Source organism: Cryobacterium sp. MDB1-18-1 (assembly GCF_004402735.1).
Taxonomy (GTDB): domain Bacteria; phylum Actinomycetota; class Actinomycetes; order Actinomycetales; family Microbacteriaceae; genus Cryobacterium; species Cryobacterium glucosi.
The window spans coordinates 57,672-115,342 of sequence record NZ_SOFR01000065.1 but is presented as its reverse complement, the minus strand read 5'-3'; the positions used below and the strand labels follow the sequence as shown (position 1 = coordinate 115,342).

Sequence of the window (57,671 nt, the reverse complement as noted above, 5' to 3'; positions counted from 1 at the left end):
CTGCGTGGGCTCTCGCTGACCGAATCCGTGCGCCTCTCCGAGCGCGCCTGGGATGCCGGTGTCCAGCACGTCGAGATCCCCATCCAGACCAGTGACGCGGTTCCCGTCCTGAAGGCCGTCGCCGAGGCGGCCGCCGAGCGCGGCCTCGTCGTCGGCGCCGGCACCGTCACGACCCTCGAGCAGCTCGACGCCGCCGAGAAGGTCGGCGTCGCCTTCACCGTTTCCCCGGGCTTCAGCCCGGAGATCGTCGCGGAGAGCGTTCGCCGCGGCATCCCGCATCTTCCGGGGGTGGCTACTGCGACCGAGATCCTCCAGGCTCGTGCGCTCGGCCTCCGCTGGGTCAAGGTCTTCCCGGCCTCGATCCTCGGCCCGAACTGGGCGAAGTCGATGAAGGGGCCGTACCCCGACATGAACTTCATCGCCACCGGAGGGGTCACCGCGCTCAACGCGCCCGACTTCCTCTCCTCCGGAGTCAGCGTCGTCGGCCTGAGCTCGTCCTTCGCGGACGACGCCCAGCTCGAGCTCGTGCGCGGCCTCATCGCCGCCAGCGCAGCATCCGCTCTGACGGGTGCCGGCCGGAAGTAAGACTCAGCGAGAGCGAGTCGCACAAAGACTGCGGCGTCCAGGACGTGCTTCGGCCCCTGGACGCCGCGTTTGCGGTTTAACGCGCGGCTGGAAACGGTATGTCAGAGAACCGGGTCCATCGAGTTCAGGTGGCAGGCATCGTTCCACATCTGCAGCACACGGTTATCGCGTTCCCAGCCGAGGGTGGACACCGTGGCGGTCCCGAGGCTGAAGTGCTTCCCTGCGGAGGCAGGCAGGCCCATCCAGCGCGCCGTCATGATGCGCAGGAAATGTCCGTGCGCGAACACGGCGACCGGACCCGGAGCTGCGAGGCACTGCTCGATCGCGAGGTCGGCACGCGCGCCGACCTCGTCTGCGGACTCGCCGCCGGTCATCGGGTGCGTCCACACGGACCAGTCCGGGATCTCCCGGCGGATGGCCTCGGTCGTGAGCCCCTCGAACACGCCATAGTCCCACTCGAGAATGTCCTGGGAAGCGATGCCCTGCGCGGCATATCCCGCGCGCTCCATGGTTTCCCAGGCCCGCTGTAGCGGGCTGGACAAGACCGTCGGGAACGCCTCACCGTCGAGCATCTCGCCGAGCGCATCCGCCTGCTGCCGACCGAGGTCGGTCAGGGGGATGTCGGTGCGGCCGGTGTGCCGACCGGAAATGCTCCACTCGGTCTGCCCGTGCCGGATCAGGACGATGTCGTGCGCGGTCATGATGAAACCTCGTGATCTTCAGCGTCGTGGGAACGTCCGCGGATCGACCGGAATGAACATGTCGATTCTTCGAGTTTAGACAGGCTCGTCGCGGAGCCTGACGGGGCACGCGTGCGGAACGCGCCCCGATACCCATGACTTTCGGAGGAAAAAGTGAGGGTTTGTGCAGGAATCCCGGCCACTATGGCCGATTCGCCTGCGCAGCATCCGAGCGCGTGGGCCCGAGACCAGTGAGCGCTGGCCCACGAGCCCTGTTCGTGCGCCCGCGCTTGCGACACCGGGACTATATGACATCGCATTCAGCACCACCTCGCCGCTCACCGCATTCTCGCCGGATCATCGCCATCTCCCTGGCTTCCGCCGTCGCCGTGGCCCTCGTCACCGGGGGCTCATACGCCCTTCAGGCCGCGAACGCCGCCCAGGACCGCGTGACCGCCACCGCAGCCCTCTCCGCGAGCACCGGCCGCCAGCACGACCAACTGGCCGTGTACGACTCGATCGCCACCGTGCACGCGAAGGACGCCGCCGCCGTCGCGCTCGACAGGGCCAACGCGGTGCTCGCTGCCGCCAAGGACAAGGTCGACGCGACCACCCTGAGCGACGTCGCGAGCTCGCTCGCGAGCTACCAGGTCCTGCCCATCGACGAGGTCGAGTCGCTCACCCAGCGCACGGCCGCCATCTCGACAAGCGTCGAAGCCGCTGCGGCCGGAGCGGACCGGGTCGCCGCCGAGAAGGCCGCTGCCGCAGCCGCTGCGGCAGAGGCCCAAAGGCTGCAGGCCCTCGCCTCAGCGAACACGCCCGCGGGCGCGAAGGCGGTGGCCCAGGGCCTGGCCGCCTCGAAGTACGGCTGGGGCGACGGCCAGTTCAGCTGCCTCGTGCAGTTATGGCAGAGGGAGTCCGGCTGGTCGTACACGGCCCACAACTCGAGTGGGGCCACCGGTATCCCGCAGGCTCTTCCGGGGAGCAAGATGGCTTCGGCCGGCTCCGACTGGGCCACCAACGCCGCGACGCAGGTCGCTTGGGGTCTCGGCTACATCGCCGCCTCCTACGGGACGCCGTGCGCGGCCTGGGCGCACTCCGAGGCCTACAACTACTACTGAGTGCCCGCTGATCGGGAGCCGCGTTCCACCGATCCGGATGCCCGTGGCCGGAAATAGGCCCCTGCATTCCTGAGAAAACCTCAGAAAAGCGGAATCGCGCTCAACAAGGGCGGCGGGCCGGGACTAGTGCGGCCCGCCACCCCTGCAGAACCCGGTTGACCGGTTACCCCGTGGATGACTTGTGGAGGTTTTGGTCGGGACTTTGCCAGAAAGCGTCTGCACTATGGCCAATTCGCCCGCGCCGTCACCGAGAGCGTGGGCCTGACACTCAGCGAACCGGGCGGTTTTCGAGCCGGTTCTCGATGGCAGGAATCATGAACTCAGCTCAATCCGCACCAGATTCGCCAACAGATTCGGCTCCGGTCGACACCCGGGCCTCGCGCAGGAACGGACCCAGGGGACGTCGCCCGAAACGGTTCACCCTCGTCACGGCCGGTCTCGCGATCGCCGCGATCGTGGCCGGAAGCGGCTTCGCGGTCAGTGCGGCCGCCGAGGCGGCCACCCGGTCCCAGAGCCGGATCGCGGCAACGGCCGACGTCGCAGCGGCGACAGGCCGGCAACACGACCAGCTCACCGTCTACACCTCGATCGCGAAGGTACACGCCCAGGATGCGGCATCCGCGGCGTTGGTCGACGCCAACCAGGTCGTCGCCGCAGCCGCGAACAAAGTGGATGCTTCCACTTTGACCGCAGCGGCGAGTTCGCTGGCGAGTTTCCAGGTCCTGCCCATCGACCAGGTCGAGTCGTTGACCGCCCGGACCAAGGCCGAGACGACGACCGTGCAGGCTGCGGTCGCAGAAGTCGACCGCGTTGCGGCCGAGAAGGCCGCCGCTGAGGCCGCAGCCGCTGCCGCCGCCAGGGCCGCCGCGGAAGCCCAGGCGGCCCAGGCGGCCAAAGCAGCGAAGGCGGCTGAGGCAGCTGCTGCGGCCGCTGCGCCGCAAGCGGCGGCGTCCGTGTCATCGTCGGGGGACAATAGCCCGGCCGGCGCGCGCGCGACGGCGAGTGCGATGGCCTCCTCCCAGTACGGCTGGGGCAGCGGGGAATTCAGCTGCCTCAGTCAGTTGTGGCAGAGGGAATCCGGCTGGAACTACCAGGCGTACAACAGCTCCAGCGGAGCAACCGGCATCCCGCAGGCGTTGCCCGGCAGCAAGATGGCCTCCGCTGGCTCGGACTGGGCATCGAACGCGGCGACGCAGATCAGCTGGGGCCTCGGCTACATCAAGTCGGCCTACGGCACTCCCTGCTCTGCCTGGGCGCACTCCGAGTCCTTCGGCTACTACTGATCGGTCGGGTGCTGACCCGCCGTCGCTCGCCCGCACCCCTCCACCTGTTCGTCTGTCGGTGGCCGCTGTTAGCGTCATTCCATCCACTCCCTGAGGCTCGTGCCGAGACCGAGGAGGACGGGAATGAAGGTTTTGGTGGCCACAGGGGCGACGCAGGACTCCTGCGGCAGTGACTCGAACGGCTGTATCGAGGGTGAGCTCGTGTGGATGCTCGAGCCGTGCCCGTATAGCCGGTGGGCCCCATACGGGGACTGCGGCTGCGGGCGCTCGTTCAGCGGAATGAACTCGCTCCAGTCCACGACGACGGCGCGGGTATGCGACGTGCCCGGCCTCACGAGGGACTACTACGAGCAGGCCCTGCGCGCGTGTTTCGACGCGCGCGGCTGGTGCGTCTGCTGCCAGGCGCGCCCGGTCCCTGAACTCGTCGACGAGCTCATCACGCTCGCGACGATCCTCGAGGAGGGCACCGTTGTGGAACGCCGCCTCGACAGGCTCACTGTGCGACGGGTGCCCGCGGCGAAGAAGCGGCGCGGGAAGGAGCGTGGGTAGCGCGGCCAGTCCGGGGAGCGGTGGTGCCGCGCGGGCGACGGGAATACCCGGCGGCCCCTCCGCGCTGCACCGGTCATGAAGCGCATCGGATTCCTCTCCTTCGGCCACCACCAGGCGGTGCAGGGCTCCCTTGCCCGCACCGCACGCGACGCCCTCCTCCAGACGGTGGAGCTCGCGGTCGCCGCCGAGGAACTCGGCGTGGACGGGGCATACGTGCGTGTGCACCACTTCGCCCGGCAGTTCGCCTCACCGTTCCCGCTGCTCGCGGCGATGGCGGCGCGCACGAACCGGATCGAGCTCGGCACCGGCGTCATCGACATGCGCTACGAGAACCCGCTGTACATGGCCGAGGAGGCCGCGATCACCGACCTGATCAGCAACGGGCGCCTCCAGCTCGGCATCAGCCGCGGGTCACCCGAAACCGCGCAGCGCGGCTACGAGAACTTCGGCTATGCGCCCGCAGACGGGCAGACAGACGCGGATGTCGCCCGCGAGCACACCTCGGTCTTCCGGGCGGCGATCATCGGGGCCGGTGTCGCGACGCCGAACCCGCAGATGTCAGCTGGAACGGCGCTGTTGCCGATCCAGCCGCAGGCTCCGGGACTGAGCGAGCGGATCTGGTGGGGCTCCGGCACCCGGGCGACCGCGAAATGGGTCGGTGAGCAGGGCATGAACCTGATGAGCTCGACGCTGCTGACCGAAGACACCGGTGTCCCGTTCGGCGACCTCCAGGCGGAGCAGATCGCGATCTACCGTGAAGCCTGGGCCGCCGCGGGCCACACCGGCACGCCGCGGGTGTCGGTGAGCCGCAGCATCCTGCCGCTCGTCACCGAAGAGGACCGGGCCTACTTCGGCCGGCCGGGCAGCCGGGAGTCCGAGGACCAGGTCGGCTACCTCGACGGCGGCCTCGCCCGCTTCGGCAAAAGCTACGTCGGCGAGCCCGACCAGATCGTCGCCCAGCTGGCGACGGATGCCGCGGTGCAGGCCGCAGACACCGTGCTCGTGACGATCCCCAACCAGCTCGGAGTCGCATACAACGCGCGCCTCCTGGAGAGCATCGTCACCCACGTCGCCCCGGGTCTCGGCTGGCGTTGAGGCCGCCGCACGACCCCGGCCCAGAACGCTTGGGGAACTGACCGGTAGCCCGCTTAAGCGTCCCGAAGCCTTGTGAACCTTTCAGCCGCGCGCGTTAGGCTTGAATCACCACCACGAGTCGGAAGCCAGGTCAGAGACGTGCGGGTCATCAGCTACAACCTCCGGAAGAACCGAGCGGTCGGTGAACTCGCCGCGCTCTCCGTCACCTATGAGCCGGACGTGCTCTGCCTCCAGGAGGCGGACACCCTCGAACTGCCCGACGACATCGGCACCCTGCATCTCGCCGACTCGACCCTGACCAACCGGCTCGGCCTCGCGATCTACTACCGCCAGGACCGCTTCGACGCCGTCACCACCCAGGCCTTCGCGCTCAAGAAGTCCCTGCACGACATGGTGCTGCGCCCGGCGCACGAGCGCCTGATCGGCACCCGGCTCGTGGACAAGGTCGCCGATCGCGAGCTCGTCGTCGCGTCCTTCCACGCTGCGCCGCTGACCGCGCGCAATTCGCTGCGCCGCAACCAGATCCGTTCGGCGCACGAGGAACTCAATCGCCTCGGCCCCGGCTTGCCGACGCTGATGGTCGGCGACTACAACTACCCGATCTTCAAGGGCAACCTCGGCGACAAGGTCACGGAGTCCGGCTATGACCTCACCCTGAGCGACACCCGCACGTACACGCGCTACCGGTTCTTCAGGGGCCACTTCGACCTCGCAACCTCGGTCGGCCTGACCATCGAGAATGTCGAGACGCTCCCGCGCGGCACGTCCGACCACATGCCGATCTTGGTGACCTCCTCCTACACCGCGGAGCCCGTGAGCCAGACCCTCCGGCAGAGCGCGCGGAAGAGCATCCGTGAGACGGATGCCGCCCGCTCGGTCGCGAGGACCGCGACGACGACCGCGACCGAGACCGCAGCTGCACCGCCGAGCACGGACTTCGACATCTGAGACGGCCGGCCTGCGACCGGTCTGGACGTACAGGTACGGGTGCGGGCCTGCGGGTCTGAGCCTGCTCGTCAGTCCGCGGTCGGCGGGGCCGGGAGCGGCTGGCCGACCAGGCGCTCGACGAGGGCCTTGAGCTCGCCGATCTCCACGGTGAGGGCGTCTATTTTGTCCTCGTTGACGCCGAGCTCGACCTTGATGGCCTCCTCGGCCTCGCGACTGGCGGCGGCGAACCAGGATGCGATGTACGCGGTGATGGTGCCGATCAGCGCGATCCCGGTGACCACGAGGCCGACAGCGACGAGGCGGCCGTCCGTCGTGACGGGAAAGTGGTCCCCGAATCCGACGGTGGCCATCGTGATGAACGACCACCACCAGCCGTCCCACACCGTCACGATGTTCGCGCCGGTCGCGTTCCGTTCCGCATCGGTCACCGCGAGGCCCGCGATGAACCAGACCGACACCGCCGTGATGCCCACGTAGGTCATCACGCGGTTCTTGAGCACCTTACTCAGCCGGCGGGTGGACAGGATCACGACCGAGACCACCCGCAGGGCCCGCAACGGTCGGAACAACGGCAGGGCGACCGCGAGAAGGTCGAGGATATGGGTGCGCATGAACGCGCGTCGATCCTCCGCGAGGCTCACCCGCACCACGAAATCGACCGCGAAGGCCGCCCAGCTGCCGATCTCGATCCACTCGAGGAACAGGTGCCAGCCGGGACTGATCTCCGGCGCAATGATCGGCGTCGCGTACGCGATCAGGAAAGCGATTCCGAGCGCGAGCAGGGGAGTGTCGGTCGCGCGTTCCCAGCGGGAGCTTCTCACATCGCCTTCTCCTGGCTCGTCATGGTCGCAGGTCGCGTGCTCATGTTAGAGGCTGATTGTTGCGCCCGCGTTTCGAAAAAAGCGTGGCGGACTCAGGCGAGCGGGAACACGATCCGGGTGCGCCACTTGGCAGGGTCCGGTTCGGCGTCCGGACCCACCAGGTACTCCTCCCACATGTCCCCGGCGACGGTGAGCTTCTGCGCGGTGATCCAGTCCGTCACGGCCGCATACGTCTCGGCCATCGTCTCGTATGAGCCCACGTGGAACGTCTCGACGGCCGGACCGGACGGAAGGTGCACGACCTCGACGGCCCGGGTCGCACTGACCTCGTCGACGACGGGGAATCCGGCGGTCACGTCGACCGCGGCATCCGTGGGGGCGCCGTGATAGAGCGCGATCGGCGGACCGCTCGGGTGGACGCCCAGCCTGCCGAGTTCGGCGGCGGAGGTACGAAAGGCGCGATCGAAATATTCGGTCAGCCTGCTCATCGGGATCACCTCGTGGACTCCGAGGAACGTGCGGGGTTCGAGGGTGATCTGTTCGGCCTTCATGGAGTCTCCCTGGTCGGTTACCGGGCCCCGGAGGGACCCGCTGCGGCCCACAGTAGACCGCCGCCCGAAGCGACGTAAGGGTGCATAGTGGTCGCGAAGACCCCAACCCCGAGGAGGGCCCATGGCCGGCAAGATCGGAAACATCGTGTTCGACTGCGCACACCCGCGCGAGCTCTCGCACTTCTGGGCGGACGTACTCGGCTACCCCCGAGCCGAGTGGCCGCCGGAGCTGCGCGAACTCGTACTCACGAGCGACCTCACCGACGCGGACCTCGAGACGCGCAGCATCGCCGGGGATCCGGAGGGCCTGTTGCCGCGGTTGTTCTTCCAGCGGGTCCCGGAGGGCAAGACCGTCAAGAACCGGGTGCACCTCGACATCAGCGCGACACCGGGACGGGCGCCGAGCAGGGACGAGATCGATGCGGAACGGGATCGGATCGTCGCGCTCGGGGCATCTGTGGTTCGCATGGTCGACGAGAAGTGGGGGCCGTTCCCGGAATTCCACTACATCATGGCCGACCCCGAGGGAAACGAGTTCTGCATCCAATAACCGGGTTCAGGGCCGATCCCGGTAACCGCTCGGGGCAAAATCACCGTAGCGTTGAGTCGTGGTCTTCGAACACGGGTATTCGAAGAATGTGGGGGACACGAACACGAGAGGTTTTCTGGCTTTGAGCAACGAATGCATCCACGGACTCGAGGGTGGCCTGTGCGCCATCTGTTTCCCGAAACCGGTTCCGGAGGCTGTGCCCGCGACACCCGCGGTTCGCGCGAGCCGGGCCAAGTCCGCCCCGTCGCCGGCGCGCTCGAAGACGGCCTCGAAGCCGCCGTCGCTGCGGAGCGCCCCGGCAAGCAGCGCCTCCGGTGCGACGAGTGCGACCCGCCCCCGCCCCTCGACCCGGGCCAAGTCGTCGATCGGGCCGAAATCCGCCCCCGACAACGTCGGCGAGCAGCGCATCTATCACCTGACCCACATCCGCAACCTCGCCGGCATCCTCGCCAGCGGCGGCCTCCTCGCCGACGCGAGCGAGGCCTGGGCCGTGCGACCCGCCGTCGACATCTCCTCCGTTCCCAACCGTGAGAAGCGCCGCAGCACGCTGATCGCCGGCACCGAGAACACGACCGTCGCGCACTTCGTGCCGTTCTTCCTCTCGCCGAACGCGACCATCTGGGACAGCATCCTCACGAACACCGGGGACCCGCGCCTGTCCAGGGACGCACCGTATGCCGAGAACTTCGACTTCGTGATCCTCGTCAGCACGGTCAAGAAGGTCGTCGAGGCCCAGTCGGGCCACGGTGAGCCCGCCCTCGGCGTCATCGCCGTGACCGACGGCGATGCAGCGGGCACCCTGACCCGTGTCGGTGCGACGCCGGAGACGAGCGACCGGGTCCTCCGCCGGCTGCGTGCCGAGAAGGATGCCGCAGCGCTCCTCGAGGCCGAACTCCTCGTCGAGGAGACCTTCCCGTTCGAGCTCGTCACCATCGTCGCCGTCGCGAATGACAAGGTCCGTGACGTCGTGCGCGGCATTCTCGCCGAGTCCGGTCACCGCCCGAAGGTCGCGGTGTACCCGCCGTGGTTCCACGCCTCGGAGCAGGTCACCGCTTAGGCCGTCCGACGCGCGAGCGGTCGTCTCAGACGACGTCGAGGGGGACCTGTTCCCCCTCGGGCAGCTCGATCCGGATGATGTCTCCCGGCTGGACCGCACCAGCGGACGCGACCACGCTCATCACGCCGGCCTTGCGGGTGATGCGGCCGGCGGCATCCGTTTCGATGAGCTGCTTCATCAGCCCGCCCTGGTATCCGTTGATCAGCGAGCAGGGGTTGCGCAGGCCGGTCAGTTCGACGACGGCGTCGGCGCCGAGGTGCAGCCGGGTGCCGAGGGGGAGCCCGGTGAGGTCGATCCCCCGGGTGGTCACGTTCTCGCCGAGTTCGCCGGGCCGCACGGTGTAGCCGTCGTGGGCGAGCTCGTCGAAGAGCTCGGACGGGATCAGGTGCACCTGGGTGAGGTTCGGCGCCGTCGGGTCCTTCTTCACGTGGTAGCGGTGCTGCACGGTCGCACCCGCGTGCGCGTCGCCCTCGACGCCGAGACCCTCGAGCAGGAGGATGCGCGGCGCGGCAGGCTTGCTGAACCGGTGCGCGTCATCGAGGCTCACCGACACGACCGCCGTAGAGTGCTCGGACCGCATCGGCTGGTCGGGCTGCGTGGGCTGTTCGGGCGGGGAAGTCACCATGAGACGATTCTGGCATGCCGCTCGTCAGCGCCAGGGGCTGGCGTCGACCTGCACGGCCACGACGTAGAGGTGGCGGCCCTGCTCGATCCGCTCGACCTCGTACACCCGCACGGCGGTGTTCACGGTGCTCGGCACCGGATGCCCGACCCCGATCCCGTAGGTCACGGTGCCCTCGAAGTCCCCGGCCGGGGCGTACCGGGTGATGGCGGCCAGGCCGACCGCTTCGCGCGGAGCCTCGAGCACACTCGAGATACCGTCCTCGGTGTGGGCCTGCGCGAGGCGGAACACCACCCGCAGGATGCTGTCGGTTCCGTCCATCGGAATCGTCAGGCCGCTCGCATCTCCGGTCAGGACCGGCACGTATTCGAGTTCATAACCGGGGAAGCCGCCCTCGAACCGGAAGCTCAGCTGGTCGTATGGCGGTGAGGCGAGCGGATGCGCCCCCGCACCGATCGAGGTCAGTGACGGCAGCGGCGGACTCGGCGGCGGGGCGATCGGGACCGCGATGTCATGGCCGATCGTTGCCGGTTGTCCGGGTCCCGGCCAGGCCCAGCCGTAACTGATCCGGGCGGAGAGGACGCGGTCACCGGGCTGCGGGGTCGCCGTCGCGTCGTCGGGAGGCGGCGTGGCGCTGTCCGTTCCGGGTGCGGACGGGGAGGCGGTGGGGGACGCGGTGGGGGTGGAAGCAGACGTGGACGTCGGGGCTGGCGTCGGGCTGGGGAACGACGGCGCGCAGCCGGCCAGAACCATGCTGACGGCGAGTACGACGGGAAGTCCGAGCTTTCGTTGGGAGCAGAACATACGGCTCCTCTCCACTCCTCGTTCTACTCCCGGGTCTGCTCCGCAACAAGGCGGGCGGTCAACCAGGCGTCGAACTCGGTGGCGGGAAGCGGCACGCAGAGCAGGCTGCCCTGGGCGGAGTCGCAGCCGAACCGCACGAGGGCCTCGTATGCCTCGTCACTGTCGACGCCTTCGGCGACCATTCGCAGTCCGAGGCTGTGGGCGAGGGCGATGGCGGAATTGACGAGGGTCGATGAGCGTTCGTCGTGTCCCATCGCGACGATGAACGATTCGTCCAGGCGAAGTTCGTCGATGGCGAGGTCGCGCAGCAAGGCGAGGGAACTGTAGCCCGTCCCGAAGTCGTCGATAGACATCCGCACACCCTGGCCTCGCAACCGGTTCAGCACAGCGCGCGCCCGGGACTGGTCGGCGAGCAGGAACTCCTCGCTGATCTCGAGAGTCAACACGAACGGCGGCAACGCGCGATTCGCGATCATGGCGCCGAGGTGTTCGGGGAGGCCGGCGTCGATCAGCGCAGCCTGGGGAAGCCGGATCGCGACGCCGAGGTCCAGTCCCCGGTCCCGCCAGGCGGCGGCCTGGTCGAGCGCCTGTACGAGCAGGGCCTCCGACAGCGCCCGCACGAGGCCGGCGTCCTCGACGAGATCGACGAATTCGGAGGGGTGCAGCAGGCCACGGACCGGGTGATTCCAGCGGATCCGGGCCTCGGCGGCATGGATCTCGGACGTGTCGAGGTCGATGCGGGGCTGGTAGTGCAGGGTGAGTTGGTCCTGGACGAGCGCCTCCCGCAGTTCCTGAAGGGTGCGCAGGCGCACCTCGCTGTGCCGGTCGTCGTCGGACTGATAGACGTGGAACCCGCTGCCGGTGGACTTCGCCACGTACATGGCGGTGTCGGCCTTGCGCATCAGGGCGCCCAGGTCGCGGCCGTGGCTCGGGTACAGCGCGATGCCGATACTGACGCTCGTCTGCAGGGAAATGCCCTCGAGCGTGAAGGGTACGGCGAGCGCCGCCCGCAATCGATCGGCGAGAGCGGATGCCTCCCCATCCCTGTTTCGTGCGACGAGGATCGCGAACTCATCGCCGCCGAGCCGCGCCAGCAGGTCGAGCGGTCCGAGCTCGCGCGCCAGCCGCACGCCGACTTGCACGAGAAGTCGATCGCCGGCATCGTGACCGAGGCTGTCGTTGACCTCCTTGAACCGGTCCAGGTCGAGGAGGAGGAGCGCGCTGCCCTGCTTCCGGTCGGACGCGAGCCGCGCCGCGACGTCGGAATACATGGCCCGGCGATTCGGCAGCCCGGTCAGGTCGTCGGTGCGTGAGAGGTGGTTGAGTCCCCGCTCCCGCGAGATCATCGGGATGACCGCGAGGGCCAGTGTCACGCTCGCGAGACCGATCGCGAGTGCCGAGATGTGATTCTGGGTCGCGTAGACCAGGATCCCGAGTCCCGCGGCCGTTGCGATCGCGGGAACGACGAAGGCCATCACACCGTTCGGCTCCCGCGGCGCCGCGACGACGGGATAGGACGCGCGGTCGACCCAGACGGCGATGAGCGCCAGGCCGATCGCCCAACTGGCATCGAGCAGGGTTCCCAGGGAGTAGCCGCCGTCGAGGAGGGCGTATGCCACGTCGGCGCCCGCGTAGACGACGAGGCCGCCGATGAGAGAGACCCAGGCGCGCCCGGCGTGTCGGCCGTAGAGCGCGGCAACGCCGGCGATAGCAGCGATCAACAGCAGATCGAGCATCGGGTACGCGAGATTCACGAGCGTTTCGAGCGACACCGGTTCGGCGGAAGCAGAGACGAGTACCGGGTTGAGGAGGACGGCCATGAATGCGGCGACACTGACCGAGCCGACGGCACTGTTCAGGAAGGCCGCCCAGGGCACCCTGCGGAGCTGCCGGCGTGCGGTGACGAAGAGGGAGGCAAGGATCAGGCCGTAGAAGGCCAGGTAGAACAGGTCAGCGACCGACGGGGAACCGGGCCCACCGAGGAACCGGGTGGAGATGGTGAAGCTGACGTCACCGAGGAAATTGCACGTGACGGCGGCGGCGGCGAGTGTCACTTCTCGCCGGACGTAGTCGGCCCGGCGGACGGCGGTCCAGCAGACCACGACGGTCGCCAGGCCAGCGAGCTCGGCGAGGACGAAGTCGACGAGGACACTGTAGTCGCCGCCCTTGCCGACGAGCATCACGACGTAGAGGGCGAGCGGTATGCCCATGATCCACAGGGGTCGGCTGGATGGCTGCCCGACGGATGCGTCCATCGTCTGCTCCGGAGACGACTTCAGGGTGCGCGTCCCTCCGCGCAGGATCGTCATGTCGCGACCGGCTCCGCGACCGACCGGCGGTCAGCGAGCCACCGGTCGAAGGCATCCGCTGGGATCGGCCGGGAGATGAAGTACCCCTGGGCCTGGTCGCAGCCGAAGCCGGCGAGGGCGTCGTAGGTGGCGGCGTTCTCGACGCCCTCCGCGACCATGCGCAGCCCGAGGCCGTGCGCGAGTTCGATCGAGGACTTCACGAGCGCCGCGGCGCGCTGGTCGTCCTTGAGCGGGAAGACGAAGGACTGGTCGAGCTTCAGTTCGTCGATGGGCAGGTCACGGAGGTACGCGAGCGAGCTGTAGCCGGTGCCGAAATCGTCGATCGAAATGCGGATGTCGTTCGCGCGGAGTCTGGCCAGAATGTCCCTGGCCCGGTCCCGGTCGCTCATGAGGAAGTCCTCGGTGATTTCCAGTTCGAGCACCGAGCCAGGCAGGCCGCGCTCGGCGAGGAGGCTTTCGATCCGTTCGGGAAGCTCGGCGTCGACGAGGGAACTCGCCGACAGGTTCACGGCGATCGAGAGGGGCAGGTCCCCGGCCCAGGCGGCGGACCAGACCCTCGCCTGGTCGAGCGCGACGGCGAGCACCCGCTGCGTCAGGGCGTGCATGAGCCCTGCCTCCTCGATGAGCACGAGGAACTGGTCGGGGAAGAGGAGTCCGCGGGTGGGGTGCTGCCAGCGCACGAGGGCTTCGACGCCGGCGACGCTTCCCGATGCGAGGTCGATCTTGGGCTGGTAGTGCACGATGAGCTGGTCGTCCTGGAGGGCGAGCCGCAGTTCGGAGAGGGTGCGCAGGCGCAGGTCGCCGTGGCTGTCGTCGTTGCTGCGGTACACGTGGTGGCCGCTGCGGGTCGATTTGGCCTTGTACATGGCCATGTCGGCCTTGCGCATCAGCCCGGTGAGGTCGCTGCCCTGATCCGGGTACAGGGCGATGCCCACGCTCACCCCGGTCTGCAGGGCGATGCCCTCGAGGGTGAACGGCACGGCGAGTGCAGCGCGCACCCGGATCGCGAAGTCGACGGCTTCGGCATGGCCGACGTCGTCGAGCAGGATCGCGAACTCGTCGCCGCCGAGCCGGGCGAGCAAGTCCTGTTCGCGCAGCTCGTTCGACAGGCGGATGCCGGCCTGCACGAGCAGGCGATCGCCCGCATTGTGCCCGAGACTGTCGTTGACCTCCTTGAACCGGTCGAGGTCCAGTAGAAGGAGGGCCCGGCGCCGGCGGGGCTCCCTGGTGATCCGGGCCGTGACATCGCCGTACAGGGCCCGCCGGTTGGGCAGCCCGGTGAGATCGTCGGTCCTGGCCTGGTGCCGCAGCACGATCTGCCGGGAGACGAGTGGCAGGGAAGCGAGGGCGAGGGCGGTCGCGGCCAGCCCGATGGCGAAGCCGGTCACCGGGACCTGGCTCGCGAGGATCAGCACCCCTAGGCCCGCGCCCGTCGAGACGATCGGAACGGCGACGGCCGCGACGCTGTCCTGGGTGTGGCTGTGCGTCTCGGTCTGGCGCGACGAAGCATCGATCCAGACGGCGACGAGGGCGAGTCCGATCGCCCAGCCCGCGTCGAGGGAGGTGCCCGTGACGTAGGCGTCTCCGATGCGCAGGTAGACGATTTCGGTCGCGGAGAAGATCATCAGCCCGAGGACGAGCAGCATCCAGCGCCGGCGCGGATCCGGGCCCTGGGTCGCGGCGGTTCCGGCGATCACGAGCACGAGCATCGCGTTGAAGAGCGGGTACGTCACGACGACGGCGGTCGCGCCGGCCTCGATGGTCGTGCCCACGGAGTCGAGGATCGGGGTGAGGAGCGCGGCGAGCACGGAGCCGGCGCCGAGGATCCCGATCGCGCCCTCGAGGAGCACCGGCCAGCCCGGCGGGCGGCGCTGCCGACGCGCGAGGGCCACGATTGCCGTGACGATCAGGAGATAGAAGAGGAAGTATCCGATGTCGGGGAGGGTCTGGGACTGGTCGGAGTCTCCGGGCCGGAAGTATGCGTAACTGTCCGCTGCGACGACGATCGTGATGGCGCTCGCCGAGAACACGATCTCGCGGCGGTCGAAGCCCGCGCGGACGACGGCGGTCCAGGCGACGGCGACAAGACTCAGCTTCGTGATGATCGCGAGCCACACATCGACGAAGGGGCTGAACTCCGAGCCCTGCGAGACGAGCGCGACGGTATAGACGGAGAGCAGGAGACACATGAACCAGACAAGCCAATTGCCTGATGAGGCCACATACCGGGCGAACGTGCCGAGGCGGCGAGCCAGCGTTGTCATGGTTACCGGTGCCCCTCCGCCTGCGTGTGCCCAGCATATCAGCGGGACAGACCGGATTATCGGGACCACCTCCCGAAGGAGGGGCGGCAGCCAGGGGCGCCGGGGCCGCGGGGAGGAGCAGAATGGCTGTGCAGGCATGACCTAAGGCGCAGGAGGCGGACCATGGTGGTTCTCGTGGGGTATTCGAGCAAGTACGGTGCCACGGAGGGGATCGCGGAGCGCATCGCGCGCAAGCTGCGCGAGGCAGGGCGCGACGCCGAAGCGAAGCCGGTCTCGGTCGTGGAGAATCCCGACCGGTACACCGCGTTCGTGATCGGGAGCGCCGCGTACATGGGCTCCTGGCGGAAGGACGCCGTCGACTTCGTCCGCGGCAACCTCGAGCTGCTCACCTCACGCCCGCTCTGGTTGTTCAGCAGCGGCCCGCTCGGCACCGCGACTCGCAACGCCGAGGGACAGGAACTGATCATCGAGGCCGAGCCGAAGCAGTTCGACGAGTTCGTGACCGCGCTCGAACCGCAGGGAACCAAGGTCTTCTTCGGGGCGCTCGACCCGGCGGCCCTGCGGCGCCGCGACCGGCTCGTTCGGATGATCCCGGCCGGCCGGGAGCTGCTCCCGGAAGGCGACTTCCGCGACTGGGTCGCTATCGACGCCTGGGCGGCGTCGATTGCCGCCGAGCTGCCCGCGACCGCTTAGGCCGCTCGCCACCAGCCCCGCCTGCGGGGCTCAGGGAGCGAGGAGCGCCCGGATGTCCTCCGCGGTGAAGTCGTCGCCGACATCCGCTGCCGTCGCCGCGCCGTCGAGGCCCGCGCCATCGAGTACCGAGCCGACGAGACGCGCCTTGCGCTCCTTGAGCGCCATCACCTTGTCCTCGATGGTGTCCGCGGCCACGAGCCGGTAGACCATGACCGTGCGGGTCTGGCCGATGCGGTGGGTGCGGTCGATCGCCTGCGTCTCCGTCGCCGGGTTCCACCACGGGTCGAGCAGGAAGACGTAGTCCGCCTCGGTCAGGTTGAGGCCGAAGCCGCCGGCCTTGAGGCTGATCAGGAACACCGGCGCCGTGCCGCTCTTGAACCGGTCGATCACCTCTGAGCGCTTCAGCGTCGAGCCGTCGAGGTAGCAGTACGGGGTGCCCTGGGCGTCGAGGCGTGCGGCTGCCTTGCCGAGGAACGAGGTGAACTGGCTGAACACGAGCGCCCGGTGACCCTCGGCGACGACGTCGTCGAGCTGGTCGAAGAGGGCGTCGAGCTTGCTCGAGGGCACGTCCGCGTAGGTGTCGCCGAGCAGGGACGGGTCGAGGCTCAGCATCCGCAGCAGGGTCAGCGACCGGAACACGATGAACCGGTTCGCGTCGAGGTCCTCGATCAGCCCGAAGAGTTTCTGCCGTTCGCGCTGCAGGAAGGTGTCGTAGAGCGCGCGGTGCCGGGGGTTCAGCTCGATGCGCAGTACCTGCTCCTGTTTCTCGGGCAGTTCGCGGGCGACGACGTCCTTGGTGCGGCGCAGGATCAGGGGGCGGATGCGGCGGCGCAGCCGGGTGATCAGCGCCGGGTTGCCGGGTTGCCCGGCGTCGTCTGTTGTGCCGGCAGGTCTCACGCCGTGTTCGTCGCGGTTCTCGATCGGGCGGACGTACTCCTCGCTGAACCGGCGGGCGGAGGGGAACAGGCCGGGTGCGACGATCGCGAACAGGGACCAGAGTTCGAGAAGCCGGTTCTCCATCGGCGTCCCGGTGATGGCGAGCTTGAAGGGCGTGTCGAGGTCGCGGGCGCAGGCGTGCAGCCGGGAGGCGTGGTTCTTCAGGAATTGCGCCTCGTCGAGGATCAGCCCTGCCCAGCCCTGGGCGCGGTACGCCGCGAAGTCGAGACGGAAGAGCGTGTATGAGGTGACGATCACGTCGTGGTGCGCGACGGCATCCGCGAGCGTCGTGCCGCCGCGGCCGAGGACGGTCGACTGGGTCGTCTCGACGCCGTGCACGCGGAGCCCGGGGGTGAAGCGGGCGGCCTCGGCGATCCAATTGGAGACGACGGAGGTCGGGGCGACCACGAGGAACGGGCGGCGCGGTACGGCGGGTGCGGCGCCGGATTCGCGCGTCGCGTGTTCGATCAGGGCAAGCGCCTGCAGGGTCTTGCCGAGGCCCATGTCGTCGGCGAGGATGCCGCCGAGGCGATGCTTCCAGAGGAAGGCGAGCCAGGCGAAGCCCTCGCGCTGGTACGGGCGCAGGGTCGCGGTCACTCCCTCGGGCACAGGAACGGGCTCGAGGAGGCCATGGCCGTCGCCGTCACGGTCGCCGGCGTCGACCGCGCGGGTCCGTTCGAGCAGCCCGGACACCGCGGACCGCCAGGCCGTTGCTTGCTCGGTGTGTTCGGCGAGGTCCTCGAACTCGGCCCAGAGCTGGGCCTGGTAGCGGCTGATCCGCAGCCCGGTCTCCCACTCGGTGAGGCTGCGGGCCTCGTCGATGAGCGTCCGCAGGCGCTCGAACGCGGGCTGGCGCAGCGAGAGATAGGTGTTGTCGATCATGAGCAGCTTCGGCTTGCCCAGGGCGAGTGCCTTGAACAGTGGGCCGAAGGGCACGGTGCGGCCGTCGATCGTGACGATCACGCCGAGGTCGAACCAGTCCCTCTGGTTCGTCTCGACCGTGGTGATGGTCAGTTCGGGCGTCGCGATGAGTTCGCGGTAGCCCGGATCCGCGCCGATCCGGTCGATCCGCAGCCCTCTCAGCTCGTCGAGCCGGGGGAGTTCCTCTGAGGTGAATTCGGCCGCGTCGAGCCCGCGGAGCGTGTCCGGAGGCGAGCCGGGTGCGGTGCCCAGGTGAGTTGCGGAGAAAACACCGTCGCGGCGCGGAGGAAGGTGCTTTGTCCGCAACTCGACCGCCGCGATGAGCGCGGCCTCCGCGGAGGCGTCCCGACCGGCGGGGCGGCCGGGGCCAGGGCCGGCGTCGAGAGGGACGCGCGTGACGGCGCGACCCTCGCGGTACTCCCAGTCCCAGGCGAGGCTCAGCGCCTGCTTGGGGAGGAAGCGCACGGTGAGCACCAGGACGGGAGCGGCGGCCGCCGGGAAGCTCACCGAGGCATCCGTGCTCGTCACCGGGAGCGCATGACGGAGGCTCGGGTAGAAGTCGCCGAGGAACTCGGCCGTCTCGGACGCGGGCACGGCCACGGTGGCGGGCACCCCGAGCAGGCGGCTCTGCTCCGGACCGAGCGGGCCGCGGGTGGGTGCGAGGAGGAAGGACAGGGCGAGGGCGGGGGACCGGGGCGGGGACTTCGTCGAGGTCGGGGTCGACGACGCGGGGGGTGTCTGCGCATAGACGTAGACGCCGTGGCTGCCGATCGCGCCGGCCTGGGCCGGGGGCTGCGCATCGCCGTCGATCGTGAGTGTCGTGGTCAGGCGCAGTCCGGGCGCGCTTTCAGCAGGAGCCGTTGCCGCGGTCTCGGACGGGGATTGCGTCACGTCGAGTGCGACCACGGCTTCCGCCGCCACCGTGACGGTCGCGCCCTTCTTCGTGCCGACGAGCGCGATCCCGAGCCGGCGCGCTTCGCCGAGGTGGGCCCAGAGCAGGGAACTCTCGAAGTCGTCGAGGTAGAGCCAGTCGGCCTCCTGGCTCGTGTACACCCCGCGCACCGCGCGGTTCAGGGCCCAGAGCTCGCTGAGCCAGCGCTTGTGCTCGGGATTGAGGGCGAGCCGGTTCACGTGGAAGCTCAGCTGGTTCCATGTCACGCTGCCACGCACCCAGTTGCCACGCGCGTTCAGGACGACCGGGCGCACGCCGAGCCTGAGCGTGCCGTGGCCACCGCGGAGGCTCGTGACCGTCTGCGCCGTCGGCCCGCGCCAGCGTTCATCGGTGCGCGGGGTCAGCTCGCGCAGCTCGAACTGGAGTCCCATCGCCGTCGGGGCTGCGGTTCCCGGGGACGTCGCGGCGCTCCCCAGTGCTCCGGCGGGCGGTCCAGCGAGGCTCTGGGCGCGCATCCGCCACCCCGGTGCCGGTGCAAGGGGCCCGGTCTGCGACATTCCCCCATGCTCTCACGCTCCCGCAGCTCAGGGCAGCGGATGCACCCCGGCCGCATCGAGGATCCACGCGTTGTCGAAGGCGATTTCCCGCCAGCGGGCGTAGCGCCCGGACACCCCGCCGTGGCCGGCGGACATCTCGGTCTTGAGCAGGACATCCGCCCCGACCTCGCGCAGGTGCGCGACCCACTTCGCCGGTTCCACGTAGAGCACGCGGGTGTCGTTGAGGCTCGTGACCGCGAGGATCCGCGGGTAGTGCGTGTCTCGAACGTTCTCGACCGGTGAGTAGGACTTGATGTACGCGTAGACCTCCGGGTCGTGCAGCGGGTCTCCCCACTCGTCCCACTCGATGACCGTGAGCGGCAGCGAGGGGTCGAGGATCGACGTGAGCGGGTCGACGAACGGCACGCCGGCGAGGATGCCGGAGAACAGCTCGGGGGCGAGGTTCGCGACGGCGCCCATCAGCAGGCCGCCGGCGCTGCGGCCCTCGGCGACGAGCCGGTCGGGCGCGGTGAGCCCCGCATCGATCAGGTGATGTGCGCAGTCGATGAAATCGGTGAAGCTGTTGCGCTTCTCGAGCTCCTTGCCGTGCTCGTACCAGAGCCGGCCGAGTTCGCCGCCGCCGCGCACGTGCGCGATCGCGTAGACGAGTCCGCGGTCGAGCAGGCTGAGCCGGGCGATGCTGAAGGTCGGGTCGATGCTGATCTCGTAGGACCCATAGCCGTAGAGCAGGGTCGGCGCGGGTTCGCCGGGGGTGACCAGGTCACTCCGGTAGACGAGCGAGATCGGCACGCGGGTGCCGTCCGCGGCCGTCGCCCACTCGCGGCGCTGTTCGTACCTCGCCGGGTCGTACGCGCCGAGCACGGTCTGCTGCTTGAGCAGGCGGCGCTCGCCGGTCGCGACGACGAGGTCGTAGACGGTCGACGGGGTGACGAAGCTCGTGTAGCCGAACCGGATCGTCGGCTGCTCCCACTCGGGGTTCGCCCCTGTGCCTGCCGTGAAGAGCGGTTCGTCGAAGGCGAGCTCGGTGAACGTGAGCGGGCGGGCAGCGTCGGCGGTCGCAGCGGATGCCTCGGCCTCGGTCCCGAGCGACGCGATCGCCACCTGCGTCAAGCCGTCCCGCCGGTACTCGGCGATGACGAAGTCGCGAAACGCGTCGACGCCTTCGAGCCGGACGGATTCGTCGTGCGGCAGCAGCATCCGCCGGGGGCCGTGCGGGTCTCCGGCGGCGACGTCGACGAGTTCGAAGTTGACGGCCTGGTCGTTGTGCACGATGAGGAGCCGGTCCTCCCCGGCGAGGACGGCGTGCTCCACGTCGTACTCGACGCCGTCGCGGCGCGGCCAGACGATTGCGAACTCGCCGGTGGGATCGCTCGTGTCGAGCAGCCGGGTTTCGGTCGTCACGCTCGAGCCGGCCTCGATCAGCAGGTACTTGCGGCTGCGGGTCAGCCCGATGCCGACCCAGAACCGGTCGTCGGGTTCGTGGAAGACCTGCGCGTCGCTCGAGGGGTCTGTGCCGATCTCGTGCCGCCAGACGGTGTCGGGGCGCCAGGCCTCGTCGACGGTCGTGTAGAAGAGGTAGCGGCCACTCGGTTCGAACAGGGCGTCCTCGCCGGTATCGGTGATCTCGTCGGCGAGATTCTCGCCCGTCGTGAGGTCGCGCACCCGGATCGTGTACCGCTCGTCACCCTCGGTGTCGACGGCGTAGAGCAGCCGGGTGGCGTCTGCGCTCACGTCGAAGCTGCCGAGGGCGTAGAACTCGTGGCCGGCCGCCTCGGCGTTGTCGTCGAGCAGCACCTGCTCACCGGGGAGGCCTGCCCGGACGGTGCCGGACGTTCCGGCGTCGACGGCTTCGGGGTCCAGGATCGGCGGCGCCCAGTCGTCCGGGCCCGAGATCGGGGCGCGGCAGTGGATGCCGTATTCCTGGCCCTCCACCGTGCGGGTGTAGTACCACCACCGGCCCTCCCGCACGGGCACGCTGAGGTCGGTCTCGCGGGTGCGGGCCTTGATCTCGTCGAACAGCTGCTCCCGGAGCGGTGCGAGCCGCGCGGTGCGGGCATCCGTGTACGCGTTTTCGGCCTCGAGATGGGCGAGGACCTCCGGGCTTTCCTTGTCGCGCAACCACTCGTAGTCGTCGGTGAAGAGGTCGCTGTGGTGCAGGCGTTCGACGGGCTTCTTCGCGGCGAGGGGAGGGACGACGGCAGCTGTAGTCATGGTGTTCAGCGTACTGAGGCTGGAGACGAGGGAGAATTGGGGGAGTACCGAAGCCGGCTATCGCGGTTTCACGGAAGGAAACAGCACATGGAGCAGGGCCTCACCACCGCCGTAAGCATGACGGAGAGCAGCACGAGCACCAGCACGGATGGCGCAACAGGGCACGTTCTCCTCGGCCGGGTTTTCGATGCGGTCCTCTTCGATATGGACGGCACCCTGGTCGACTCGACGCGGGCCGTGAACCGGGCGTGGATGCGCTGGGGAGCCGAAGCGGGCCTCGGCCCGTCATTCACCGGGGCCGAACACGGGGTGCCCGCCCGGCAGATGGTCGCCAGGCTCGTTCCCGAGGACAAGATCGAGTGGTCGATCGGCCGGGTGCTCGAACTCGAACTCGACGACCTCGAGGGCATCGTGATTCTTCCCGGGGCCGCGGAACTGATGCAGAGCCTGCCGGAGGGCCGCCGCGCCATCGTCACCTCGTGCGCCCGTTCGTTGTGCCTCGCCCGGCTCGAGTCGGCCGGCTTCCCGGTGCCGGCGACCGTCGTGACGATCGACGACACTCCGCGCGGCAAGCCGTTCCCTGAGCCCTTCCTGGCTGCGGCCGCCCGGCTCGGCGCCGACCCGCGTCGCTGTGTCGTGGTCGAAGACGCGCCGGCGGGCCTCGAGGCGGGTCGCGCGGCCGGATGCCTGACGATCGGTGTCGCCGGAACGCACACCATGGACCAGCTCGACGCCGATCTCGTCGTGCCGAGCCTCGACCGCCTGCGGATCAGCGTCCGCGACAACGGCGTCGTCTTCGAGCTGCTCCCCGAGTAGCCCCTCGGGGCAGGGGCCCCTCAGGACTGGTAGATCTCGAGCGGCAGGCCGTCGGGGTCCCGGAAGAAGAACATCGCCTTGTGCGTGTTCGGGTCGACCCGCAGCTCCTCGCAGGCGACGCCCGTGCCGAGGAGCTCCGCGCGCGTGCCGGGAACGTCGTCGACCTCGAACGCGAGGTGGCGCAGGCCGAGCGCCTCCGGGCCGCTGCGCCGGGGCGGGGTGTCCGGGAACGAGAATAACTCGAGGATGTACTCGCCGTTCAGGGCGAGCTTGCCCATCCAGGAATCGCGCTCGGCCCGGAAGTACTCCGCCTCGAGCGTGCAGCCCACGACGTCGAGGTAGAACCGCTTCGAACGCTCGTAGTCGCTCGCGATGATGGCGATGTGGTGAACCCGGTTGATCAGCATCCTCCCAGCCTGACACAGCCGTTTCTGTGAGTCTCATAGCCCGAGTCCAGAAAACACCCGGGACCGGCAACTATCGTGAAGATTCTGACCATGGAACGCAATAAGGGGTTTTGTTGACGAATCACAGACCCGAGGGTCGCGCGGACGCCCGCAGGCACGCACGGGCGGCAACGCTCATCCGCCATCGGCGCCGACCGAGCCGCAGCCACACGATGCTGACCCTGATCAAGGCGCTTGCGCTCACGCTCGCCGTCGTCCTCGTGAGCGGCGTCTCCGTTGCGGCCATCGCGGTGAGCCAGTTCGCAACGAAGGTCTCCGCTAACGCGGTCGACATCTCCAACGGGGCGACCGACCTGCCCGCGATTCCCCAGCTCGGTTCCTTCGAGGGCGGCTTCAATGTCCTCGTCGTCGGGGTGGACAACTCCCTCACCCAGTCCGCAGCCTATGGCGACCGCACCGGCACCCTCAACGACGTCAACATTCTGCTGCACGTCTCCGCCGACCATAAGAGCGCGGTCGTGATCAGCATTCCCCGTGACCTCGTCGTCAACCAGCCGGCCTGCACGGACCCCGATACCGGGAAGGTGGCGAAGGCCGCGACGTCCACGGCCATGAACGCGTCCTTCGGACGGGGCGGCCTCGGCTGCGTGGTCTCGACCGTTTCGTCGCTGACCGGGCTGACCATTCCGTACGCGGGTCTGATCTCCTTCGAGGGCACGGTCGCGATGGCCGACGCCGTCGGGGGCGTCCCGGTCTGCCTCAACGACGCGATCAAGGACCCGTACACGGGACTCGACCTTCCCGCGGGAACGAGCGTCGTCTCCGGAACCGCCGCCCTCGCCTACCTGCGCAGCCGCCACGGCGTCGGCGACGGCAGCGACCTGTCCCGGATCTCCTCGCAGCAGGCCTACATGTCCTCGCTGATGCGCGTGATGAAGAGCAGCGCGACGCTCACCGACGTGTCGAAGCTGTCGGCCCTCGCGACGGCCGCGGGGACGAACCTGAAACTCTCCACGTCCCTCGCCAACATCCCGACCATGGTCGGCATGGCGCTCGCCCTGAAGGACATCGACCTGAACCAGCTCGTGTTCGTGCAATACCCGTCGGCGACCGACCCGCAGGACACCAACAAGCTGGTACCGTCGACCGCCCTCGCCAAGAAGCTGTTCGCCGCGGTCACGGCCGACCAGTCCTTCACCCTCGACGCCAAATCCCTCGGCAACAGCGCCGAACTCGACCCGACGGCTGCGCCGGCCGCAACGCCGACCCCCACCCCCACTGCCTCGGCCACCGGTGCGGCAACGGGCACTCCGACGCCCGCGGCAACGGATGCAGCTGCTCCCGTCGAGATCGCCGGGCTGCGCGGCCAGACCGCGAGCCAGCAGACCTGCTCGATCGCCTTCAACTACTGATCCAGGGGCCCATCGAGCCGCTCCGAGCGCACTCCGCCGAGCGCACCCCGATGATTCGCGAACGAGGGATCACGGATCAGCGGACCCTGCGCTGTTCTTTCGCGCGCCCTGGTGCTAACGTCATCTTGTTCAGTTGACTTATATCTAGGAGAGTGAGATGAATTCTCGAGATCTCCGGCGGCAGGTCCTCGTCGTGATCGGCGCGCTCGTCGCCCTCGTCGGATCCTTCATCGGGTCAGGTGCCGCAGGCGGCACCCCCATCCAGAACGCCGCCGGCGGCGCGCTTGCCGCTGACGCGACCCTGATCGCCCCTGCCGTCCCCGCGTTCGCGATCTGGACGCCGATCTATCTCGGCCTGGTCGGGTACGCCATCTGGCAGTGCCTGCCGGCGCAGCGGAGCGATCCCCGTCAGCGTCTGCTCGGATACCCGGTCCTGGCGTCCCTGATCCTGAATGCCGCGTGGATCCTGAGCATCCAGTTCGACCAGCTGTGGCTCAGCGTGCCCGTCATCGTGGCCCTGCTCGCTGTCCTCGTCTGCACCTTCCGGCTCACCCTGGCCTCACGCCCGAAGAACCTCGTCGAAACGATCCTCCTCGACGGGACCATGGGCCTCTACCTCGGCTGGGTCTGTGTCGCGACCGCTGCGAACGTGACCGCCGTGCTCGTCGTCGCCGGCTTCACGGGCTTCGCGCTCGACCCTGACCTCTGGGCGGTCGCCGTCATCGCGGTCGCCACCGTCGTCGGCGGGTTGCTCGCGATCAGCGGTCACGGCAGGCTCGCCCCTGCGGCCTCCCTCGCCTGGGGGCTCGGTTGGCTCGCCGTCGCACGGCTCGGCGGAACACCGCCTTCCGTGCCCGCCGGTGTCGCGGCCATCGTCGGCGCCGTGCTCGTGATCGCCCTGACCGTCGGCGCGCGCCTGCGCATGGCGAAGCTTCCCGTCTCCCCGCCGACCCGAATGGTAATCGCATGACCGACCAGCACCCAGCCACCCCCACTGCCTCCGCCCGGGCTGAGTCCCCGCGCCGCCGGTGGGCCGGCCTCGTCTTCATCAGCATCGCCGTCGCGCTGATCATCGTCGACTCGACGATCATCAACGTCGCGATCCCCTCGATCGTACGGGACCTCGCGATCACGTCGACCCAGGTGCAGTGGGTCCAGGAAAGCTACACCCTCGTCTTCGCAGCCCTCCTGCTCGTCTTCGGCACACTGGCCGACCGGTACGGGCGCCGTCGCATCCTGATCCTCGGCGTCGTGCTGTTCGCCGCGGCATCCGTTCTCGCGGCTCTGGCGCAATCGGGCGACCTGCTGATCGGCGCCCGCCTGATCCAGGGCATCGGCGGCGCGATGGTGCTCCCGACCACCCTGTCGCTGATCAACGCGAACTTCCGCGGCCGCGACCGCGGCATCGCCTTCGCGATCTGGGGCTCCACGATCGGCGGCATGGTCGCGGTCGGGCCGCTCCTCGGCGGCTGGCTGACCACGTACTTCTCCTGGCGCTGGGCCTTCGGCATCAATGTGCCGCTCGGTGTGATCATCGTCATCGGTGTGCTCGTCTTCGTCTCCGAGTCGAAGGATGCCGGCGAACCCCGCAGGGTCGACGTCGTCGGCGCCGTGCTCTCGGTGCTCACGAGCGCCAGCCTCGTCTTCGGACTCATCGAGGGACGCAGCTACGGCTGGTGGCTGACGAACAAGCCCATGGTGATCGGCGGCTTCACCTGGCCGTATTCGATTTCCCCGATTCCGGTCGCCTTCGCGATCACCCTCCTCGCCGGCGCGGCGTTCATCCTGTGGGGCCTCTCCCGGCAGCGCGCAGGCAAGACCACCCTGCTCGCATTCTCACTGTTCCGGATCGCTTCATTCCGCAACGGGAATATCGCGGCGCTGATCGTGTCTCTGGGAGAGTTCGGCATCATTCTGTCCCTGCCGCTCTGGCTGCAGAACGTGCTCGGCTACGACGCGCTCCAGACCGGGTTCGTGCTGCTCGCGCTCGCGATCGGCTCCTTCGTCGCGAGCGGATTCGCCGGCGCATACGGCAACCGGGTGTCACCGGAAACGATCGTGCGGGTCGGAATCGTCCTGGAGATCCTCGGCGTCGCGGGGCTCGGCCTGGTGATCACGGCGGACGCCAGCTGGCTCGCGATCGTGCCGTTCCTCTTCGTCTACGGGATGGGTGTCGGCCTCGCGACCGCCCAGCTGACCGGAGTCGTGCTCAAGGACGTTCCGGTCGAAAAGAGCGGACAAGGGTCCGGCACCTCCTCGACGGCGCGGCAGATCGGCTCCGCGCTCGGCATCGCGGTGCTCGGCACCGTGCTGTTCACCTCGGTCGGCGCCTCGCTGGACGCGAAACTCGCGGACGTGCCCGGGCTGCCGGAGTCTGCGCGCACCCAGGTCGTCGACGCGGTCGTCGACAGTGCCGGAGCGGCGATCCCCGCCCTCGAAGCACAGAGCCCCGCCGTGGCCACGGCCGCGCGCGACGCCTTCAGCGAGGGCACCCGGTACTCCGCGTTCGCGGCCGCCGGATTCCTTGTCCTCGGCCTGCTCGCGACGCTGCGGCTCTCGGGCACGACGCCGCACCGCGACGGACGTGAGCCAGAAGCGGATGCCGGCGGAGAGGCATCCGCCGCCGTCACCACGGCGGGCGAGCCGGTCTAGCACAGCGGACGCCGGGGCAGCGGCCGCCTCAACGCCGGGTCTCCGCGGCTAGGAGACCGGCGGCCCTGGTGTGGCCGGTGGCGGCTTCGCTGCGCTCCTGCGAGCGGGCTGCGGCTTCTGGTACGCCAGTTCCCCGCCCACCCTGCCGCCGTACGGACGACCGTGATCGGCGAATTCCTCGCGGAAGAACGCCATCCGCCACGGCCCGAGTTCGATGCGCGCGCCGGTGCGCAGAATCCGGCCCCCCTCTGACGGACGACTTCCGTCGATGCCCTGGGACTCCGTTCCCGGCGTGACGGGCCCGAGGGGAAAGAACACGTACTCGTCGTTCTGATCATGCCGGATCTCGGCGTGGATCGGGGAGAGACCGTCGAGCCTCAGATCGGCGTCCGGGCTCGATCCGATCGTCGTGGTCTCCGGCATGAGGTCGAATTGGCGGGGCGGCGTGCCGTCCCAGTTTTCCGACCCGACGACGAAGATCAGTCGGGGACGCCCGGATCCGCGGGTGTAGTGCGTGGTCGTCACGGTACGCCGGATGCGGCGGTCGAGCGTCGGTACCAGGGGGAAGAGGGTGGAGGGCGGCAAGGTCACGACCGGTGCCGGTTCTGCCCCGCCGGCGCGCCTGCGACGCCGCAGCAGCGGCGCCAGCGCCGCCCGGCTGCCGAGGGCGACATGCGCGGACCCGGTCAGGAGGCGCTGCAGCCGTTGAGCCGGGATCGCACCGAGCCGGACCACCAGCCCGTTCGGACCGCTCAGCGAGACCGAGAGCCCCCGTTCGGCCAGGTCTGCCGCGAGGGTACGGATCTCCTTGAGAGTGATCGTCCTCGTCTGCAGGAAGAGCTCTGGCCGGCTCGCGAAGATCTCGACGTCGGTGCCGGCGGCGGTGATCGTTCCGTGCATCCGTTCGCCGCCGTGCTGGCCGTCCGGCTCGGCAAGGGAGAAGGCGAGATCGATGTCCAGACGGGTGGTCGTTGCCATGGTCAGTGGGCGAGGGACTCGGCGGTCGGGCCTTCGCTCGTCGTGACGCGGAGGGTCCCGTTCAGCTTCCATGTCGCCCGCGGGGCGTCCGGTCCGATGTCCCGGGGGACTTCGACGGCCATGTCGATGAAGGTGTAGTTGATCACGGCGCTCTTGCCGGTCAGGTACGACCACATCTCTTTCCCGAGGTCGGTCCAGTCCTGGATGATGTGGCCGTCGGGGCCCGTCGCCGTTCCGGCCGTGTCGTCGCTCGTGCTCGTGCTGGTGGTTTCGCTCACGGTGTGTCCTTCTGATTTCGTCGATGAGGATGCGGAGTCCGACGTCGAGGAAACCCTCCGGGGCACCCCGTGAGGGGGAAGCCCGGCCACGTCAACACTGCCGTTGGGTCGAGGCTAGTGGGCGACTTCGCGCAGCGGGGGATTCCACAGCCTGCTCACAGCACCCGTACGTCGGTGGCTTCGGTTAGCCTCGGGGCAGATCCTTTCGGGAGGCCGCCGTGTTCCTGCTTGACCCTGTCACCGTCGTGTACTCGGCGAGCGACCTGAGCGCGGCCGCGGTCTGCGAGTGGGCCGTGATGCGCCGGCTCGACGCCCGCCTCGGGCGGATCGACCCGGTTCCGGACCCCGCGGACGCCATGCTCGCGCGCACCGCGGAACTCGGCGACGCCCACGAACTGCGGATGCTGAACCGGCTCCGTTCGACCGGGCCCGTCGTCGAGATCGAGCGTCCGGCCCGCGCCGAGCGCGCTGCGATTCTCGAAGCCGCCCGGCTGAGTGCCGAGGCCCTCCGAGCCGGCGCCGCGGTGGTGTTCCAGGCCGCCTTCTTCGACGGGCGTTTCCTCGGGTACGCGGATTTCATCATCCGCTTGCCGGAGCAGGGCGATTCGGCGGAAAGCGCCGTGGCGGGGCCGAGCTATGAGGTCTACGACACGAAACTGGCCCGCTCGGCCAAGGTGACCGCGCTGCTGCAACTCGCGGCGTACAGCGACCAGTTGGAACGCCTCGGTATCCGCACCGGCGACCGGGTGCACCTCCTTCTCGGCGACGGGCGCACGAGTTCGCACAGGCTGGCCGACATCCTTCCGGTGTACCGGGCCAGGCGGGCCAGGCTCGAGGGCCTGATCGACGAACGCCTCGCCGACGCCGCGCCGACCCCCTGGGGCGACGCCCGGTACGTCGCCTGCGGACGCTGCGCGGTCTGTGAGGAGCAGGTGCAACTGCACCGGGACGTGCTCCTGGTCGCCCGGCTGCGGCTCTCGCAGCGTGCCCGCCTGCGCGCTGCGGGGATCGGGACGATCGAGGAGCTCGCCGCATCTGCGGGGCCCGTCGCCGGGATCACCGATTCGACGCTCGCGACCCTGCGCGCACAGGCCAGTCTTCAGCTCGACCCGCACCCCGGCCGACCGCTCGCCTGGCAGGTGACCAATCCGCCGGCGCTCGCCGCACTTCCGCGGCCGAGCCAGGGGGATATCTTCTTCGACTTCGAGGGCGATCCCCTGTACCAGGAGGGAGCGGACGACGCCTCAGCCGGCACCGTGGTGTGGGGCCTCGACTACCTGTTCGGCCTCGTGGAACCCGACGACACCTTCCGCGCCTTCTGGGCGCACAGCCACGCCGAGGAACGCCAGGCCCTCATCGGCTTCCTCGCCTACGTGCACGAACGACGGGAACGGTACCCCGACCTGCACATCTACCATTACGCCCCCTACGAGCGCACCCACCTGCTCAGCCTCGCCGCGCGGCACGGCGTCGGAGAGGACACCGTCGACGACCTGCTCCGCAACCACGTGCTCGTCGACCTGTACCCGATCGTGCGGCAGGGCCTCCGGGTCGGCAGCCGCAGCTACTCGCTCAAGAAGCTCGAGCCGCTGTACATGGGGGAGGAGGCCAGGGAGGGCGTCGACAACGCCGCAGACTCGATCGCCGAGTACGCGCACGCGGGCGAGCTCCTCGCCGCCGGCGAGGCGGATGCCGCTGCGGCCGTCCTCGAGGACATCGCGCGGTACAACGCCTACGACTGCCGGTCGACGCGGCGGCTGCGGGACTGGCTCCTCGACCGGGCCGCGGACAACGGTGCCTTCGACGACGGTGCCGCCGACGACGGTGCCGCCGGACGCCTCGGTGCCTCGGGCGATGCCGGCGTCGCGGCTCGTGCCGGCGAGCTCGCGATCGCGGTCCCCGAGCGGGAACCCGACCCGGTCTACCTCGAACTGACGGCCCTGCTCGAACAGGTGCCGCCGACCGGCCGCACGAGCGACGAGACCGCGCTCGCCCTCGCGGCCGCGGCCATCGACTACCATCGCCGCGAACAGAAATCGTTCTGGTGGGACCACTTCGCCAGGCTCGCGTCGCCCCTCGAGGACTGGTCGGACACCAGGGACGTCTTCTCGGTCGTGCGGGCCACCGTCGAGATCGGCTGGCACCGCGAGGGCAGGCAGGTCCTCGACCGGCGCCTGCTCCGGCTCGCGGGCACCCCGGCGCCCGGAAGTTCGCTCAAGGCCGGGCAACAGCCGTTCCTCGTCTACGACCCGCCGTATCCGCCGATCCGGCGGAGCGACGAGCCGGGCGCCCGCACCGCCCACAACAAGGCGACCATCGTGCAGGTGGGCGACGACGGCGGATTCGGCGGCACCATCGACGACGGCGTCCTCGATGGCGGTGCCCTCGACGACGGCGTGATTTTCGTCGACGAGATGCTCGAACGCGACGCGCCCCACCACGACGCGCTCCCTGTCGCCGTCACTCCGGGGACTCCGCCGCAGCCCGGCAGCCAGGTCGGCGCGATCTCCCAGTGGGGCAGGGCCGTGCTGTCCGCATGGCCGCTGCCGCTCGCGGATGCCGCGTTCGACATCCTGCGCCGGGTGCCGCCGCGACTGCGCGGGGGCGCCACCCTGCCTGTCGTTACCGCAGGAGACACCCCGGGCGCCATCCGCGATGCCGTGCTGGCCCTCGATCACTCCTACCTTGCCGTCCAGGGCCCGCCCGGAACCGGGAAGACCTTCGTCGGCTCGCGGGTGATCGCCGACCTCGTGGTCCGGCACGGCTGGAAAATCGGCGTCGTCGCGCAGTCGCATGCGGCCGTCGAGAACATGCTGCGGGCGGTGGTCGAGGCGGGCGCCGGAGTCGGGCTCGACCCGGACCGCGTCGGCAAACGGCCGAAGAAGGGCGAAGAAGGCACTGCCGTTCCGTGGCTCGCCCTCGATGTCAAGGGTCTCGCCGCTTTCACCGGCCGGTCGGACGGCTGGGTACTCGGCGGGACGGCCTGGGACTTCAGCAACGCCGACCGGATCCCGCGCGGCTCCCTCGACCTGCTCGTGATCGACGAGGCCGGGCAGTACTCCCTCGCGAGCACGATTGCCGCGGCCGTCTCGGCGGAGCGGCTGCTGCTTCTCGGCGACCCGCAGCAGTTGCCGCAGGTCAGCCAGGGCACGCACCCCGAGCCCGTCGACCTCTCCGCGCTCGGCTGGCTCACGGACGGGCATCGGGTGCTCCCCGCCGAGCTCGGGTATTTCCTCGCGACGAGCTGGCGGATGCACCCGGCCGTCTGCGCTCCTGTTTCGGCGCTCTCCTACGAGGGCAAACTCCGCTCGCACCCCTCCGACCGCGCCCTGGCCGGGGTGGGACCGGGGCTGCATCCCGTTCCGGTGCGCCACACGGACAACGCGACCTCGTCGATCGAAGAAGCGGATGTCGTGGTCGGGCTCGTCCGCGACGCCATCGGCCGGCCGTGGACATCCGCCGGGCGAACGGTCCCGCTCGGGGAGGCGGACGTGATCGTGGTCGCTCCGTACAACGCCCAGGTCGCCCTGATCAGGGAACGACTCCGGGCGGCCGGCCTCTCCTCGGTCCCGGTCGGCACGGTCGACAAATTCCAGGGCAGGGAGGCCGCGGTCGCGATCGTCTCGCTCGCGGCGTCGTCCGCGGAGGAGGTGCCGCGCGGCCTCGAATTCCTGTTGCTCGCGAACCGGCTCAACGTCGCCATCTCGCGCGCGCAGTGGGCGGCGTGGCTCGTCTACTCGCCCGCGCTCACGGACTCGCTGCCGCACAGAGTCGAGGCGCTCGCCCAGTTGAGCGCTTTCATCACACTCGTCGGCTCGTAGACCAGCGACGAGCATACAAAAAAGGAAGCACCCCCGAATACCGAGGGTGCTTCCTGTTGTTCCGGTGGAGTATTACTCGGCGTCGAGGTCCGTCTCGAGGATCTTGACGAGGGCTTCGAGCGCCTCGTCGGCTCCGTCGCCTTCCGCGCGCAGCACGACGACGTCGCCGTTGGCCGCACCGAGGCTCATCAGGCTCAGGATGCTCGAGGCGTCCATGGCGTCTTCAGCAGGCTCGCCCTCCATCGCGATGGTGACCTCGATCGGCAGTTCGCCGACGGCGGCCGCAAAAATGGACGCGGGACGGGCATGCAGGCCGACTCGGCTGGCAATGGTGGCTGTGCGTTCGGACATAATTCCTCCTGGTTGATACTCGACGACGGTCGTGCTCGACGATACTGCGGGCTGACTGGAGTGGTGCGGGGAGCGGTTACGCGTGTGCGGTTACAGACCCAGCTCTTCAAGTATGGGCAATCCGGCGCGCACGCGCTTGCGGGCCTCGGTCGGATTCGGCGCGGACACCGCGAGGACCGCGAGCTTCTTGGCATCGTCGAGGGTGACGGACTTCAGCACGGCTCCGACAGCGGAGAGCGAACGGGAGGTCATCGACAGGGTCGCGACCCCGAGTCCGACGAGCACGACGGCGAGCACGGGGTCGGCTGCGGCCTCGCCGCAGACGCCGACGGGCTTGTTGTTGCCTTCGGCGATCGAGCCTTCGACGGTGAGTCCGATGAGCTTGAGCACGGCAGGCTGCCACGGGGAGTTCAGCGCGGCGAGAGTGCCGAGCTGGCGGTCGGCGGCCATCGTGTACTGGGTGAGGTCGTTCGTGCCGAGGCTGACGAAGTCGACTTCACCGAGGATCCGGTCCGCGAGGAGCGCGGCGGAGGGGACCTCGACCATGACGCCGGGGATCTTGAGCCCTGCGGTGGCGCACATCGCAGCGAACTCCGCGGCTTCCTCCGGCGTCGCGATCATCGGGGCCATGACCCAGACGCTGGTCGAGGAACCTTCGGCGGCCTGGGCGATCGCGGTGAGCTGGCGGGCCAGCACCCCAGGGGTGGTCAGGTCGGTGCGGTATCCGCGCACGCCGAGCGAGGGGTTGGGCTCGCTCGTGTCGGTCAGGAACGGCAGCGGCTTGTCGGCGCCGGCGTCGAGGGTGCGTACGACGACCTTCTGGCCGGGGAACGCGTCGAACACGCCGCGGTAGGCGATGACCTGTTCTTCGATCGTGGGCTCGGTCTCGCGCTCGAGGAAGCAGAACTCGGTGCGGAGCAGTCCGACGCCCTGGGCGCCGGCTTCGGCGGCCTTGACGGCGTCCTTTGCTCCGCCGACGTTGGCGAGCAAGGGGACGAGGTGGCCGTCCGCGGTGCGACCGTTGCCATCGAAGACGGCGAGGATCGCTGCGGCGGTCTTCCAGGCTTCCACGGCGGCGATTTCCTCGGCGCCGGGCTCGAGGGAGAGGAGGCCGGCCGCGCCGTCCACGTACACCTCGATGCCGTCTTCGAGGGCGTCGACGCCGGGGGCTGCGACGACGGCCGGGAGGCCGAGGGCGCGGGCGATGATCGCGGTGTGGGACTGCGGTCCGCCGCCGGAGGTGACGAGGGCGAGGATCTTCTCCGGGTCCAGGGTCGCGGTGTCAGCGGGGGCGAGGTCCTCTGCGACGAGGATGAACGGTGCGTCGGCGAGGGGGATGCCCGGCGCGGGAACACCGCGGAGCTCTGCGACGATACGGGCGCGCACGTCGAGGACGTCCGTTGCCCGCTCGGCCATGTACCCGCCGAGGTTGATCAGCATCTCGGCGACGGAGGCGCCGGACTCCCAGATCGACCGCTCGGCGGACAGACCGGTCTTGATCAGCTTGATGGCCGCCTTGATCAGCATCGGGTCCGTCGCCATCAGCGCGGTGGCCTCGAGGACGGCCTTGCTCGCGCCGGTCGCTCCCGCTGCCCGGTTCTGTAACTCGACCTGCACGGTCTTGGCAGAGGCACGCAGCAGTTCGGCGGCGGCATCCGCTGAGAGGGACGCGGCCAATCGTTCTCCGGCCGGGGGTTCACTGACCGGTTTGGGCATCTGCCGAATCGATCCGATGATCCGCCCGGGACTGACGCCCACGCCGGAGAAGTTCTGCTGCACGGTTTAACCTCTATTCTTGCGTGGGAATTGGTTGCCCACGGTAACGATATTACGCGGCGGCCGGTACGGATCACGTATCGGCCGCCGCGTTTTCATGCGGTGATGGTACTACTGGTTGTTCATGCGGTGACGAGAACCGGGGCTTCCACTCCGGAAACGACCTTCTTCGTGGTGTACCGCTTCAGGGCGATGACGACCAGGCCTGCGACGACGGTGCCGATCGCGATGGCCAGGGCGAACAGCGCGAAGCTGTCGATCGCGAAGAAGACGAAGATGCCGCCGTGCGGGGCCTTGCTCGTGACACCCCAGGCCATCGACAGGGCGCCCGTGACACCGGCACCGAGCATGCTCGCCGGGATCACGCGCAGCGGGTCTGCCGCGGCGAAGGGAATGGCACCCTCGGAGATGAAGGACGCACCGAGCAGCCAGGCCGCCTTGCCGTTCTCACGTTCGATCGGGCTGAACAGCTTCTTGTCGAGCACGGTGGCCAGGGCCATCGCGAGCGGCGGAACCATTCCGGCGGCCATCACGGCGGCCATGATCTGCCACGGAGCCTGGTTGGCCACGGTCGCGGTGCCGAGGCCGGCGACGGCGAAGGCGTATGCAACCTTGTTGACCGGGCCACCGAGGTCGAAGCCCATCATCAGTCCGAGGATCAGTCCGAGGACGATCGCCGCTGCGCCGCTCATACCCGTGAGCCAGGTGTTCAGTGCGGCGGTGAGCCACGCGATCGGACCACCGAGCACGAGGAACATCAACCCGGAGGCGACGATCGACGCGACGAGCGGGATGATCACGACGGGCATCAGGCTGCGGAGCCAGCGCGGAACATTGAGCCGCGCGAAGCTGGCCGCTGCGACACCGGCGAGCAAGCCGCCGGCGATGCCGCCGAGGAAGCCGGCACCCATGAAGCCTGCGACGGCGCCCGCGACGAACCCGGGGGCGATTCCGGGGCGGTCGGCGATCGCATAGGCGATGTAGCCGGAGAGCGCCGGGACCAGGAAGCCCATCGACAGGGCGCCGATCTTGAAGAAGACCGCGCCGAGATAGATCGCGAGGCCGCCGTCGGGCAGGTTGAAGAGGCTGTTCTGCAGGGTGACGACGTCGGCGATCTTGGTGATCTCATAGCCACCGAGGAGGAAGCCGAGTGCGATGAGCAGGCCTCCGCCTGCCACGAACGGAATCATGTAGCTGACACCGGTGAGGAGCGCGCGCTTGACCTTCTGGCCGAAGTGCTCGTTCTTCTCGTCGACCTCCGCCGCTCCTGCGGTTCCGCCGACGCGGCGGGCGTTCGGGTTCTCCGAGGCCGCGATGGCGTCCGCGATGAGCTTGGCCGGCTCGTCGATGCCGCGCTTGACCGGAACCTGGATGACGGGCTTGCCCGCGAAGCGCTCGCGGCCGCGCACGTCGACGTCGACCGCGAAGATCACCGCGTCGGCCGCTGCGATGACCGCGGGGTCGAGCATTGTGAGGCCGGCGGAGCCCTGCGTCTCGACCTGCATCTCGACGCCCGCGGCTTCCGCGGCGGCCGAGAGGGCCTCAGCGGCCATGTAGGTGTGCGCGATACCGGTGGGGCAGGCCGTGACGGCGACGAGGCGCTTGACCCCGGTGCGGACGGATGCCGCGGGGGCTGCAGTGCCGCCGCCGACAGCGACGGGAACGGGGGAGACGACGTTGGTGACGAGCTCGACGATCTCTGCGGGCGTCGTGGCGGCGCGCAGGGCGGCCGTGAACGCGGGCTTCATCAGCGAACGGGAGAGCTTCGCCAGGATCCTAAGGTGTTCCTGGTCCGCGCCTGCCGGCGCGGCGATCAGGAAGACCAGGTCGGCGGGGCCGTCTCCTGCGCCGAAGTCGACCGGGGTCGACAGGCGGGCGAGCGCGAGGGTCGGCTCGGTAACGGCTGCGGAGCGGCAATGCGGGATGGCCAGGCCACCGGGGATGCCGGTTGCCGTCTTCGCTTCGCGGGCGAGGGCATCCGCGTACAGGCTCTCGATCTCGGTGGCCCGGCCTGCGCCGACAACGAGCTCGGCGAGTCGCCGGATGACGCTCGAGGGAGCGGCTCCGAGGTTCTTATCCAGAGCGACGAGCTCCGGGGTGATCAGTGCACTCACTGGACATCCTCCTTTGGATGGGTCAGCTGCGTCACGGTGACGTCGCTGGGCTTTGTTTGGTTCAGTGCCGGAACGGTTGATCCGGGCAAAGATGCGGCTGCGGCCCCGTGGGCTGCTGCCTGGCGGAGCGCATCGGGGGCGCTGCCGCCGGCCAGGTCGCTCAGCAGGAAGCCGGCCAGCGACGAGTCGCCGGCGCCGACGGTGCTCACGGCGACCATGGGCGGCGTCTGGGCGAGCCAGGATCCGTCCCTGGTCGTCAACACGGCACCCTGGGCGCCGAGCGTGGCGAGGACCGCGCCGACGCCGCCGGCCACGAGGCGAGCGGATGCCGCTGCGACCAGTGACGGATTGCCCTCGAGGGCTTCGGCGTCCGGGATCCCGGTGAGTTCGGCGAGTTCCTCACCGTTCGGCTTGATCAGGTCTGGGCCGGCGCTCACGGCAGCGGCGAAGGGGGCGCCGGACGAGTCGACGGCGACCTTCGGCGCCGCGGAGCCGTAGCGGGCGCGCAGCCGGCGGATGATGTCGGCGTAGAAATCGACGGGAGCTCCCGGGGGAAGCGAGCCGGCGAGCACGACCCAGCCTGCTCCATCCGCCCGGTCGAGCACGAGATCGATGAGTTCGGTCTGTTGAGCGGGGGTCAGCACCGGGCCGGGCACGTTGACCTTGGTCGTGGTGCCGTCCGGCTCCGTGATCGCGACATTGCTGCGGATGCTTGCGCCGATCGGCATGCCGAGGTGCGGGATGCCCGCATCGGAGAGCGCGATGAGCACGGGATCGAGGGCGTCGCCGGGCAGGATCGCGAGGCTCTCCACGCCGGAGGCCTCAAGGGCGCGGCAGATGTTGACGCCCTTGCCCCCCGGCTCCACGTGGCTCGCCACGGCGCGCTGCACCTCGCCGCGGGCGAGGATGCCGTCGAGCGAGATCGTGCGGTCCAGGCTCGGATTCGGGGTAAGCGTGATGATCACGCGATCACAACCTCTACGTCAGCCGCGGCCAGGGCCGCGGAAAGTGCCGGTGATGGGGGTGCGTCCGTGATGAGCACGTCGATGTCCCCGAGGGCGGCGAACCGCACCAGGGTCTCTTCGTCGAGCTTGGTGGAATCGGCGAGCGCGACGACGAGCCGTGCCGATCGGACGATGGCGGTCTTCACGGACGATTCGACGAGGTCGGGGGTGCTCAGGCCGAAGATGGCATGCACGCCGTTGGCGCCGATGAACGCGATATCGGGGCGGAGCCCCTCGAGCTGCGCGATCGTGCTCTGGCCGACGACCGCGCGGGTCAGGCCACGGACGCGACCGCCGAGGAGGTGGAGCTGGATTTCCTCGTTGCCGGCAAGCTTGTATGCGATCGGAACGGCGTTCGTGATGACGAGGAGCTGGTCGTCGGGTCCGGCGGATGTCCAGTCGGCGAGACGGTCGGCGAGGAGCTCGGTGGTGGTGCCGGCGTCGAGGATGATCGACCCGGACTGGCTGGTCGGGATCATGGCGAACGCGGCAGCGGCGATGCGTTCCTTCTCGTCGTGTCGCTGGGTCTGCCGTTCGGCCAGGCTCGGCTCCGAGAGGCTGAGGCGGTCGAGGGCGACGGCCCCGCCATGGACTCGACGCAACTGCCGGGAGCCTTCGAGCGTATCGAGGTCGCGGCGCACTGTTTCCGGGGTGATGTCGAAGCGGGTTGCGAGTTCATTGACGGTGACCCGGCTGGCTTCGCTGACGAGTTCGGCGATCAGCGCCTGCCGTTCTTCCGCAAACATGATACTTCCTCGTCTTTGAGTGACCCCCGCCACTGCGCGGCCCGATCGCTTCGATCAGGATTGACTACACGATATCTGTGTTTCTTTTTGTTTGTCAAGGAAAACACAGAAGAACAAAGATGGATGCTGTGGGCGGGCCGATCGGCCCGTGTCGGTGCTGGACGGTAGCGTGACGACCATGAGGATCCTGCACACGTCGGACTGGCACATCGGGCGCACGTTCCACACGCACTCGACCCTCGAACACCTCCGGATCGTGCTCGACGCGCTCGTCGACGTTGTCCGCGATCGTTCGATCGACGTGGTCGTCGTCGCCGGCGACGTGTTCGACTCGGCGATGCCCTCAGCGGACAGCTACACCCTCCTCGCGACGGCCCTCCGCGAGATTCGGAACGCCGGCGCGCAGGTCATCATGACGAGCGGCAACCACGACTCGGCCACCCGGCTCGGGTTCCAGTCCGAGTGGGCCGGCCTGGCGGGCATCCATGTGATCACCCGGCCGGAACAGGTCGCCACGCCGGTCACTCTCACCGACGAGCACGGACCCGTGCACTTCTACGGCATCCCCTTCCTCGAACCGGCCCTGGTCCGCCACCTCTATGCCAATCAGACGCACCCGGAACGAACGCTCAAGACCCACGAGCAGGTGCTCACCTTCGTCATGGACCAGATCCGGTCGGACCTCGCGGTCCGCGGCGGTCGCTCCGTCGTGCTGGCGCATTGCTTCGCGGCCGGCGTCGCGGCCACGCAGGAGGCGAGCGACGTCGAGCGGGACATCACCGCCGGCGGGCTCGACCTCGTGCCGGTCAGCGTGTTCGAGGGCCCGGACTACGTCGCACTCGGGCACATTCACGGGCGAGCCAGGCTCGAAGACCGGGTGCGCTACTCCGGCGCACCCCTGCACTACTCGTTCGCCGAGGCCGCAAAGCCCCGCGGCGCCTGGCAGGTCGACCTCGGCCCCGACCGTTCGGGGAAGGGCGCCGAGCTCGAGATCGAGTGGGTCGCCCTCCCGGTTCCCCGGCGGCTCAGTGTGCTCACCGGCGAGCTCGAGGATCTCCTCACCGCCGACAGGTTCGCAGCATTCGAAGGGGACTGGGTCTCGGCCGTGCTGACCGACCAGGTCAGGCCCCTCGACGGCATGCGGGCGCTCCAGAAACGTTTCCCGCACTGTGTCACGCTCGAACACCGGCCGGCCGTCGTCGTGGATACCGGCAGCGAGAGCTACGCCGAACGGATCAACCGGCAGACCGATCCCGACATCGTCGCCGGCTTCCTGAGCTTCGTGCGCAACGGTGTCGGGCAGACGGAGTTCGAGCGAGACCTCGTCGCCGAACTGCTCGCGGCCGGGGAACTGAAAGAAGTCACCCAGTGAGCATCAGGAACACGAGGAGTACGACGTGAAGATCAAGCGCCTGCGGCTCGCCGGGTTCGGCCCGTTCAAGAACGAGCAGGTCGTCGACTTCGAGCGCTTCGACGACGACGGTATCTTCCTGATCACGGGCAAGACCGGCGCGGGCAAGTCCAGCATCCTCGACGCGGTCTGTTTCGCCCTCTATGGAAGTGTTCCGCGCTATGAGGGCACGGAATCGCAGTTGCGCAGCGACCATTGCGAACCCGGTGATCCCACCTTCGTCGAGCTCGAATTCGGCCTGAACGGGAACGACTATCGCATCTTCCGCACTCCCAGGTACCTCAAGGCCAAAAAGCGGGGCATCGGCACGACCGTGTCCGCACCGGATGCCCGGCTCGAGATCCGCGACGCCGCCGCGGTCGACGCCGCTGCCGATGCAGTCGACGGCTGGCGGGGTCTCGCCGCACGCCCCGTCGATGTCGGGAACGAACTCTCCCGCATCCTGCCGCTCAAACAGGACCAGTTCCTGCAGGTGATCCTGCTCGCACAGAACCGGTTCCAAAGGTTCCTGCTCGCCAAGACCGACGATCGTCGCGAGGTCCTGCGCACCCTCTTCGGCACCAGCAGGTTCCAGAGTCTGGAGACAGAACTCATCACGCGTCGCAAGGCCCTCGACGATGAACTCACCGGCGTGCGCGTGCGGCTCGAGACTCTCGCGGCATCCGCCGCCCGGCACGTGCCAGCAGGCACCGAGCCCGGCACCGCAGCACCAGACCTGGCCTGGTTCGAGGCGGCCACCGCCGAACTCGAGCAGGCACTCGCCGTCGCCGTCGCCGCGGCTGCCCGTGCGGATGCCGCACTGGTCGACGCGACGGCCGGGCTTCGGGCCCAGGAAGAGATGCGGGCCCGCCAGGACCGCAGGGACGCCGCAACGGCCACCCTGGCCGTGCTCGACGAGCGCAGCGCCGTTGTCGACGCCGACCGTGACGACCTCGCGGCCGCGCACCGCGCTGCCCGGGTATGGCCCCAGATCGAAGCAGAGTCCGCTGCGCTCGCCGCTGCCCTCGACGCGGCGCGGGCGGAGGTGGCTGCGCGGGAGAACTGGATCACGGTCAACGGTTCCGACGAGGTCGACCAGGACGGCGACGACGATCAGGATGCCGTCCCACTCTCCGCCACCATCGACCTGCTCCTCGAACAGCTCGGGTCCCTGAACGACGTCCTCGCGGCCGAGGAAGAACTGCCGGCCCTCGATGCGGAGTCCGGGTCCGCCGAGGCCGGGCTCGCCGAGATCCAGGCCACGCTCGACGGGCTGCAGGCGCGGATCGACGCAGCGCCCGCCCTGCTCGACGACCTCGACCGGGACCTCGCCGCGCTCGCTCGCGACTCCGCCCGCGAACCGGAAGCCGTCGCCGCGCTCGCCCGCGCGGTCGCCGCGGAAGCCGCAGCCGCAGAGGCTGCCGCGCTCGAGGCGGACCTCGACAGGGCACGCAGCCGGCACGCGGCCGCCGCCACCGAGAACGCCGACGCCGCCGGACGCTACCGAGACCTCGTCGCCAAGCGGCTGGCCGATCACGCCGGCGAGCTCGCCGGCCGGCTCGTTTCCGGCGAACCGTGCGGGGTGTGCGGTTCCACGCTGCATCCTCACCCCGCGGAGGCGTCCGGTGAGCCGGTCACCGAGGGCGACATCGAGGCCGCCCTCGCCGGAATGACCCGCGCCCAGGACCACCTCGAGCGCAGCAACGGTGAGGTCCTCAGCCTGGGCGCGCGCGCTGCCGCCGCCCGTGCTTCCGCCGGCCCGGGAACAGGTGCCGACCGCACGGCCTCGCGCGCGGCCGCGCTCACCGCACTCGAGACTGCCCGCACCGCCGCGGCACGGGAAACGGAACTCGGTGCCGAGCGGCTGCGGCTGCGCACCGAGCTCGACCACGCGCGGGAGACCCTCGCCGGGGTCCACTCCGGCAGGGACGATGCCGCGACCCGGCTCACCGAAATCCGCGGCCGCCGCATCGCGATCGAGGAACGGGTGAATCGGCAACTGGCGGGCTACACCTCCGTCACCGAACGGGCCGAGAGCATGCGCACAGAGCTCGAGGCGGCGCGCGCCTTCGAGACGGCCCGCGCCCTCAGCGGCGAACGGGATCGTGCCCTCGATGCCGCCTCCGCGGCCGTGGCCGACCGGCTCACCGCGGAAGGCTTCGTGGAAGCAACGGAGGTCGTCACCGCACGACTCACGCCGGCCGAGATCGCGACGCGGGAGACCGGCATCCGTGCCCACGACGACCAGCTCGCCGCGGTGCGCGCCGTGCTGGCCGAACCGGAGCTCGCCGACCTTCCCGATGTCGCGCTCGATCTGGACCCGGCCAGGGCCGCCAGGGCCGCTGCGGCCACGGCCAGGGACGAGGCGTTCACCGAGCACGGGACCCTCGCGATCCGGCAGGAGGAACTGGCGGTCGTGGTCGCCGAGGCCCGTGCGCTTGCCGCCACCTCCGCGACCCTGCTCGTCACCCAGGCCCAGGTGCGGGAGCTCGCCGCGGTCGTTCACGGCGAGGAACCGAACACCAAACGGATGAAACTCGAAACCTACGTGCTCGCCGCGCAACTCGAGGAGATCATCCTCGCCGCGAACGGTCGCCTGCGGGACATGACCGGCGGCCGATACGCCCTCGAACACGACGATTCCCTGCAGTACCGCGGCACCCAGTCCGGCCTCGGACTCGCCATCCTCGACCAGCACACCGGACGGGCCCGCCCGACCCAGTCGCTCTCCGGCGGCGAGACCTTCCTCGCCTCACTCGCCCTGGCCCTCGGGCTCGCCGAGGTCGTCTCGCATCAGGCCGGCGGAATCGCGCTCGACACCCTCTTCGTCGATGAGGGCTTCGGCTCCCTGGACAGCGAAACGCTCGAGACGGCGATGAGCACCCTCGACGGCCTCCGGGCCGGTGGCCGCACCATCGGACTGATCAGCCACGTGGATTCGATGAAGGAACAGATTCCGGCGAAGCTCGAGGTCACTGTCACCGATCAGGGTTTCAGTGAAATCGGCAGCACAGTCCTCGTCTGAAGCTGCGCCGGTTTGGACCTGTGTTCGTCTGACGCTGTGCTCGTCTGACCGGCCCGGCCTGCCCGGAGGGGCTCACAGCCGATGGGCGGGACCCTCTGGGCCAACACCACGACGCCTCATAGAAATCCGATAGCTTCCGGGACTTGGGTGGGAACCAGTCGCGACGGTACGGCCGTCACCCGGAGGAAAAGGATCTCACAATGACTGGCACCGAACCCACGGGCACGGAACCCACTGGCACGGAATCCACGGGCAACAGCCTGGCCGCACCCGTCGTCAACCCGGCCTTCCACCGGCCGCGCTTCCGTGCCGGAGTGATCGTCTCGATGGGGCTCGCTGCAGCCCTCGTCACTGCGACGACGGGCGCCGGCCTGTACTTCTCCTCGATGGCCGTCGCCCAGGTCGTCGCCGCGGCCTCCTCCTCGAACAGCTCGACGTCGGGCACGAGCAGCTCGGGCTCGGTTGCGGGATCAACCGGATCATCGGGAACCTCAGGTTCCTCGGCGACCCTCGGTACCTCCGGCCTGCGCCCCGGCGGCCCCTCCAACTATGGGTCCGGCACCGCATCCGCGACGACGGCAACCGCGCTCGACACCACTGCGGCAACGGCCGCGCAGTCGGTCGGCGTCGTCGTCATCGACACCGTCCTCAAGTATCAGAGCGCCGAAGCGGCCGGCACCGGAATCGTGCTCACCTCGAACGGTGAGATCCTGACCAACAACCACGTCATCGACGGCGCGACGAGCATCAGCGTGACGGTCGTCTCGACCGGCGTGAGCTATGTGGCGGATGTCGTCGGTACGGACTCCTCGCAGGACATCGCCGTGCTGAACCTCGAGAATGCCTCCGGGCTGGTCCCCGCCACTCTGGACACGACCTCGACCGTCGCGGCGGGGGACGCGGTCACCGGGGTCGGCAACGCCGGCGGAACGAGCACCCTCACCGCGGCGGCCGGCACCGTCACGAGCGTCGACCAGACCATCACCGCCTCGAGCGAGGATGCCACGGACGCCGAAACCCTGACCGGCCTGATCCAGGTTGACGCGGACATCCAGTCCGGCGACTCCGGCGGGCCCCTCTACGACGCCGACGGGGAGGTCATCGGCATTGACACGGCGGCGTCCTCAGGGACCGCGACGATCAGTGGCTTCGCGATCACGATCGACGCGGCCCTCGAGGTCGTCACCCTGATCCACACCGGCGTCGAAACGAGCACTGTCACGATCGGCTACCCGGCGTTCCTCGGGGTCGCGGTCGGTTCGGGCGCCACCACGTCGACGGACACGGGCTCTGTCAACGGCCGCAGCTACCGCGGCAGCCTCGGCGCGGCATCCGGCACCACCGGATCGACGGCCACGACCGGTGACTCGGCCGTGATCACGGCGGTCGTCGCCGGTTCGGCCGCCGCCACCGCCGGGATCGTCGCGGGCGACACCATCACCGCCGTCGACGGCACGTCGATCACCTCGGCCGCCGCCCTCACCTCGACCCTCACGGCGTACAACCCCGGCGACTCGGTCACCCTCACCTGGACGGACACCGCCGGGGCACCCCACACCGCATCCGCGACCCTCACCGCCGGCCCCGCCGACTGACCCGCGCGCGTCTCCTCTCCGCGAGAGCGTAATTTTGGCCCTTAAACCGCCGGTTTAAGGGCCAAAATTACGCTCTCGCGAGGTGGGTGGACGCGTCGACGTGACGGGACGGAGCGGGAAGGGGCGGCATACTGTCGGCATGACCCGGAACTGGACCCCGCTCGCCCTCGTGTACCTCGGCTTGAGAATTGCCGGCCTGATCGGCACCTGGACGTACAACATCCTCTCGATCAGCCAGGCGCGCGACTACCTCGGCGACTGGACCGGAAGCGGCCCCTCGGTGTCATCGCTCACCGTCGACCTGCTTGTGACAGCCGTGGCCGGTAGCATCCTGATCATCGTCGAAGCCCGCCGGCTCGGCATGAAACGCGCCTGGCTCTACGTCGTCCTCGCGTTCGTTCTCGCCTTCGCGTTCAGCTTTCCGCTGTTCCTCGCGATGCGCGAGCGTCAGCTGGAGGCGACACGGATACTGCCGGATCTTCCGCCAGAACAGCTGTCGAAGCCGTGACCCCTGTCGCATGCCCCGCCCGGCTCACGGAGATCGCCGCGGCAGCGAGGCCCGCGATGACGACGGCGATTCCGAGCACGTACCCGGCGACGCTCCCATACCCGCCGGGTCCGGTCGGGTCGAGGAACGGGTAGGTGTAGAACCCGGTGAAGGCGCCGCGGATCACGGCGTAGACGACCCACACGATCGGATACAGGAGGGCGAAGCCCAGGGCCTTCCAGGCGAGGGCCGGCCGCCCAGGGACGAGGAGCCAATCGACCAGGATGAAGATCGGCGCCCAGACGTGCAGGACCTCATTCGGCCAGGCGATCCCGGTGAAACCGTCGGACACCACGTTGCGCAACAGTGCGTTGTAGACGACCGCGGTCACGATCGCGTAGCAGAGCCCCGACATCCTGATCCGGGTGAAAAGCTCCGGGTCTGCCCGGAACCGGAGGGCGAGGGAACCGCCCCAGAGCAGCACGACCGCGTTGACCAGGCTCGACTGCACCGTGAAGTACCCGAAGTACTCCGTCGGCACGAAGGCGTCGTGCACAGCCTGGTCGACGACTTGAGTGAGCACACTCGCGAGGAGGAGCATCCCGATCGCGAGGCGGAAGACCCCGAAGACGCGTCGTTGCGTGGTCACCGCTGCTGTTGCCATGGCATCACGATAGCGGTGCGGACGGGCGGTATCGACGGACCGGGCGGGCGCGTTCAGAACGGGTTGAGCAGGCGGTGCAGGAACTGCCGGGTGCGTTCCTCGCGCGGGTTCCGGAGCACCTGCCTGGGGTCGCCGTGTTCGACGATCGTGCCGCCGTCGACGAAGGCGATCTCGCTCGCGACCTCCCGGGCGAACTCCAGTTCGTGGGTGACGATCACCATGGTCCACCCCTCGATCGCGAGTTCCTTGATCAGGCGCAACACGTCCCCGACCAACTCAGGATCGAGCGAGGACGTCGGCTCGTCGAAGAGCAGGAGCTGGGGGCGGAGTGCGAGCGCCCGCACGATCCCGACCCGCTGCTGCTGGCCGCCGGAGAGTTCGAACGGAAACGCATCCGTCTTGTCGGCCAGACCCACCCGGGCGAGGAGAGCGAGCGCCTCCGCGGTGACCTCCGCCTTCGGGCGGCGCTGTACGACGACGGGACCCTCGAGCACGTTCTCGAGCACCGTCTTGTGCGGGAACAGGTTGTAGTTCTGGAATACCATCGCCGACCGGTCGCGGAGGGCCGCGAGGCTCTTGTCGCTCGGGCCCTTGACGGCGCCGAAGTCGACCGTGATCGCGGTTCCGGCGAGTGAGGGGTCCCCGGGCGTGGCGGCGACCTGCGTGGCGTCTGCGACCTCGGCGGTGATCGTGATCGTGCCCCCGTCCGCGGTTTCGAGCCCGTTCAGGCACCGCAGAATGGTGGTCTTCCCCGAGCCGGAGGGGCCGATCAGGGCGAGCACCTGGCCCCGGGCGACGGTGAGGTCGATGGACTCGAGCACGCTGGTCGAGCCGAAGCTCTTGCGCAGCCCCCGAACGTTGAGCAGGGCGGCGGATGCCGCGGGCTCTGTCCCTTCGCCGTGCTGCGGCTCGGTCGGCGGGTCGAGCGGGGTATCAATGGGCGACATAACGGTCCAATCGCTTTTCGAGCCTGCCCTGCACGGTCGAGAGCACGAGGCAGATCACCCAGTACACGAGCGCGGCCTCGAGGTAGAGCAGCATGAATTCCTGGCTGAACGCCGCGACCTTCTGGGCCTGCCGGAAGAGTTCGGTGACAAGGATCAGCGAGGCGAGGGAGGTGTCCTTGACGAGGCTGATGAACGTGTTCGACAGCGGGGGGACCGAGACGCGGGCGGCCTGCGGCAGGATGATCCGGGTCAGTGCCTTGCGGCGGGACATTCCGACCATCCAGGCCGCCTCCCACTGGCCCTGGGGCACGGAGAGGATCGCGGCGCGGATGACCTCTGCGGCATACCCGCCGACATTGATCGAGAAGGCGATCACGGCGCTCGGCCACGGGTCGATCAGAAGCCCGAGCGAGGGAAGCCCGTAGAAGATCACGAAGAGCTGCACGAGCAGCGGCGTTCCCCGCACGATCGAGATGAACACCCGGGCGATCGCGGACAACCAGCGCTGCCGGGACAACCTCATGAGCGCGAGGACGAGCGCGAGCACGAGACCGAGCGCGAAGGAGACGAGCGCGAGCGGAATCGTGCCCTGGATGGCGCCCATCAGGATCGGACCCAGTGCGCTGAGGGCGAGGTCCCAGTTCGACTGAGTCATCTGCTGGTTACTTCGAGACGTCGGCCCCGAAGTACTTCTCCGAGATCGAGGTCAGGGTGCCGTCCGAGGCAAGATCGGCGAGGGCGGTGTCGACGGCGGTTGCGAGGGCGGTGCTGCCGCCGGCGAACGCGAGGGCGCTCTCCGACTTGTCGGTCGTGGTCGCGGCGACCTTGAGCCCCGAAGCGTCGTTGTTCTTCTTGTAGTCGAGGAAGGTCAGGTTGTCGTTGATCGTGGCGTCGACCCGGCCCTGCTCGACGAGGGCGACGGACTGCGCCCAGCCCTCGACGGCCTGCACGTTGGCGCCGCTCTGGGTAGCGAGAGTGTTCCAGTTGCTCGTGAGCGACTGGGCGGTGGTCTTCCCGGAGAGGCTCTCGAACGAGGTGATCGAGGTGTTGTCCGACTTCACGACGATCACGCCCGTCGAGTACGTGTACGGGGTGGAGAAGGTGTACTTGGCGGTGCGCTCAGGGGTGATCGAGACCTGGTTGGCGATCGCGTCGAACCGGCCGGCCTCGAGCCCGGCGAAGATGCCGTCCCACTGGGTCTCCTGGAAGGTCGCGGTGACTCCGAGCTTGGCGGCGACGGCCTTGACCACGTCGACGTCGTATCCGGTGATGTCTCCGGCGCCGTTCTCGTGGAACGAGAACGGGCGGTATGTTCCCTCTGTCCCGACCGTGAGTGTTCCCGCCTTCTGCACCTTGGTGAGGGAATCGTCGGCGGTCGTTGCGCCGCTCGTGCTTCCGGCCGTGCCGCCGGTGGCGCACGCGGTGAGGGACAGTGCTGCGAGGGTGACGATGGCTCCCGCGACGAGCGCGGAGCGGAACGTGAGCTTCATGGGAATGCCTAACGCGAATGCAGGGAATCGAACCGCCGGTTTGACGCTTCGGAAGGTGAAAGACCAGGGTGGCGGTCCTTCACGCGAGGGAGTCTCCGGGCCGGGTGTGTTCACCGGGGACTTCCGAAGAATAACAAGGTGCAGGCTTCCCCGACTATTCCCGTGACGCACGATGACGCCCGCGCCGGTCGTTCTTGGCCATCGCGAATGCGCGCCACGGGAGGGGGCTGCCGCCTTGTCGGCCGTGCCGCCGGGACGTATGCTGCGCGCATTGGATGTCGTTGCTCCTGCCACGGAGGTCGCCGTGCTCACACCCGAAAAGCATGATCGGTCCGGCGCTGTTTTGCTGGGGCTCGCCGCCGGGGATGCCCTCGCGTCCGGCGGTGACTTCGAGTGGTCCGAGCGGACGGCCGCGGCCGTGGACCTCGCGCTGCTCACGGCCGACGGCCTCGACCCCAGGGAGGCCGCGGTGCGGGAAGACCCCGGCCCGGCCGCGGAACCCGACGTCGGCGATCCGGATGCGGCCGGGCTCGCGGCCGGGCGGTGCCTGCTCCGGACGGCCCCCGTCGCCCTCGCCCTGCTCGACGACCCCGTGGCGCTCGCCGAGGCCGCGCGGTTGGTGTCGTCCGTGCGCGGCACCGCGCTGAACCGCACCGCACCGACCGACTCGGGACGCCCCGACGCCGACCCGGGCGCCGGCGACGCGGGCGTCCTCTTCGCGCTCTCACTCCGCGTGGCGGTCCTCGAGGGGCGCCTCGATCCCCGGGCCGGGTTCGAGACCCTGCCCGCAGAGGCGCGTGCCGCCTGGGAGGCCCACCTCGCCGCGGCCGGGCGGGGCCGCACCGTCGACGTGCAGCGTGTGGGTCCGGTCGGCTGGATTCTGCAGGGCGCGTGGGCGATCCTCGGCGACGCGGGCGCCGTGGATGCTTCCCGCGTCGAACCGGTCATCTCTGCTGCCGCGCACAGCGGTGCCGATCCCGCCAGCGTGGCCGCCGCCGGCGCGCTGCTCGCGGGACGGTGGGGACTCGAGGCGGTGCCGGCCACCTGGCGCCGCCGCCTGCATGGACGGCCTGACCTGTTCGGCATCGACCTCGTGCGTCTCGGGATGCTGTCCGCCCGGAGCGAGGTGCCGCACGATCCCGACGACCCGGCCCGGATGGACGTGCTGCGCTGAGGTTCGGTAGCGCTGAGGGTCTGAAGCGCCCGGGGTTTTGTAGACTCGACTGGGCTCCGCTCGCCGAATTCCCTGGGCGTCCCTCGAGAGGACAGCAGTAATGAGCCTGATCAGGCTGAATGACGTCAGTGTTCGATTCGAGAAGACGCAGATCCTGCGCGACGCCTTCTTCCGGCTGGAGCCGGGCGACCGGGTCGGCCTGATCGGCAAGAACGGGTCGGGAAAGACCACGATCCTCAAGCTCATCCTCGACCAGGTGGCACCGGACTCCGGCACCGTCACGCTCGAGAGCGGTGTCTCGATCGGGTACTTCTCGCAGTTCTCCGAACTGGACGGCTCCTCCACCATCACCGAGGTCCTGCACGGCCTCTTCGCTCCGATCAAGGCCATCGAAGCCGAACTCGCGTCGATCGACGCGGCCATCGCCGTGGCCACGGACTTCGACGCCCTCCTGCACCGCCAGGCCGAACTGTTCGAGGACATGGACCGGCTCGGCGGCTGGGATTACCCGCGCCGGATCGACACGGCACTCAGCACCCTCGGTTTCAACGAGGCCCACCGCGTCTGCGCGATCGACGAGCTCTCCGGCGGCTGGCGCAACCGGGCGGCGCTTGCCAAGATCCTGCTCGAGGACCCCGACGTCCTGCTCCTCGACGAGCCCACCAACTACCTCGACGTCGCCGGCGTCGAATGGCTCGAGGCCTGGTTCCGGGACTTCCACGGCGCGGCGATCATCGTCTCGCACGACCGGAAATTCCTCGACGCCGTCGTCACCCGGATCATCGAGGTCGAGAACTTCCACCTGCACGAGTACCCCGGCAACTTCGGCGAATACGTCATCCAGAAGCAGTTCCGGCTCAAGACGCTCGAGCAGCAGTTCGTGCACGAGTCCGAGCTCCTCGCGTTCGAGTCCGAGGGGATCTCCGACCGCAGGGAGGCGGCGAAGGCGGCGAGCCGCACCCTCGACGGCCAGCTGGCGCAGATCAAGAAGGCGAGGGCGCCGCGCCCGGTCGACCAGATCATCACGGAGATCTATCGTGGCCTGCACGTGAAGGACGTGCTCTGCCGGGTCGAGGGCCTCAGCAAGTCCTATGGCGACAAGGCCCTGTTCTCCGACCTGAGCTTCGAGGTCCGGCGCGGGAACAGGATCGTGGTGCTCGGCGCCAACGGCAGCGGCAAGACGACCCTGCTGCGGGTTCTCGACGGCGAGGAGAAGGCCGACTCCGGGTCCGTGACCTGGGCGGGCGGCATCGCGCCGGTCTCCTACAACCAGGTCCTCGCCGAGCTCGACGAGAAGGACACCGTCACGCACGCGGTGAACGCCATGCCCGGCAGCCTCGCGTTCACCGCGACCCGCAAGTCGGTGAACCGCTTCCTCGCGATGTTCCAGTTCTCAGAAGCCGACCTCAAACAGACGATCGGCAACCTGTCCGGCGGGCAGAAGGCGCGCGTCGCCATGGCGCAGTGCCTGCTCTCCGGGGCTTCGGTGCTTCTGCTCGACGAACCGACCAACCACCTCGACCTGTCGAGCACCCAGGTGATGGAGCGGGCCCTCGTGCACTTCCCCGGCGCTGTCGTCGTGGTCAGCCATGACCGGTTCTTCACCGACAAGATCGCCAACCGGTTCCTGGTCTTCGGCAGTGAGGCCGCGGAGCCGGGCGAGATCGAGGTCAGGGTCGCCTGACCCCGCCGGAAACGACCCGCTTACATCAGGCCGAGCGCCCCGAGGGCGAAGCGGATGGCCGGGGCGATGTGGGTCGAATACGCAGGAGTCATGTGCACGGTGTCGTACTTGGTCGGAATCGTGCCCGCGAACGCCGGACAGGCGCCGTTGTAACAGCTGAACGGCAGCGAGGACACGAAGAAGCTGCCGGATCCGTTTAACGCACTGGTCGCCGCCGCGAAGTCCTGCCAGGCCTGGTCGATGCCCGTGTTGCAGTTCTGCGGGCTCGACACCGGCGAATAGCACTGGCCGAGGCTGGCCCCGAGGGGCGGCGGTGCGAGGTAAACGATCCGGCCGGCGGCGTTGTACACGGCCGCCTCCGCGGCCGTCGACGCGACGAGGGTCTCCGCGGAGAGGGCGGTCCGGTCGGGCGTCTTGCCGAGCGCGTATGCGTTCGAAATCACGACGAGCCGCGGGTTGTCGGCCACGATGCGCTGGGCGACGTCCTGTTTGCGCTGGGGGCAGGCATCCATCACGCCGGCGCCGTCGTTCTGCACGGGCACGGCCGTGAACCGGCAGCCGTACAGGCCGATCGTGGTGATCTTCCACTGCCCGTTGCTGCCCTCCGCGATCGCCTTGAACGCGGGGGCATAGGCAAGGGCCGTCGAGTCGCCCACGAGGTACATGTGATTCGGGGCGTCCGAACTGCCCCAGGTGCAGCCGTCGAAGCTCGGCGTGCTTCCGACATCGAAGCAGCCCCTGGCCGGGTTGTTCTTCGACGTCGTCGCGATCGCGTCGTCGAGGGTGGGGGAGAGGTTCCCCGGCCACTCGGTTGACGAGGCAGCCGCGCCGAGATCCGCCTGCAGCTGGGCTGTCGGGTCCTCCACCGGGCCGGGCGCCGCGATGGGTGCTGCCGGGGAACTCGTGCCGTGCAGGGTGACCTGGGCGCTGACACCGATCACGGTCGCGATCACGAACAGGCTCAGCCCGGCAAGAATGAACTGGGAGCCGAACTTCTCCCGCCAGGTGCGCCAGGCGAGGTGGCTGGATTCCGCTGAATCGCCGAACCGGTGCAGCCACGGTGACCGGTGCAGTGGCTGCTCGATGAGGTAGTACGACACGATCGAGAGTGCGAGGATCATGCCGAGGATGACCTGCACGCTGAGTGTGGGGTCGGCCATCAGCAGGAACACCATCACCGGGAAGTGCCAGAGATACAGCGAGTACGAGAGGTCGCCGATCCAGACGCTGAGCGAGTTCGTGAGCGGGAACAGGTAGTGCTGCGGGCCGGTGATGCCGCCGATGATCACGAGGGCGGTCGCGGCGACGGGGACGGCTGCCCAGGGCCCTGGAAAGGCGAGGGCGTCGTCGATCAGGAAGAAGCCGGCCAGGATCCCGAGCAGTCCAGCCCAGCCGAGGAGCCCGCGCAGGGCGACGGGGATCCGGGGGAAGACCGGGGCGGCCGCGGCGAGCAGGGCGCCGACGCCGAGCTCCCACACCCGGGAGAACGTGGACAGGTAGGCGGCGGACGGCGTGGTCGCGCTCTCACCGAGGGCATGACAAAAGGACACGACAATGACGACGACCATCACCAGGCCGAGGACCACCCTGCCGCGGCGGGCGCTCCGCAGGCGCTTCGCGCCCACGGTGAGCACGAGGAGCACCACGATCGGCCAGACGAGATAGAACTGCTCCTCGACCGAGAGCGACCAGTACGGCTGCAGCGGCGAGGCCGGGTCGGTCGCATGGAAGTAGTCCGTGCCGATGGCCGTGAAGTGCCAGTTCGCCGCGAAGACGAAGGCCCAGGCGGCATCCCAGAGCGTGGAGAGCGCCCGCGTGGTGTTGAACAGGAAGTGGGCGAGGACCGCCGTGGCGACCAGTACGGTCACCGCGGCCGGAGCGATCCGCCGGATGCGCCTGGCGTAGAAACGCCGGAGCGAAATCGTGCCCGTCGTCTCATGGTCGCGGAGCAGGATCCCGGTGATCAGGAATCCCGAGATGACGAAGAAGATGTCCACGCCGATGAAACCGCCGGTCGGCCACATGATCACGTGGTTGAGCACGACCGCGACGATGGCGACGGCCCGCAGCCCCTGGATATCCCGGCGCACGGTGGTTTCGCGTGGCGGCGCCGGAGCAGGTCGCTCGGTCTTGAGTGTCGATGTCACGGGTCTCCCTGGTTCTGAATGCCCGGGGAGTTTACCGGAAGGATGTGTCATCGCGGATGCGTGCGCGGCTCCCGGAACGCGCGCGGACTCAGGAACGCAGCGCCAGGGCGAACGGGAGCACCGCAGAGGTGCCCGCCCGGCGCAGCAGCCGCCCGGCGACGGTGAGGGTCCACCGGCTGTCGGCGAGGTCGTCGATCAGCAGGACCGGCTTGCCGGCGAAGGGCGCCAGGGACGCGGCGAGTTCGGGCCCGACCTCGAAACGGTTCCACACCGCGGCGAGGCGATAGGCGCTGTTCCCGCCGCTGCCGCCTTCGGGCCCGCCGCCGACGAGGTCCAGGGAGCCGAGCCAGGGCAGGCGCCCGGCCTCCGACAGGGTGCGGGCGACCGAGGCGACGAGAAGCGGATGCCGCCGCGACGGCATGCTGATCACCGCGGCCGGTCGTTCGTCCCAGTTCCAGTCGGCGAGCACCCGTACGCAGGCGCTTGTCATCGCGGCGGTCGCAGTGGCATCCGCCGCCTGGACGGCGAAGAGGTCACGGAGGGGTCCGCCCCAGCCGAGGTCGGTGAGCCGGGCGAGGGCGCGGCCCGGGGCGAGACGCTCGCCAACCGGGATGTTGCCGCGCACGTCGACCCCGAGGCTCGCGACCCCGGTCGGCCACTGGGCGCGGGGTTCGAGTTCCACGCCGACCCGGTCGAGCGAGGCGGCGGCTGCCGAGGCCGCCGCCACGGCGACGTCGGACGGATACCACGCGGTCGTGCAGGTGTCGCACCGGCCGCAGGGCACCGCGGTGTCGTCGTCGAGGGCGCGCTGCAGGAACTCCATCCGGCAGCCGGTCGTGCGTTCGTAGTCGATCATCGACTGCTGTTCGGCGAGCCGGGCGGCCGCGATGCGCTCGTAGCGCACCTGGTCGTAGACCCAGGGCTGCCCGGTCGACACCCAGCCGCCGGTGACCCTGCGCACGGCGCCGTCGACGTCGAGGACCTTGAGCAGCAGTTCGAGGGGGGACCGCTTGAGGTCGACGCGCGCCTCGAGCGCCGGCGTCGAGAGAGGGCGACCACCCGCGTCGCCGAGGGCGCCGAGCACGGCCTCAGCCTTGTGCTCGCTCGGCATCGACGAGGTCGCGAAGTACTGCCAGATCGCCTCGTCCTCGATACCGGGGAGCAGGAGCACGTCGGCGTTCTCGGTCGCGCGCCCCGCGCGACCGACCTGCTGGTAGTACGCGACGGGGGAGGAGGGGGCGCCCAGGTGCAGCACGAAGCCGAGGTCCGGCTTGTCGAAGCCCATGCCGAGGGCACTTGTGGCGACGAGGGCCTTGACCTCGTTGCGCTTGAGCATCCCCTCAGACTCCTCGCGTTCCGCGGTGTCGGTCTGGCCGGTGTACGCGCGCACGGCATGGCCGGCCTCGCGCAACAGGCGCGCGGTGTCCTCGGCCGCTGAGACGGTGAGGGTGTAGATGATGCCGCTGCCGGGCAGCTCGTCGATGTGGCTGAGCAGCCAGGCGAGCCGGGCTCGCGAGTCGGGCAGCCGAAGCACGCCGAGCCGCAGGGAGGCTCGGGCGAGCGGCCCGCGGATGGTGACGACGCCGGGCCCCGCTGCCTGGCCTGTTGCCGGCGCCGCGGGTGCGAGCTGTTCCGCGACGTCCGTCACGACGCGGCTGTTCGCCGTTGCGGTCGTCGCGAGGACCGGCACCCCGGCCGGCATCGTCGCGATGAGGTCGCGCAGCCGCCGGTAGTCCGGACGGAAGTCGTGGCCCCAGTCGGAGATGCAGTGCGCTTCGTCGACGACGAGCAGGCCGACGCGACTGATGAGCGCGGGCAGCTGCTCGTCGCGGAAGGAGGGGTTGTTCAGCCGCTCGGGGGAGACCAGAAGCACGTCGACCTCATCCCTCCGCAGCTGTTCGAGCACCCCGGCCCACTCGTGCGCGTTCGAGGAGTTGATCGACACGGCACGCACGCCGGCGCGCGCCGCCGCGGCGACCTGGTCCCGCATGAGGGCGAGCAGCGGCGAGACGAGGATGGTGGGGCCTGCGCCCTGGCGGCGCAGCAGCAGGGTCGCGACGAAGTACACCGCGGACTTTCCCCAGCCGGTGCGCTGCACGACGAGCGCGCGGCGGCGGTCGTCGACGAGGGTGGAGATGGCCTCGAACTGCCCCTCGTGGAAGTCGGCGTCGTCGCGCCCGACCAGGGTGCGGAGAATCTCACGGGCGGATGCGCGGGTATCGGTCCGGGTGTCGGTCATCGTCCCAGCTTCGCAGGTGCCGCTGACAGTTCTGCGGGGACGCTCGGTAGGCTCGCAACGTGAAGGTCACCCAGGAACTCGAATCCCGCATGCACCCCGACGCGATCGCCGGCTTCCGGCTCATGCTCGCCGAGGCCCGCGTGAGGGACACGATTCTGCTGCCCGAGCGGGCGATGCAGCGGATGGTGGGACACGTGCAATGGATCCTGCGCCGGGTGGGTGCCGACGGCATCCGCCTCACCGATGCCGGCTACCTGCCGCCGGTCGATGTGCTCGCGGCGACGACGGAGCTCGACTGGGGCTGGCCAGTGACGGTCAACCGTGAGGTGCACATGCTTCCGTTGCAGGAGCTGCGTGACCACCTCCGTCGGGTCGGGCTGCTGCGGGTGAGCAAGGGTCGCCTCATGCTCACGAGCAGGGGTCGGGCACTCGCCGAAAACCCGCGTGAACTCTGGTGGCACCTCGCGCGCACCATTCGCACGAGCCGCTCGCCCGTCGAGGCGGACGCGACGAGCCTCCTCCTGGTGCTCATCGCCCGGCGGGGTTTCACCGAGGCCGCCCTGTTCAAGCAGGCGCTCGCGCTCGGTCTCGAGACCATCGGCTGGGGGCAGAAGAACGGCGAGCGCCTTTCCGCGGATGCCGCGTTCCAGGTCGTGCTCCCCAAGTGGCGCCTCTTCAACCACCTCGGCGTCTTCGAACGGAAGCCCCGCGACTACCTGAACTGGACGATCACCCCGGGCGGGGCCGCCTTCGCCCGCGCGGCCCTGCAGAGCGAGGTCTAGCCGCGGAACACACGCGCTCGCCGGCTGCCGCTCAGGCCGCGATGCCCGACCCGATCGTCGTGAGGAAGAGCGGCACGAGGGCGGCGAACTTGGCGAAGGTGACCAGCGTCGTGACGACGACGATGCCGGTCCAGACCCAGATCGGGGTCAGGCCGCGGCCCGCCTGGTTACGCACGACGATCGAGCGGCCGATCACGTAGATACCGGAGGAGAGGAAGGTCCAGGCCCAGTGGAACGGGCGGGTGAACCCGTCGGCGAGCAGCCGGCGCCGGTCGAAGTAGGCGAGGGTGACCGACGCCGCGTAGACGGCGATGCTGAGGAGCTGGCTGAGGACATCCGTCGCCGACGTCGTCGTGCCGGTGGAGCCCTCCGACAGCCCCCGGTTGAAGTCCGCGGTGAGGTCGGTCGACGCCACGTTGATGAGCGACAGGAGCGGCAGCAGCGTGATGATCCAGATGGCCGCGGTGTAGACGGGCGTGTCCGGTGAGAGGACCCTGGTCGGAGCGAGGCGCCCGTAGACGGGAGGCTCGGGATAGTGCAGGTCCATGGTCCAGGCCGCGCCGTTCCACCAGCGCTGGCGAGGGGAGCCTGCGGGGTCCGGATACCAGCCCGCCGCGGGAGCCGCCGCGGGCATCGGAATGTAATTGCCTGATCCGTCGGTCATTGTGCCCCCACCTAGTCGATTGCGGTCAGTCTAGGGCCTCCGCTACGGGACCAGGGGGAAATCGCGGACCTGGCCCGGGGCGAGCCAGGCGTCCTGGCCCTCCACCCGTACCCGGATCGGCGGGGCACCGCCGGCGCTGAGTGTCACGCGCAGGTTCGTCGACGTGAGCTCGAGCCGGATCGGGTGGTCCCGGTAGTTGATGCTGAACGAGAACGCACCGAGCTCCGCGGGGAGTACGGGGTGGAGCCAGAGGATGTCGTCGCGGATCTCGAGGCCGCTGTAACACCGCACCATCATGTCCACGGACCCCGCCATCGCGCCGAGGTGGATGCCCTCGTGGGTGGTGCCGCCCTGGATGTCGGCGAGGTCGCTGTCCAGGGCCCTGGTCAGGAACTGCCAGGAGCGCTCCCGGTCGCGACGGGCCTCCACCCAGGAATGCACGACGTTGCTCAGGGTCGACCCGTGCGTGGACCGGGACCCGTAGAAGTCCACCGTGGCGACGACGGCCTCCGGCGGCAGCGGGTACCCCAGCCCGTGCAGCAGCCTCCGCAGTTCCTCGGCCGAGAACAGGTAGAGCAGCATCAGCACGTCGGCCTGCTTGGACACCCGGTAGTTGTTCGTGCTGTCGCCCTCCGCGTTGAGGATCAGGTCGAGCCGGCCGAGGTCGCCGTAGCGGGCGCGATACCCCGCCCAGTCGAACTCGGGGAGCGCCTCGTATCCGTCGAACTGGCTGGGCACCCCTCCAGCCAGGAACGACAGCCGGAGCCGGCTGCCGATGTGCCGCCAGCGGTCGACCTCGCCCGGGCGCAGGCCGAGCCGGTTCCAGAGCGGCCGGCAGCTGCGCCCGTTCAGCACGGCGACCATGTCGACGGCCCGCGCCATCAGCCAGGCGGTCATCACGTTGGTATAGGTGTTGTTGCGCAGCCCCGTTCCCGGCGCTCCGGGGGCTCCATCGTGGAATTCGTCCGGTCCCATGACGCCGGTGATGTCGAAACGGTCGGCGCTCTCGTCGTACGTGGCCAGGGCCGCGAAGAACCGGGCGACCTCCAGCAGCAGTTCGGCACCCTGGTGGATGAGGAAGTCGACGTCCCCTGTTGCCTGGTAGTACGTCCACACGCTGTACGCGACGGCCAGCCCGACGTGGCGCTGGTTGTGGGAATGATCGGGCATCCACTCGCCGGTGCGCGGGTTGAACAGTTCGGCCGGGGTCACCTCCCGCCCGTCGATGCCGCTCTGCCAGGGGAACATCGCGCCCTCGAGGCCGGCGGCCGTCGCGGCCGCCCTGGCCTCGGCGAGGCGCCGGTACCGGTAGCCGATGAGCGCCCGGCTCAGGTCGGGGCGGCGCAGGGTGAGTACCGGGTAGACGAAGACTTCGTCCCAGAACACGTGCCCCCGGTAGCCCTCCCCGGTGAGCCCACGGGCGGGGACGCCTGCGTCGAGGTCGGCGTCGACGCCGGCGAGGGTCTGCAAGACGTGGAAGGTGTTGAGGTTGAGCGCGAGGGACTGGTGCTCGTTGTCGTCGAGGTTCACCGCGAACTCGTCCCAGAGCCCGCGCCATTCACGTTCGTGCGCGATGAGA

46 protein-coding genes (2 of these 46 cut by a window edge) are annotated in these 57,671 nt (G+C 69.3%); 21 read left to right on the top strand and 25 right to left on the bottom strand.

Annotated features, from left to right (window positions below; all coding sequences use genetic code 11):
• A protein-coding gene (locus E3O50_RS15935) for a bifunctional 4-hydroxy-2-oxoglutarate aldolase/2-dehydro-3-deoxy-phosphogluconate aldolase (protein ID WP_134559592.1) crosses the window boundary here: on the top strand, nt 1–585 show its 3' portion. It extends 75 nt beyond the left edge of the window; the window shows 585 of its 660 coding nt (coding positions 76–660); the start codon falls outside the window, past its left edge; it ends in the stop codon at nt 583–585.
• A 101-nt stretch (nt 586–686) separates the two neighbouring features.
• On the opposite strand, the gene E3O50_RS15930 is transcribed toward E3O50_RS15935, so the two are convergent.
• Nucleotides 687–1,286, bottom strand: a complete 600-nt coding sequence (locus tag E3O50_RS15930; protein ID WP_134559590.1) for a histidine phosphatase family protein — start codon at nt 1,284–1,286, stop codon at nt 687–689.
• Between the two features lie 287 nt (nt 1,287–1,573).
• On the opposite strand from E3O50_RS15930, the gene E3O50_RS15925 reads away from it, so the two are divergent.
• The 5 genes from E3O50_RS15925 to E3O50_RS15905 all read left to right on the top strand — a co-directional run bounded on the left by E3O50_RS15925 (nt 1,574) and on the right by E3O50_RS15905 (nt 6,261).
• A complete protein-coding gene (locus E3O50_RS15925; protein ID WP_134559588.1) occupies nt 1,574–2,386 on the top strand; it encodes a hypothetical protein in 813 nt (270 codons plus the stop codon).
• 314 nt (nt 2,387–2,700) lie between these two features.
• Nucleotides 2,701–3,669: a phospholipase gene (locus tag E3O50_RS15920; RefSeq protein WP_134559586.1), complete on the top strand. Its 969-nt coding sequence runs from the start codon at nt 2,701–2,703 to the stop codon at nt 3,667–3,669.
• A gap of 123 nt (nt 3,670–3,792) precedes the next feature.
• Nucleotides 3,793–4,218 (top strand): hypothetical protein, encoded by a 426-nt coding sequence (locus E3O50_RS15915; RefSeq protein ID WP_134559584.1) that lies wholly within the window; start codon nt 3,793–3,795, stop codon nt 4,216–4,218.
• Nucleotides 4,219–4,293: 75 nt separating this feature from the next.
• Nucleotides 4,294–5,313 carry an LLM class flavin-dependent oxidoreductase gene (locus E3O50_RS15910; protein ID WP_134445930.1) on the top strand — a complete coding sequence of 340 codons (1,020 nt, stop codon included), beginning with the start codon at nt 4,294–4,296 and terminating at the stop codon, nt 5,311–5,313.
• A gap of 138 nt (nt 5,314–5,451) precedes the next feature.
• Nucleotides 5,452–6,261, top strand: a complete 810-nt coding sequence (locus E3O50_RS15905) for an endonuclease/exonuclease/phosphatase family protein (RefSeq protein WP_134445929.1) — start codon at nt 5,452–5,454, stop codon at nt 6,259–6,261.
• Nucleotides 6,262–6,329: 68 nt separating this feature from the next.
• Here E3O50_RS15905 and E3O50_RS15900 read toward each other — a convergent pair whose 3' ends face one another.
• Together E3O50_RS15900 and E3O50_RS15895 are read right to left on the bottom strand one after the other, a co-directional pair.
• Nucleotides 6,330–7,082: a potassium channel family protein gene (locus E3O50_RS15900; protein WP_134445928.1), complete on the bottom strand. Its 753-nt coding sequence runs from the start codon at nt 7,080–7,082 to the stop codon at nt 6,330–6,332.
• 92 nt (nt 7,083–7,174) lie between these two features.
• On the bottom strand, nt 7,175–7,633 hold the full coding sequence (locus tag E3O50_RS15895; RefSeq protein ID WP_166790670.1) for a GyrI-like domain-containing protein: 459 nt from the start codon (nt 7,631–7,633) through the stop codon (nt 7,175–7,177).
• Nucleotides 7,634–7,754: 121 nt separating this feature from the next.
• Here E3O50_RS15895 and E3O50_RS15890 point away from each other — a divergent pair, with 121 nt between their 5' ends.
• Both E3O50_RS15890 and E3O50_RS15885 read left to right on the top strand, forming a co-directional pair.
• Nucleotides 7,755–8,183 carry a VOC family protein gene (locus tag E3O50_RS15890; protein ID WP_134445926.1) on the top strand — a complete coding sequence of 143 codons (429 nt, stop codon included), beginning with the start codon at nt 7,755–7,757 and terminating at the stop codon, nt 8,181–8,183.
• A 196-nt stretch (nt 8,184–8,379) separates the two neighbouring features.
• Entirely contained in the window at nt 8,380–9,240 is an 861-nt protein-coding gene (locus E3O50_RS15885; protein WP_134559580.1) for a DarT ssDNA thymidine ADP-ribosyltransferase family protein, read from the top strand.
• A gap of 25 nt (nt 9,241–9,265) precedes the next feature.
• Here E3O50_RS15885 and E3O50_RS15880 read toward each other — a convergent pair whose 3' ends face one another.
• The 4 genes from E3O50_RS15880 to E3O50_RS15865 form a co-directional block, all read right to left on the bottom strand.
• Nucleotides 9,266–9,820: an MOSC domain-containing protein gene (locus E3O50_RS15880; RefSeq protein WP_134446006.1), complete on the bottom strand. Its 555-nt coding sequence runs from the start codon at nt 9,818–9,820 to the stop codon at nt 9,266–9,268.
• 69 nt (nt 9,821–9,889) lie between these two features.
• Complete coding sequence (locus tag E3O50_RS15875) at nt 9,890–10,666, bottom strand: hypothetical protein (RefSeq protein ID WP_134559578.1); 777 nt, start codon at nt 10,664–10,666, stop codon at nt 9,890–9,892.
• A 23-nt stretch (nt 10,667–10,689) separates the two neighbouring features.
• Entirely contained in the window at nt 10,690–12,975 is a 2,286-nt protein-coding gene (locus E3O50_RS15870; protein ID WP_134445923.1) for an EAL domain-containing protein, read from the bottom strand.
• Nucleotides 12,972–15,239: an EAL domain-containing protein gene (locus E3O50_RS15865; protein ID WP_166787225.1), complete on the bottom strand. Its 2,268-nt coding sequence runs from the start codon at nt 15,237–15,239 to the stop codon at nt 12,972–12,974. The genes E3O50_RS15870 and E3O50_RS15865 overlap by 4 nt, the downstream gene beginning before the upstream one ends.
• 162 nt (nt 15,240–15,401) lie before the next feature.
• Here E3O50_RS15865 and E3O50_RS15860 point away from each other — a divergent pair, with 162 nt between their 5' ends.
• Nucleotides 15,402–15,932, top strand: a complete 531-nt coding sequence (locus tag E3O50_RS15860; RefSeq protein WP_134445921.1) for a flavodoxin domain-containing protein — start codon at nt 15,402–15,404, stop codon at nt 15,930–15,932.
• Nucleotides 15,933–15,962: 30 nt separating this feature from the next.
• On the opposite strand, the gene E3O50_RS15855 is transcribed toward E3O50_RS15860, so the two are convergent.
• On the bottom strand, nt 15,963–19,238 hold the full coding sequence (locus tag E3O50_RS15855; RefSeq protein WP_134559574.1) for a DEAD/DEAH box helicase: 3,276 nt from the start codon (nt 19,236–19,238) through the stop codon (nt 15,963–15,965).
• Nucleotides 19,239–19,265: 27 nt separating this feature from the next.
• Nucleotides 19,266–21,449, bottom strand: coding sequence for a S9 family peptidase (locus tag E3O50_RS15850; RefSeq protein WP_134559572.1), 2,184 nt, complete (start codon nt 21,447–21,449; stop codon nt 19,266–19,268).
• An 87-nt stretch (nt 21,450–21,536) separates the two neighbouring features.
• On the opposite strand from E3O50_RS15850, the gene E3O50_RS15845 reads away from it, so the two are divergent.
• Nucleotides 21,537–22,265, top strand: coding sequence for an HAD-IA family hydrolase (locus E3O50_RS15845; RefSeq protein ID WP_241975403.1), 729 nt, complete (start codon nt 21,537–21,539; stop codon nt 22,263–22,265).
• 20 nt (nt 22,266–22,285) lie between these two features.
• Here E3O50_RS15845 and E3O50_RS15840 read toward each other — a convergent pair whose 3' ends face one another.
• The gene (locus E3O50_RS15840) at nt 22,286–22,672 is read right to left on the bottom strand and encodes a VOC family protein (RefSeq protein WP_134559570.1); all 387 of its coding nucleotides are present in this window, start codon (nt 22,670–22,672) and stop codon (nt 22,286–22,288) included.
• Between the two features lie 113 nt (nt 22,673–22,785).
• Here E3O50_RS15840 and E3O50_RS15835 point away from each other — a divergent pair, with 113 nt between their 5' ends.
• From E3O50_RS15835 to E3O50_RS15825, 3 genes are all read left to right on the top strand, one after another.
• Nucleotides 22,786–24,084: an LCP family protein gene (locus E3O50_RS15835; RefSeq protein WP_241975402.1), complete on the top strand. Its 1,299-nt coding sequence runs from the start codon at nt 22,786–22,788 to the stop codon at nt 24,082–24,084.
• 157 nt (nt 24,085–24,241) lie between these two features.
• Complete coding sequence (locus tag E3O50_RS15830; protein ID WP_134559568.1) at nt 24,242–25,054, top strand: TspO/MBR family protein; 813 nt, start codon at nt 24,242–24,244, stop codon at nt 25,052–25,054.
• The gene (locus E3O50_RS15825) at nt 25,051–26,736 is read left to right on the top strand and encodes a DHA2 family efflux MFS transporter permease subunit (protein WP_134445917.1); all 1,686 of its coding nucleotides are present in this window, start codon (nt 25,051–25,053) and stop codon (nt 26,734–26,736) included. The genes E3O50_RS15830 and E3O50_RS15825 overlap by 4 nt, the downstream gene beginning before the upstream one ends.
• Before the next feature lie 48 nt (nt 26,737–26,784).
• Here E3O50_RS15825 and E3O50_RS15820 read toward each other — a convergent pair whose 3' ends face one another.
• Together E3O50_RS15820 and E3O50_RS15815 are read right to left on the bottom strand one after the other, a co-directional pair.
• The gene (locus E3O50_RS15820) at nt 26,785–27,714 is read right to left on the bottom strand and encodes an FHA domain-containing protein (RefSeq protein ID WP_134445916.1); all 930 of its coding nucleotides are present in this window, start codon (nt 27,712–27,714) and stop codon (nt 26,785–26,787) included.
• A 2-nt stretch (nt 27,715–27,716) separates the two neighbouring features.
• A complete protein-coding gene (locus E3O50_RS15815) occupies nt 27,717–27,923 on the bottom strand; it encodes a hypothetical protein (RefSeq protein WP_134446003.1) in 207 nt (68 codons plus the stop codon).
• Between the two features lie 287 nt (nt 27,924–28,210).
• On the opposite strand from E3O50_RS15815, the gene E3O50_RS15810 reads away from it, so the two are divergent.
• Nucleotides 28,211–31,813 (top strand): bifunctional RecB family nuclease/DEAD/DEAH box helicase, encoded by a 3,603-nt coding sequence (locus E3O50_RS15810; RefSeq protein WP_134559566.1) that lies wholly within the window; start codon nt 28,211–28,213, stop codon nt 31,811–31,813.
• Between the two features lie 72 nt (nt 31,814–31,885).
• Here the strand turns inward: E3O50_RS15810 and E3O50_RS15805 are convergent, their stop codons facing one another.
• The 5 genes from E3O50_RS15805 to E3O50_RS15785 all read right to left on the bottom strand — a co-directional run bounded on the left by E3O50_RS15805 (nt 31,886) and on the right by E3O50_RS15785 (nt 37,804).
• Entirely contained in the window at nt 31,886–32,164 is a 279-nt protein-coding gene (locus E3O50_RS15805; RefSeq protein WP_134445914.1) for an HPr family phosphocarrier protein, read from the bottom strand.
• A 90-nt stretch (nt 32,165–32,254) separates the two neighbouring features.
• Entirely contained in the window at nt 32,255–33,943 is a 1,689-nt protein-coding gene (ptsP, locus tag E3O50_RS15800) for a phosphoenolpyruvate--protein phosphotransferase (RefSeq protein WP_134445913.1), read from the bottom strand.
• Nucleotides 33,944–34,062: 119 nt separating this feature from the next.
• A complete protein-coding gene (locus E3O50_RS15795) occupies nt 34,063–36,054 on the bottom strand; it encodes a fructose-specific PTS transporter subunit EIIC (protein ID WP_134559564.1) in 1,992 nt (663 codons plus the stop codon).
• A complete protein-coding gene (locus tag E3O50_RS15790; RefSeq protein ID WP_134445911.1) occupies nt 36,051–37,019 on the bottom strand; it encodes a 1-phosphofructokinase family hexose kinase in 969 nt (322 codons plus the stop codon). The genes E3O50_RS15795 and E3O50_RS15790 overlap by 4 nt, the downstream gene beginning before the upstream one ends.
• Nucleotides 37,016–37,804 carry a DeoR/GlpR family DNA-binding transcription regulator gene (locus E3O50_RS15785; RefSeq protein ID WP_134559562.1) on the bottom strand — a complete coding sequence of 263 codons (789 nt, stop codon included), beginning with the start codon at nt 37,802–37,804 and terminating at the stop codon, nt 37,016–37,018. The genes E3O50_RS15790 and E3O50_RS15785 overlap by 4 nt, the downstream gene beginning before the upstream one ends.
• A gap of 178 nt (nt 37,805–37,982) precedes the next feature.
• Here E3O50_RS15785 and E3O50_RS15780 point away from each other — a divergent pair, with 178 nt between their 5' ends.
• From E3O50_RS15780 to E3O50_RS15765, 4 genes are all read left to right on the top strand, one after another.
• Nucleotides 37,983–39,176 carry an exonuclease SbcCD subunit D gene (locus E3O50_RS15780; RefSeq protein ID WP_134559560.1) on the top strand — a complete coding sequence of 398 codons (1,194 nt, stop codon included), beginning with the start codon at nt 37,983–37,985 and terminating at the stop codon, nt 39,174–39,176.
• Between the two features lie 25 nt (nt 39,177–39,201).
• Complete coding sequence (locus E3O50_RS15775) at nt 39,202–42,219, top strand: AAA family ATPase (protein ID WP_134445908.1); 3,018 nt, start codon at nt 39,202–39,204, stop codon at nt 42,217–42,219.
• A gap of 200 nt (nt 42,220–42,419) precedes the next feature.
• Nucleotides 42,420–43,814, top strand: a complete 1,395-nt coding sequence (locus E3O50_RS15770) for a trypsin-like peptidase domain-containing protein (RefSeq protein WP_134559558.1) — start codon at nt 42,420–42,422, stop codon at nt 43,812–43,814.
• Between the two features lie 139 nt (nt 43,815–43,953).
• Nucleotides 43,954–44,322: a DUF2834 domain-containing protein gene (locus E3O50_RS15765; RefSeq protein ID WP_134559556.1), complete on the top strand. Its 369-nt coding sequence runs from the start codon at nt 43,954–43,956 to the stop codon at nt 44,320–44,322.
• On the opposite strand, the gene E3O50_RS15760 is transcribed toward E3O50_RS15765, so the two are convergent.
• The 4 genes from E3O50_RS15760 to E3O50_RS15745 are packed head-to-tail and all read right to left on the bottom strand — an operon-like array spanning nt 44,228 to nt 47,402.
• Nucleotides 44,228–44,965, bottom strand: a complete 738-nt coding sequence (locus E3O50_RS15760) for a Pr6Pr family membrane protein (RefSeq protein WP_134559554.1) — start codon at nt 44,963–44,965, stop codon at nt 44,228–44,230. The genes E3O50_RS15765 and E3O50_RS15760 overlap by 95 nt on opposite strands.
• A 53-nt stretch (nt 44,966–45,018) precedes the next feature.
• Nucleotides 45,019–45,912, bottom strand: a complete 894-nt coding sequence (locus E3O50_RS15755) for an amino acid ABC transporter ATP-binding protein (RefSeq protein WP_134559552.1) — start codon at nt 45,910–45,912, stop codon at nt 45,019–45,021.
• Nucleotides 45,899–46,567, bottom strand: coding sequence for an amino acid ABC transporter permease (locus E3O50_RS15750; RefSeq protein WP_134445903.1), 669 nt, complete (start codon nt 46,565–46,567; stop codon nt 45,899–45,901). The genes E3O50_RS15755 and E3O50_RS15750 overlap by 14 nt, the downstream gene beginning before the upstream one ends.
• Nucleotides 46,568–46,574: 7 nt before the next feature.
• Entirely contained in the window at nt 46,575–47,402 is an 828-nt protein-coding gene (locus tag E3O50_RS15745; protein ID WP_134559550.1) for an amino acid ABC transporter substrate-binding protein, read from the bottom strand.
• 304 nt (nt 47,403–47,706) lie between these two features.
• Here E3O50_RS15745 and E3O50_RS15740 point away from each other — a divergent pair, with 304 nt between their 5' ends.
• Together E3O50_RS15740 and E3O50_RS15735 are read left to right on the top strand one after the other, a co-directional pair.
• Nucleotides 47,707–48,576 carry a hypothetical protein gene (locus tag E3O50_RS15740; protein ID WP_134559548.1) on the top strand — a complete coding sequence of 290 codons (870 nt, stop codon included), beginning with the start codon at nt 47,707–47,709 and terminating at the stop codon, nt 48,574–48,576.
• Between the two features lie 100 nt (nt 48,577–48,676).
• Complete coding sequence (locus E3O50_RS15735) at nt 48,677–50,260, top strand: ABC-F family ATP-binding cassette domain-containing protein (protein ID WP_134445900.1); 1,584 nt, start codon at nt 48,677–48,679, stop codon at nt 50,258–50,260.
• A 20-nt stretch (nt 50,261–50,280) separates the two neighbouring features.
• Here E3O50_RS15735 and E3O50_RS15730 read toward each other — a convergent pair whose 3' ends face one another.
• Both E3O50_RS15730 and E3O50_RS15725 read right to left on the bottom strand, forming a co-directional pair.
• Complete coding sequence (locus E3O50_RS15730; RefSeq protein ID WP_241975400.1) at nt 50,281–52,407, bottom strand: acyltransferase family protein; 2,127 nt, start codon at nt 52,405–52,407, stop codon at nt 50,281–50,283.
• Between the two features lie 88 nt (nt 52,408–52,495).
• Complete coding sequence (locus tag E3O50_RS15725; RefSeq protein ID WP_134559544.1) at nt 52,496–54,646, bottom strand: RecQ family ATP-dependent DNA helicase; 2,151 nt, start codon at nt 54,644–54,646, stop codon at nt 52,496–52,498.
• Between the two features lie 59 nt (nt 54,647–54,705).
• Between E3O50_RS15725 and E3O50_RS15720 the strand changes: the two genes are divergently transcribed.
• The gene (locus tag E3O50_RS15720; RefSeq protein ID WP_134445897.1) at nt 54,706–55,428 is read left to right on the top strand and encodes a hypothetical protein; all 723 of its coding nucleotides are present in this window, start codon (nt 54,706–54,708) and stop codon (nt 55,426–55,428) included.
• 31 nt (nt 55,429–55,459) lie between these two features.
• Here the strand turns inward: E3O50_RS15720 and E3O50_RS15715 are convergent, their stop codons facing one another.
• Entirely contained in the window at nt 55,460–56,092 is a 633-nt protein-coding gene (locus E3O50_RS15715) for a DUF2510 domain-containing protein (protein ID WP_134559542.1), read from the bottom strand.
• A 42-nt stretch (nt 56,093–56,134) separates the two neighbouring features.
• Nucleotides 56,135–57,671: the 3' portion of a glycosyl hydrolase family 65 protein gene (locus E3O50_RS15710; protein WP_241975399.1), read on the bottom strand. It continues 992 nt past the right edge of the window; 1,537 of the gene's 2,529 nt are visible here — the last part of the coding sequence; its start codon lies off the right edge, out of view — the gene reads right to left on this strand; its stop codon occupies nt 56,135–56,137.

Bases quoted from the DNA above. Each gene is read 5' to 3' on its own strand.
- E3O50_RS15930 (WP_134559590.1), bottom strand. From the start codon at position 1,286: ATGACCGCGCACGACATCGTCCTGATCCGGCACGGGCAGACCGAGTGG.
- E3O50_RS15925 (WP_134559588.1), top strand. From the start codon at position 1,574: ATGACATCGCATTCAGCACCACCTCGCCGCTCACCGCATTCTCGCCGG.
- E3O50_RS15920 (WP_134559586.1), top strand. From the start codon at position 2,701: ATGAACTCAGCTCAATCCGCACCAGATTCGCCAACAGATTCGGCTCCG.
- E3O50_RS15915 (WP_134559584.1), top strand. From the start codon at position 3,793: ATGAAGGTTTTGGTGGCCACAGGGGCGACGCAGGACTCCTGCGGCAGT.
- E3O50_RS15910 (WP_134445930.1), top strand. From the start codon at position 4,294: ATGAAGCGCATCGGATTCCTCTCCTTCGGCCACCACCAGGCGGTGCAG.
- E3O50_RS15895 (WP_166790670.1), bottom strand. From the start codon at position 7,633: ATGAAGGCCGAACAGATCACCCTCGAACCCCGCACGTTCCTCGGAGTC.
- E3O50_RS15890 (WP_134445926.1), top strand. From the start codon at position 7,755: ATGGCCGGCAAGATCGGAAACATCGTGTTCGACTGCGCACACCCGCGC.
- E3O50_RS15880 (WP_134446006.1), bottom strand. From the start codon at position 9,820: ATGCGGTCCGAGCACTCTACGGCGGTCGTGTCGGTGAGCCTCGATGAC.
- E3O50_RS15875 (WP_134559578.1), bottom strand. From the start codon at position 10,666: ATGTTCTGCTCCCAACGAAAGCTCGGACTTCCCGTCGTACTCGCCGTC.
- E3O50_RS15870 (WP_134445923.1), bottom strand. From the start codon at position 12,975: ATGACGATCCTGCGCGGAGGGACGCGCACCCTGAAGTCGTCTCCGGAG.
- E3O50_RS15865 (WP_166787225.1), bottom strand. From the start codon at position 15,239: ATGACAACGCTGGCTCGCCGCCTCGGCACGTTCGCCCGGTATGTGGCC.
- E3O50_RS15860 (WP_134445921.1), top strand. From the start codon at position 15,402: ATGGTGGTTCTCGTGGGGTATTCGAGCAAGTACGGTGCCACGGAGGGG.
- E3O50_RS15855 (WP_134559574.1), bottom strand. From the start codon at position 19,238: ATGTCGCAGACCGGGCCCCTTGCACCGGCACCGGGGTGGCGGATGCGC.
- E3O50_RS15850 (WP_134559572.1), bottom strand. From the start codon at position 21,449: ATGACTACAGCTGCCGTCGTCCCTCCCCTCGCCGCGAAGAAGCCCGTC.
- E3O50_RS15845 (WP_241975403.1), top strand. From the start codon at position 21,537: ATGGAGCAGGGCCTCACCACCGCCGTAAGCATGACGGAGAGCAGCACG.
- E3O50_RS15840 (WP_134559570.1), bottom strand. From the start codon at position 22,672: ATGCTGATCAACCGGGTTCACCACATCGCCATCATCGCGAGCGACTAC.
- E3O50_RS15830 (WP_134559568.1), top strand. From the start codon at position 24,242: ATGAATTCTCGAGATCTCCGGCGGCAGGTCCTCGTCGTGATCGGCGCG.
- E3O50_RS15825 (WP_134445917.1), top strand. From the start codon at position 25,051: ATGACCGACCAGCACCCAGCCACCCCCACTGCCTCCGCCCGGGCTGAG.
- E3O50_RS15820 (WP_134445916.1), bottom strand. From the start codon at position 27,714: ATGGCAACGACCACCCGTCTGGACATCGATCTCGCCTTCTCCCTTGCC.
- E3O50_RS15805 (WP_134445914.1), bottom strand. From the start codon at position 32,164: ATGTCCGAACGCACAGCCACCATTGCCAGCCGAGTCGGCCTGCATGCC.
- E3O50_RS15785 (WP_134559562.1), bottom strand. From the start codon at position 37,804: ATGTTTGCGGAAGAACGGCAGGCGCTGATCGCCGAACTCGTCAGCGAA.
- E3O50_RS15780 (WP_134559560.1), top strand. From the start codon at position 37,983: ATGAGGATCCTGCACACGTCGGACTGGCACATCGGGCGCACGTTCCAC.
- E3O50_RS15770 (WP_134559558.1), top strand. From the start codon at position 42,420: ATGACTGGCACCGAACCCACGGGCACGGAACCCACTGGCACGGAATCC.
- E3O50_RS15765 (WP_134559556.1), top strand. From the start codon at position 43,954: ATGACCCGGAACTGGACCCCGCTCGCCCTCGTGTACCTCGGCTTGAGA.
- E3O50_RS15760 (WP_134559554.1), bottom strand. From the start codon at position 44,965: ATGGCAACAGCAGCGGTGACCACGCAACGACGCGTCTTCGGGGTCTTC.
- E3O50_RS15755 (WP_134559552.1), bottom strand. From the start codon at position 45,912: ATGTCGCCCATTGATACCCCGCTCGACCCGCCGACCGAGCCGCAGCAC.
- E3O50_RS15750 (WP_134445903.1), bottom strand. From the start codon at position 46,567: ATGACTCAGTCGAACTGGGACCTCGCCCTCAGCGCACTGGGTCCGATC.
- E3O50_RS15745 (WP_134559550.1), bottom strand. From the start codon at position 47,402: ATGAAGCTCACGTTCCGCTCCGCGCTCGTCGCGGGAGCCATCGTCACC.
- E3O50_RS15735 (WP_134445900.1), top strand. From the start codon at position 48,677: ATGAGCCTGATCAGGCTGAATGACGTCAGTGTTCGATTCGAGAAGACG.
- E3O50_RS15725 (WP_134559544.1), bottom strand. From the start codon at position 54,646: ATGACCGACACCCGGACCGATACCCGCGCATCCGCCCGTGAGATTCTC.
- E3O50_RS15715 (WP_134559542.1), bottom strand. From the start codon at position 56,092: ATGACCGACGGATCAGGCAATTACATTCCGATGCCCGCGGCGGCTCCC.